The following is a 55,802-nucleotide window of genomic DNA, read 5'->3' as shown; positions in this document are numbered from 1 at the left end:
TACACGGTGAACCTGTCCAGCGAGGCGGCGAACGGCACCTGGCGCCTGCAGGTGCGTGACGTCTACGGCGGCGACACCGGCTACATCAACACCTGGACCCTGAGCCTCTGACACCGGTACGACAACGGGCCCCCGGCCGCTTGGCCGGGGGCCCGTTCGTCGTCAACTCTCCGGCGGGCGGTCAGACCGCGAAACCGGCCGGGCGCTCGGTGGCCGGCGCGGGCGGGCGGGCCTTCCACAGGCCGACCTTCTGTGCGAACAGCCGGCTCAGGTACGCCGGATTGAGGATCACGTACCGCCGCCACAGCCGCTTCGGCTCCAGCCCGAGCCGCCAGAACCACTCCAGCCCGGCCCGCTGCATCCACGGCGGCGGCTGGCGCAGCAGCCCGGCGTGGTAGTCGAACGCCGCGCCGACGGCCATCAGCGGCATGTCCAGCAGCGGGCGCATCGCGTACGTGAAGATCTCCTGGCGGGGGCAGCCCAGGCCGACCAGGACGAGCCGGGCGCCGCTGGCCTTGATCCGGTCGGCGATCTCCACGTCCTCGCCCGGCTGCACGGCACGGAACTTGGACGGCTCCACTCCGGCGATCTTGAGCGCCGGGAACATCCGCTCCAGTGCCGGGATCAGCCGGGCCAGGGTCTGCTCGGTCGAGCCGTACAGGTAGACCGGCAGGCCCTCGTCGGCGCAGCGGGAGAGCACGTGCAGGGTCAGCTGGGGCCCGTAGACCCGGTCGGTCAGCCCCGCGCCGTGCAGCAGATTCAGTGCCCACCGCACCGGCTGGCCGTCCGGAGTCACCAGGTCGAAGGAGTTCAGCCGGGCGTTGTGCGCCGGGTCCAGCACCCCGGTCATCACCCCGTGTACGGCCAGGGCGGTCAACGCCATCGGCCGACGCTCCTGCGCGGCGGCGATGACCTGCTCGGTCGCCGTGGCGTAGTCGGTGGCGTCGACCAGGACGCCGAGCACGTTGCGCTTGCTCACGGCCGGACCTCGCCGTCGCGCGCCGGGACCCACTTGTCCACGTTGGCCTCGTAGATCTCTCGCATGATCATGGGTACGTCGTACACCTGTTTCCAGTCCGGGTAGTCGGCCTGGAACGCCTCGTTGGAGCCGATCCACCACTTGTGGTCGCCGATCCGGTTGGCCTCGACGTACTCGGTGATCATCTCCTGGCCGGTGATCTGCTCGGCCAGCGCGAACGCCTCCCGGTTGGAGGTGTTGGAGTGCCGACCGCCACCGAGGTTGTAGACGGCGGCCGAGCGCGGGTTGCGGAAGAACGCCTCGAACGCGGAGACCACGTCCGAGCTGTGGATGGCGTCCCGGACCTGCTTGCCCTGGTAGCCGAAGATCTTGTAGGTGCGGCGCTCCATGTTGGCCCGCATCACGTAACCGAGGAAGCCGTGCAGCTCGGTGGCCGAGTGCGCCGGCCCGGTCAGGGTGCCGCCCCGGAAGCAGGCCGTCTTCATCCCGAAGTAGCGGCCGTACTCCTGCACCATCACGTCCGCGGCGACCTTGGAGGCGCCGAAGATCGAGTGCAGGCAGGCGTCGATCGACATGTCCTCGCGGATGCCCTGCTCGTACGGGTGCCCCGGCTCGATCTCCCAGCGGGTCTCCAGCTCGACCAGGGGCAGGCTGTTCGGGCGGTCGCCGTAGACCTTGTTCGTCGAGCAGTGGATGACCGGTGCCTCGATGCAGTGCTCGCGGACGTTCTGCAACACGTTCAGGGTGCCCGCGGCGTTCACGTCGAAGTCGGTGAAGGGATCGCGTACCGCCCAGTCGTGCGAGGGCTGCGCGGCGGTGTGGATCACCACGGCGACGTCCCGGCCGTACCGCTTGAACAGCGCGCCGAGCGCGCCTCGGTCGCGGATGTCGATGCTGTGGTGCGAGTACGCCTCACCCAACTCGTCGGTGAGCCGGCGAACGTTCCACGCGGTGGACGCCTCCTCGCCGAAGAACTCCTGCCGCATGTCGTTGTCGATGCCGACCACGTCGAGACCCAGGCCGGCGAAGTGCCGGACCGCCTCAGAGCCGATCAACCCGCCCGAACCGGTCACGAATGCGACACTCACGAGCCACTCCTGGTCCGTTGGAGGCAGAAACCAGCGAAGCATAGCCTGACGCCCGGTACGCCCGAATAAGAGCGAGGGCCTCGCGAATTCGCGAAGCCCTCGTCACTGGTGGGGAAGGGGGGAGTTGAACCCCCACGTCCTTTCGGACACACGGACCTGAACCGTGCGCGTCTGCCATTCCGCCACTTCCCCGTGGCTTGACCTCGGACAGCGTAGTCATTGCCGTCTCCGCTGTCGCCAGCGGGGTCTCGGCCATGTTACGTGGCTTCGGTCTTTGCCGCGAATGGCATTCGCTGCTCACAGCGGTTACCGTTCGTGGCGGACGAAAGAGTAGCACGACAATCCTGAGCCGTCCGAACGAGGCGTGGCCTGCCGGCCGAGCGGCGTGTGAGCTGCGTGCGCTCTGGACCGATACCATCATGTCCTCGGGACCCGAGGAGGAGCCGGTGAGCGTGCTGCAACGCTTCGAGAAGCGTCTGGAAGGCCTGGTCGAAGGGGCTTTTGCCAAGGTCTTCAAAGGGGTCGTGCACCCTGTGGAGATCCTCAACGCCATGCAGCGGGAGGCCGAGGCGCACAAAGCCATCCTGGCTGGCGGGCGCACGTTGGTGCCCAACCGCTACGTGATCGATCTCTCGCCGTACGACCACAGTCGGTTGGCGCCGTACGCCGCCGCGCTGGCCCAGGAGCTGGCCCAGTCGCAGGCGGAGTTCATCGGCGAGCAGGCGTGGACGGTCTACGGCGACGTGATCGTCGAGATCGAGCGCGGTGAAGGGCTGGACACCGGCATGTTCCGGGTCACCGCCGAGGTCTACACCGGTGGCGAGGTCGCCCCGGTCTCCGCGCCCGGCTACGACGCCGGCCCGTCCGGCTACCCCGCGTACGAGCAGGGTGGCGGCTACGGCCCGCCGCCGGGGCACGGTGGCGGTCGTAACGTGCGACTGGTCTCCGGCGACGGCCGCACCTACCCGCTGCAGATGGGCTCGACCGTGATCGGTCGCGGCGACCAGGCCAACCTGCGTCTGCCGGACGTCGGCATCTCCCGCCGACACGCCCGGCTGGACTTCGACGGTGGGCAGGTCGTGCTGACCGATCTCGGCTCCACCAACGGCACCATGGTCAACGGCCAGCGGGTCTCCGCCGTGGCGCTGAACCCCGGTGACATGATCCAGCTCGGCACCACCACGCTCACCTTCCGCGTGGACGGCTGATCCGCCTTGCCGGAACTCGTCATCACCGTCGCCCGGTTCGGATTCCTCGTCCTTTTGTGGATCTTCGTGTTCACGGTGGTCGGCGTCATCCGGCGGGACCTCTTCGCCGGGGCCCGGTCCGGTCGCCTGGTGGCCGCGCCCCGCACGGTGGGTGCGTCGACCGGTCAGGCGACGGCAAAGCCGGCGAAGGTGAAGCGGGGGCGGGCGGCCCACCAGTTGGTGGTAACCGCCGGTCAACTGGCCGGCACCAGGATCACGCTGGGTGAAGCTCAGATAACCATCGGTCGGGCCGAGGATTCCACTCTCGTCATCACCGACGATTACGCCTCGGCGCGACACGCCCGGCTGGTGCCCCGTGACGGGCAGTGGTTCGTCGAAGACCTCGGTTCGACTAACGGGACGTACCTCGATCGCGCTAAGGTCACCGGACCGACCCCCGTACCCCTCGGCGTGCCGATCCGGATCGGCCGCACCTCTCTCGAATTACGGCCATGACTCTGACCCTGCGCTATGCGGCCCACAGCGACCGCGGTCTGATCCGAGACGGCAACCAGGATTCCGTCTACGCCGGACCGCGGCTACTCGCCGTCGCCGACGGCATGGGCGGTATGGCCGCCGGTGACGTCGCCAGCAACATCGTCATCGGTGCCATGGCGCCGCTCGACGAGGACGTCCCGGGTGACGCCCTGGTCGACGCGTTGCGTTCCGCCGTGGGCACCGCCAACCAACAGCTCCGCGAGACCGTGGACGCCAACCCTCAGCTGGAGGGGATGGGCACCACACTCACCGCGACCCTCTTCTCCGGCAGCAAGCTGGGCATGGTCCACATCGGTGACTCGCGCGCCTATCTGCTGCGCGACGGTGACTTCAACCAGATCACCAAGGACGACACCTACGTCCAGATGCTCGTGGACGAAGGCCGGATCAGCCCGGAGGAGGCGAGCAGCCACCCGCAGCGGTCGCTGCTCACCCGAGCCCTCGACGGGCGGGACATCGACCCGGAGTACTCGGTCCGCCAGGTGCTGCCCGGAGACCGCTACCTGATCTGCTCGGACGGCCTTTCCGGGGTGGTCAGTGCGGAGACCATCGCCGAGACCATGCGGGAGTACGCCGACCCGCAGCAGTGCGTCGAGCGACTGGTCCAGCTCGCTCTGCGCGGCGGCGGCCCGGACAACATCACCGTGATCATCGCCGACGCCACCGACCGCGACATCGTCGAGGCGGCCCCGATCGTCGGCGGTGCGGCCGCGCGGGACCGGGGCATGGCGACCTCGGCCGACGTCTCCACCCCGGCCGCCCGGGCCTCGGCGCTCTCCGCTCCCCGGCCGCCCGTGCCCGAGGAGCCGGCCGGCAACGACGACGAGCCGGAGGCCCGTCGCCGTCCGCTGCGCGCCCTGGCGATGACCACCGCCCTCCTGGTGATCATCGGCGGCGGGGTCTTCGCCGGGTACGACTACACCCAGCGGCAGTACTACGTCGGGGCGACCGACGACGGCCAGGTGGCCGTCTTCCGGGGCATCCAGGGCGAGATCGCCGGCATGGATCTCTCCACGGTCCATTCCAAGAGCACCGCCCAACTGGACGATCTCACCCTCGCCGCCCAGGAACAGGTCAAGCAGGGCATTCCGGCCAGGAACGAGCCCGACGCGGCACGCCGGCTGGCGGAACTGACGATGGACAGCCCGACCAACGTCAACCTCAAGCCACTCTGCCCGCCCACCTCCAGCCCGAGCGTCGACCCCACGACGGAGTCGACCTCGCCGCCGCCGAGCACTCCGGCCGGCTCGGCGAGCCCGGTCAGCAGCGGCTCGCCGTCGCCCGACGGCTCGTTGGCCCCGCCGGTGAGCACACCCGACGCCCCACCCACCGACGCCTTCACGCCCACGGTCGACCCGGCGGCCTGCCGGTCGCCCGAGTAGGCGTCGGCTTCCGACCCGAGGACGATCGTGACCGCAGCGGCCACCCCGGCATCCTCGCCCGCGACCGCGGGCGAGCGGCCCGGCGTACGCCTGGCCCGGTCCCGACGCAACGCCGAACTGTCGCTGCTGCTGCTGGCCATGGCGCTGGTCGCCGCGTACGGGGCGATGGTCGAGGCGAACGTGCTCGACACGGTCACCCCGAACTTCTGGGTGCCGGCCGCGGTGCTCACCGCCGTGTTCCTCGGCATCCACGTGGCGATCCGGTTCCTGGCCCCGTTCGCCGACCCGGCCCTGCTGCCGGCGGTGGCGCTGCTCAACGGTCTCGGAGTCGGCTTCCTGCGCCGACTCGACCTGGGCAACGCGGCCCCGGAGGAGCGCGCCGACCTGGCCATCTTCGCCGGTACCGGTGGTCGGCAGCTGGCCTGGACCCTGCTCTCGGTGCTGCTCGCGGCCGGCCTGCTGGCCCTGGTGCGCGACCACCGTTCGATCTCGCGGTACGCGTACACCCTGGGGCTGGCCGGCATCGTGCTGGTCATGCTCCCGGCGGTGCTGCCGGCCAGCATCTCCGAGATCAACGGCGCGAAGCTCTGGATCCGCATCGGCAGCTTCTCCATCCAGCCCGGCGAGTTCGCCAAGCTGGCCCTGCTGGCCTTCTTCGCCTACTACCTGGTCCGCAAGCGCGAGGTGCTCTCGCTGGCCAGTCACCGGTTCCTCGGCATCGACTTCCCGCGCGGCCGTGACCTCGGTCCGGTGGTGGTGGTCTGGGTGATCAGCCTGCTGGTGTTGGTCTTCCAGAAGGACCTGGGCACCTCCCTGCTCTACTTCGGCATGTTCGTGGCGACGGTCTACATCGCCACCGAACGGGTCAGTTGGCTGCTCATCGGTCTCGTCCTGTTCTTCGGCGGCGCCTACCTGGCGTACGTGCTCGGTAAGTCGATCGGTGGGCCGTTCCTCAATTTCTCGGTCCGGGCCGACATCTGGCTGGACCCCTTCGCCAAGCCGTACGACGAGGGCTACCAGTTGGTGCAGGGGCTGCTGGCCCTGGGCACCGGTGGGTTGTTCGGGGCCGGGCCGGGTGGCGGCCAGCCGACGGAACTGCCCGAGGTGCAGAACGACTTCATCTTCGCCGGGATCGGTGAGGAGATCGGCCTGTTCGGGCTCTCCGCCCTGTTGGTGATCTACCTGCTGATCGTGGAGCGGGGGCTGCGGGCCGGCCTGGCGGTGCGGGACTCGTTCGGCAAGCTGCTCGCCGGTGGCCTGGCCTTCACCCTGGCGTTGCAGGTCTTCGTGATCGTCGGCGGGATCAGCAAGCTCATCCCGCTGACCGGTCAGACCACCCCGTTCCTGTCCGCCGGTGGCTCCTCGCTGATGGCGAACTGGCTGCTCATCGCGGTGCTGCTGCGGGTCTCCGACGCCGGTCGTCGGCCGGTCACCGGCGGCGGCAAGGTGAACCGTCCGTCCGGGGGCCCACCCGAGCAACTGCACGGTGCCCCCACGGAGGTGATCAAGCCGTGAACGCACCCCTGCGCCGGGTCGGTGTCGTCGTCATCGTCCTGTTCGGTCTGCTCTTCGCCAACCTCAACTGGATCCAGGCGTACAAGGCCGACGAATACCGCACCAGCGACTACAACAGTCGGGTCCAGGTCGCCGAGTACGAGCGTCGCCGGGGCAACATCGAGGCCGGCGGCACCGCCCTGGCGGTCAGCAAGGAGACCGACGGCAAGCTGACCTTCCTCCGTACCTACCCCGGCGGGGCGAAGTACGCCCACGTGCTCGGCTACAAGCCGGTCAACCTCGCCGACACCGGCATCGAGAAGTCCGAGAACGACTTCCTCGCCGGCACCAGCGACAAGCTCTTCGCCAACCGGATCAAGGACATGTTCACCGGCGACCGCACCGCCGGAGGCAACGTGCTGCTCACCCTCTCCCCGCGCGCCCAGGACGTCGCGTACGACCAGTTGCGCAACAACAACCGGGGGGCGAGCAAGGGGGCGGCGATCGCCATCGATCCGCGTACCGGGGCCGTGCAGGCCATGGTCTCCATACCCAGCTTCGACCCGAACCCGCTGGCCAGCCACAACACCAACGAGGCGGTCGCGGCGTACAACAAGCTGGATCAGGATCGGTCCCGCCCGCTGCGCAACCGGGCCCTCGGCGAGGTGCTGCCGCCCGGCTCCACCTTCAAGATCGTGGTGGCCGCCGCCGCGCTGGAGAACGGCATCGGCAAGGACACCAACATCTCGGCGGGCCCGAGCTACACCCCGCCCACCTCCGGTCAGTCGATCACCAACGCCGCGCCGTCGATCTGCCCGCAGGCGGAGGTGACCCTGATGAAGGCGGTCACCGACTCCTGCAACACCGGCTTCGCCAAGCTCGGCGTGCAACTCGGCCCCGATGCGATCAAGAAGAAGGCCCAGGACTTCGGCTTCGAGCAGGAGGACCTGACCGTGGGTCGGCTCGGCGAAGGCGGTCACGGCGTGGCGGCCAGCCGTACCGGCACCATGGAGAACCCGGACGGCGGCCCCGACCCGGCCGCGCTGGCCCAGTCCTCCATCGGGCAGCGTGACGTGCGGATGACCCCGCTGGAGGGGGCCATGATCGCTGCGGCGGTCGCCAACGGCGGCAGTCAGATGCGGCCGTACCTGGTGCGTCAGCTGCTCGCGCCGGACCGCACCACCGTCTACGACACCGCGAACCCGCGCGAGCTGCGCCGCCCGGTCAGCGGTCAGGTTGCCGCCGACCTGCGGGAGATGATGGTCAGCGTGGTGCGCAACGGCACCGGCCGCAACGCGCAGATCAACGGCTACACCGTGGGCGGCAAGACCGGTACCGCGCAGTCCGCGCCGGACCGCCCCGACCACGGTTGGTTCATCGGCTTCGCACTGGACTCCGACGGCAACCCCGTTTCGGCCGTCTGCGTCGTGCTCGAAGAGGCCGGCAGCGGCGGCAGCGCCGAGGCCGCCCGGATCGCCGGCCAGATCATGCGCGCCGCCATCGCCGACCCCGGGGGGCGCTGACATGCTCAGTCCGGGAGTACAGCTCGGTAACCGGTACCGCCTCGACGAGCGGATCGCCAGCGGCGGCATGGGCGACGTGTGGCGCGGCACCGACCAGGTGCTGGGGCGTACGGTCGCGGTCAAGAGCCTGCTCCCGGCGTTGCTGGACGAGCCGGGTTTCGCCGAACGGTTCCGGGGCGAGGCCCGGACCATGGCGACGATCAACCACCCGGGCGTGGTCGACGTCTACGACTTCGGCAGCGACCAGCAGATCGCCTTCCTGGTGATGGAGTACATCGAGGGCGATCCGCTGTCGGCCACCCTCAGCCGGGTCGGCCGGCTCACCCCGGCCCGGACGATGGCGCTTGTCGCGCAGGCCGCCGACGCGCTGCACGCCGCCCACGTCAAGGGCATCGTGCACCGGGATGTGAAGCCCGGCAACCTGCTGGTCCGACCCAACGGCACGCTGGTGCTCACCGACTTCGGCATCGCCCGCTCCGAGCTGGTGGGTCAGCTCACCGCGGCCGGTTCGGTGCTCGGTACCGCGTCGTACATCTCGCCGGAGCAGGCCACCGGCCAGGTCGCCACCCCCGCCTCCGACGTGTACGCCCTCGGCGTGGTCGCCTACCAGTGCCTCGCCGGGCGTCGGCCGTTCGAGGGTGACAACCCGCTCGACATCGCCATGCGGCACGTCCGGGAGACGCCGCGTCCGCTGCCGTCGGACATTCCGCCGCAGGTCTGCGCGCTGGTCGAGCGGGCGATGGCCAAGGACCCGAAGGACCGCTGGGCGAGCGCCGCCGTACTGGCCGGGGTCGCCCGGCAACTGAAGGCGGCGCTGTCCCGGCAGGCACGTCCCGGTGGCTCGGCGCCCATCTCGGCGGCTCCGGCCTCACCGGCCCCCGCCGGGCGCAACCCGGCGACACCGCCGCCCGGCCGGGCCCAGGTGCCGCAGCCGCCCCGCCCACCCGCGGCACCGCATTCGCCGGCCGCACCTCGGCCGCCGGCCGCGCCACACGCTCCGGCGGCGGGTCACCGGCCGGTAGCCGCACGGCAGCCGGTGGCGCAGCCGCGTCCGACGACTGTCGCACCTGCGGCGACCGGTTACCCGCGCGGCGCAGCCCCGATTCCCCAGGCGTACGCCCCGCAGGCCGGTCAGTCACGGCCTGCGCCCAGGCGGTCACGTTCCGGCATGTGGTTCCTGGCGATCCTGCTGGGCACGCTGGTCGTGGTCTGTTCGGGCGTGGTTTCCTACAGGCTGAAGGACAGCATCAACAACAGCATGCCGGTCGAGGTGTCCGTGCACACGGTGACGTCCGGCGTGCTGGGGCCCGACGGGCGAGACGATCCGGCCCTGACGGCGTACCGTCGACTGGATCAGCCCCGACCGGGCGACGAGACGACGACGAGCGAAGGACGACGGACGCGATGACAGCGCAGGCCCGCCTGCTCGGGGGCAGGTACCAGGTCGGCGAGCTGCTCGGGTATGGCGGCATGGCCGAGGTGCACCGTGGCCGTGACCTTCGGCTCGGCCGGGACGTCGCGATCAAGATGCTCCGCACGGACCTCGCTCGGGACGCCACCTTCCAGATGCGTTTCCGCCGGGAGGCGCAGAACGCCGCCTCGCTGAACCATCCGGCGATCGTCGCGGTCTACGACACCGGCGAGGAGCAGGCACCCACCGGCGAAACCCTTCCGTTCATCGTGATGGAGTTCGTCAACGGGCGCACCCTCAAGGAGGTGCTCGGCGCCGAGGGCCGACTGCAACCCCGGCGGGCGCTGGAGATCTGCGCCGACATCTGCGCCGCCCTGGACTTCAGCCACCGGCACGGCATCATCCACCGCGACATCAAGCCCGGCAACGTGATGCTCACCCAGACCGGTCAGGTCAAGGTGATGGACTTCGGCATCGCCCGGGCCCTGGCCAGCGGCGCCACCACGATGACGCAGACCAGCGCGGTCATCGGCACCGCCCAGTATCTTTCGCCCGAGCAGGCCCGCGGCGAGGCCGTCGACGCCCGCTCCGACGTGTACGCCGCCGGTTGTGTGCTCTTCGAGCTGCTCTGCGGGCATCCGCCGTTCGTCGGCGACAGCCCGGTCAGCGTGGCCTACCAGCACGTCCGGGAGGCCCCGCCGACGCCGAGCGACCTCAACCCGGAGGTCAACCCGGCGGTCGACGCGATCGTGCTCAAGGCGCTGTCGAAGAACCCGCTCAACCGCTACCAGAGCGCCGGCGAGATGCGCGCGGACCTGCTCCGGGCGGCGGCCGGTCGGCCGGTGATGGCCACCCCGGTGCTGCGCGAGGACGAGACCGTGCCGATGTCCGCGGCCAGCGGCTCGGGCTACCCGTCGGGCGGGGCGACACAGACCCGCCAGATCCCGGCCCGGGTGGGTGACCCGCGTCAGCGGCGCGCCTCGTCCTGGCTGATCGCCATGTTCGCCGCGCTCGGCGTGCTCGCGGTGATCGCGCTGGTGGCCGCGCTGCTGCTCAACGACAAGACGCCCGAGGACGTGCCGGTGCCCACGTTGAGCGGGATGACCCAGCAGGAGGCGTTCGCCCGACTGGAGGCGGACGGCTTCCAGCCGGAGCGGGGTGACGACGTCTTCACCTCGGACTGCCGTAAGGGTCGGGTGACGAACCAGACCCCGCCCGCCGGGGAGAGGATCGCCCCGAACAGCACGGTCACCGTGCAGCTCTGCGGCGGCAAGCCGGAGGCGACCGTCCCGGAGGGGCTCGTCGGCAGCAAGGTCGAAAGCGCCACGTTGCGCATCGAGGAGCGCAAGCTCCGGGTCAAGACCGTGCCGAAGGACAGTGCCGAAGCGGCCGGGCTGGTGCTTGAGGTCGACCCGAAGGAAGGCGAGAAGGTCGCCGAGAACACCGTGATCACCCTCACCGTCTCCAAGGGCAACGTGGTCCGGGTACCGAACGTGGAGAACCTCACCGAGGCCGACGCGAAGCGGGAACTGGAGAACGCCGGCTTCGAGTGGAACGTGGAGATCGGCCCTGAGGTGCCCGCTGACCGGGCCGGTCGGGTGACCGACCAGAACCCCAACGCCGGTAGCCAGCGGACCAAGGGCACCAAGGTGACGATCTTCGTCTCGGTGCCGGAGCCGGAGGACGACGACCCGCCGACGTCGGCCCCGCCGACCGGGGATCCGACCACCCCACCGCCGGACGACGATGGCGGCGGCGGCAGTGGCGGTGGCGACGGCGAGCTGTTGCCGATCTTCCCGCCGTTCCGCCTGCCTGGAGAGTGACCGCGCCGGGCGAGTCGGGTCAGGGAGCCGGCGATCCCGCGGCGCGGGTGCCGGACGATCAGCCGGTGACCGGGCCGGTGCGTCGGCCGGGTCGCTGGCGACCGGTACGCCGGATCGCTGTCCTGGGGCTGTTGCTGCTCCTGCTCACCAGCCTGCCGTGGGTCTGGACGGCAGTCGCCGCGTACGGCCACGTCCATGCCGTCGATGAGGCACCGGTCGCGGACGTGGTGATCGTCCTGGGCACGGCGGTGACCGAGGACGGACGCCAACCGGGCATCCGGTTGGCGGGCCGATTGGAGACCGCCGCCGAACTGGTGCGCCAGCAGCGGGCCCGAGTGGTCCTCGTCTCCGGCGACGGGCACGGTGCATCCGGTGACGAGACGGCGGCGATGACGGCCCACCTCACCGAGCAGCTCGGCGTCGATCCGCAGCGCATCGTCGCCGACCCGTACGGCCTGGACACGTACGACAGTTGTCGCCGCGCGCGGGAGGTGTACGGGGTCGAGCGGGCCCTGATCGTCACCCAGTCCTACCACCTGTCCCGGGCGGTGACACTCTGTCGGCAGCTGGGCGTGGACGCCGACGGGGTGCCCGCCCGCTGTACCGGCTGCGGCACCGGCCTGCTGTTGGAGAAGGCGGTACGGGACTACTTCGCCAGCGGCAAGGCCGCCTGGGACGCGATCCGCAACCGGCCCGCCGCAGTCGACTCGCCGGCACACTCGGGAGTCACCGACGCGCTGTCCGACTGAGCCCGCCCTGCTCCGGGGTGCCCACCTTCACCGGCCGCCGCTACCGGGCCGGTCGCGGTAGCGGTCGCTACCGGGCCGGTGTGGTCGGGTTGCTGGTGTCGGCCGTCGGCTCAGGTGGTGGCGAAGGCGGCCAGACGGCGGGCGTCCACCTCGGCGGCCAGGGCCGGGGCGCGGTCCAGAGCTTCCGGGTGACCGCAGGTGGCGAGCCAGTTCGCCAACATCAGGTGGCCGCCCTCGGTGAGCACCGACTCGGGGTGGAACTGGACTCCCTCGATCGGCAGGGTGCGGTGCCGCATCGCCATCACGATGCCTGACTCGGTCCAGCCGGTGACTTCCAGCTCGTCCGGCAGCGTCTCGCGCAGCACCGCCAGGGAGTGGTAGCGGGTTGCCGTGAACGGATCGGGCAGCCCGGCGAGAACCCCGCTGTTGTCGTGGTGGACCTGCGAGGTCTTGCCGTGCAGCAACTCCGGTGCCCGGGTGACCGTGGCACCGAACGCCTCGCCGATCGCCTGGTGCCCCAGGCAGACACCGAAGATCGGCAGCTTGCCGGCGTACTCGCGGATGACGTCCAGGCAGATGCCGGCGCGATCCGGGCTGCCGGGCCCCGGCGAGAGCAGCACACCGGCCTCACCGAGCCGGCCCACCTCGGCGAGGTCGATCTCGTCGTTGCGCCGTACGTCGCACTCGACGCCGAGCTGGCCGAGGTACTGGACCAGGTTGAAGACGAACGAGTCGTAGTTGTCGATCACCAGGACGCGCATCGGCCTCACTCGTCCTCGTCGGGGGGTGGGGTGTTGTTCCGGTCGGTGTCGTACGGCAGATCGTGCTCGTCGCCCGCTGGTTCGTCGTCGGCCGGATCGGTGCCCGGCTCCACGTCACCGGGGGCGCCCGGAACCTCGGAGTCCTGCTGGGTGACCTGGACGTCCTCGCCGGTGAAGGGCAGCAGCGGCCCGGCCCAGGGGAAGACCACGTACCAGAGCAGCGCGACCACCGTGGTGGCGAGCAGCAGGCTGCCGATCAGCTTGCCGGGCAGCCCGAATGGCAGCTTGCGCCAGATCCACCCGTACATCAGGTCCCCAGCTCAGCCGGGCGTCCCTGGTCCTTCGACTGGGTACGCGTCAACTCCGCATGAATGATCAAGCGCTCGTAGTTGTCGAACTTCGGGTTGCAGGTGGTCAGGGTGAGCATCCGCTTCGTCGGCTTGGCTCCCGGACGTCCGGGAACCGGGGCCACCACCTCGACCTGGTGCGGCTTGACGATCACATTCTCGGTGACCTGGTAGACGTACCACTGGTCGCGGTCCTGGACGATGATCGGATCGCCCTTGCGAAGCTCGTCGAGACGCCAGAAGGTGGCCCGGTTGCGGTGTCCGGCGACGGAGAAGTTGCCCACCTGACCCGGCATGGCGCTCTCCGGGTAGTGGCCCGGGGCGTACCGGATGTCCTTCTGGGTCACGCCCTCGACCACGATCCATTCCTTGTCGAACTTCGGAATGAAGAGACCGGCGATCGGCTTGCCCTGCACCGGCGGCTTGGGTGAGGCGGAGGCGGAGGGAGTGGCCGAGGGGGCCACGGTCGGATCGCCCTCGGGCCCCCAGGCCTGCGCCAACTGCTGGCTCAGCTCGTCCTGGTGGGCGTCGACGATCGCCGACTTACCCCAGATCTCGTAGCCCGCGAAGAGCAGCACCACCAGGCCGAAGGTGATCAGCAGTTCACCGCCGAAGCGCAGACCGGTGCGTACGCGGGACCAGAAGGACGGGCGGGTCAGTTCCGAGTAGACGCTCTTGTAGCCCTCGCCCGTCTGCTCCGCCCGCAACTGCACCACCCGGTCGCCCCGGCGTGGCTTGGGTGGCTCGGTCGGCTGGTCGGCGCCGGTGGGCTCCTCGACCTGCGGCGGTCGGGGTACCGCACCCATCAGGGCGGTCGAGTCCATCGCGGGCGGCGTGCCAGGGCGGACGCCGGCAACCGCCGGAATCAGGGCGGTGGCCGCCTCGTCAGCCCGCCCGTCGGAACCGCCCGGTCCGGCCTGCTGGTGTGGCCCGCTGCGGGCCGGCTGCGGGCCGGACGCTGCGAAACCAGGCTGAGGGCCGGACGTTGCGAAACCAGCCGGCGGGCCGTCCTGTGGAGCAGGGGCGGTCGAGTCCTGGCCAGGACGGCCCGGCTCCGTCGGCTGGCCCCCGCTCGCAGCCGGGGGCGGTGTCGCTGCGGCGTCCCCGATCCTGGGCATAAGCGCAGTCGGACCATCGCCCGACCAACCACTCAAAGCTGGTCCGCTCGGCATCCCCTGCCCCGGCTCAGCGCCGTGTCCTGGCGGCATGCCGTTCGGGTACGGCGCGCCACCTGCGTGCTGCGTGGCGGGAGGAGGCGGTGCTGCGTGCCCGCCGGGCTCAGCAGGCAGGTGCGGCACGGTGGGCCGCTGCGCCGAGGTGGCACCCGCAGGCGGTGCACCGGGTCCTTGCGACGCCATGGGTGCGTGTGACCGAACAGGTCCGGGCGGTGCAGTGGGCCACTGCGGTGCTGCCGGTCCCTGCGGCGCGGTGGGCGCTTGTCGCCCGTCGGACCGGTACGGCGTGGTGGGCCACTGCTGCGCGCTTGACGGCTGCGGTGCGGCCTGAGGGGCCTGCGGGGCGGGTACGCCGTTCTGGGGTCGCTGCGGCGTGAACGCGGCGCTCGCGGGCGGCTGGGGGGTGTCGGTCGGCCGACTCGGCTCGAACGCTCCTCGCCAGGGCGTCGGCCCGACAGGGATGTCCGGCTGGCCCGACGGCAGCGGTACCCCGGTGTTCTGGAGTGGGCCGTCGTTACGCGCCGGCGTGGACGGACGCGGCGGCACCGGCTCGGGCCAGGCGTTGGCCGGACGGGTGGGGGTCGGTTCGGCTCGGTCGACGCGGGGCAGGAAGGCGGTCGCCTCGTCGGCCTGGTCGCGGTGGCGACCGTCGGGACGCTCACTCATGACGGTGCTTCGGCCCCGGCACCGTGCTGATGACTAGATCACGCATGACGGCCTCACTCTGGCACCGTTGCCGAGCGCAGGGTGGTGGAATCCTCGAATGCGGGCACGGTGACCGTGGAAGCATGCTCGGAGTACCCGAGTTGGTAGTTTTCCACCGCGTTCCTGAACCACCGGACTCCCTCGGAAGCGGCGAGGGCCGCTCGAAGCGCGCCGGGATCGCCAATTGCCACGATCTTGAAGGGTGGGGAGTACACCCGGCCGTGCAGCAGCAGGGTGTTACCCACGCAGCGTACCGCGCTGGTCGCCAGAACGCGGACATTCATGATTGACATGGCCTCGGCACCGCCGGCCCAGAGCGCGTTCACCACGGCCTGCACGTCGCCCTGGTGCACGACGAGATCGTCGTTGCTGGCCCCTTCGGGGAGCTTGCCGAGTTGCGGCGCGTCGTTGAGCTCGACCGTCAGCCCGGGACCGGTCAGGGCGGTGAAGCCGGCGACCGCGAGGTTCTCCGTGGCCCGCTCCTGCTGTTCCTTGATCGGCGTGTCCGAGTCCGCGAGGTCGGTCGTACGGCTCTCGACCTCCCGGCGCAGCGTCGCCGCTCGCTCCTCGTTCAGGGCCACCCGCTCCCGGCGGTCCTCGATCAGCTCGGTGAGCTGAGGGCGGCGGTCCTCACGCAGCGCGGTGCCGCCGGCGGTGGTGGCCGTGGTCGTGAAGAGCAGGCCAGCGGCGGCGGCGATCAGCGGTACGCCGATCGACCAGCCAGGGCGTCGCCGCCGCCCGCGCCGCAGCAGGCCGGCGACAAGACGCCGCACCACCTTCTGCCACGAGGCTGCGCCGGACGTGTACTCCACGACCCGTTTCCCCCTGTCTCCGGCCCCGGCGACCGCATCCGTACGGTCGTGGTGGCCCTCGTCCGTCGTCCGTTCCCGGGTTGCCGGGCAACGGTCTGGCCCCCATTCGTGGATTGAGCGGGGCTTCCGGACTACGCTAGCTCTCGAACATTATTGGCCATGGACCGTCGCCCTCGCGCCCGGTTGCAGGCCGGACGAGGTCGTAACCCCTCTGGAGAGCGTCGTGCCCAAGTCTCAGGTCCGCAAGAAGAAGGTGTACACCCCGCCCACGGACGTCCGCCCGGCGGCGACAGCGGCGACGCGCAAGCCCAGCCCGATCTGGCTGCCGGTCACCGCCGTGTCGTTGATCGTGTTCGGCATCGGCTGGCTGGTGGTCTACTACCTCTCCGAGCAGGAGTACCCGGTCATGGAGCTGGGGTACTGGAACCTGGCGGTGGGTTTCGGCGCGATGGTCGGCTCGCTGATCCTGCTGTCTCGCTGGCGCTGATCCACAGCTCATCCGGCAGCGCCGGGTGAGTCGTCGAGGGCCCCGTCGCGCGGATGCTGCGGCTGCCTCCTAGGGTGGGCGCAGGGCGGCGTGGCCCAGGTGCGAGAAGACTCACGTTACTGCTGGGTAACCTTGCGCGTAGGCTGCACTGCATGACCGAGCGGGACGGTCATCGACCGGTCCGGTTCGAGGTGCGCGGCGGCTGAGGTCGCGTACGCACCTCCGACCCGGTCGCCGAGCCGCTCGCCAGGCAGCAGACCGGGAGGCCAACTCGATGGGCAGCGTCCAGATCGTCACCACGATCCTCGCGGCCGCCATCACCGCCGTTGCGGTGTGGCTTGCGGTGCGCGCGGTCATGCAGATGACGGCCGTGATCCGGCTGGGTCAGCCCGACCCGTCCCGGTTCGACGACAAGGCCAGCCGCACCAGGACCATGCTCGCGGAGACCGCCGGGCACACCCGGATGCTGCGCTGGAGCGTGGTCGGCGCGGCGCACTGGTTCGTGATGGTCGGCTTCATCGTGCTGTCGCTGTTGGTGCTCGAAGCGTACTTCGAGGTGGTGTCCCCGACCGGCGGGCTGCCGCTGATCGGCGGCTGGGCGCTCTACGGCCTGGTCACCGAGTGGATCGGCATCCTGGGCATCGTCGGCATCGTGGTGCTGATCGCGATCCGGCTCGCCAACCGGCCCACGAAGGCCGGTCGCCGCTCGCGGTTCACCGGGTCGACGATGTGGCAGGGCTACTTCGTCGAGGCGGTCGTCCTCGCCGTACTGATCATGGGTTTCCTGATCCGGGGCTTCAAGGTCGCCACCGACCACTTCGAGTACCCGACCTGGGCCACCCCGCTCAGCCACGCGGTCGGCTCGGCGCTGCCGGACTGGGAGTCCGGGGTCAGCGTCGCCGCCCTGATCAAGATCGCCATCTCGATGACCTGGCTCATCGTGATCTCGCTGAACGTGACAATGGGTGTGGCCTGGCACCGCTTCCTGGCCTTCCCCAACATCTTCTTCAAGCGCAAGCCGGGTGCGGCCGGCTCCGGCCTCGGCCCGCTGCGGCCGATGATGAGCGACGGCAAGCCACTGGACTTCGAGGAGGCCGACCCCGAGAAGGACCAGTTCGGGGTGGCTCAGGTCGAGCAGTTCACCTGGAAGGGCCTGCTGGACTTCAGCACGTGCACGGAGTGCGGCCGGTGCCAGTCGCAGTGCCCGGCGTGGAACACCGGCAAGCCGCTGTCGCCGAAGCTGCTGGTGCTGAGCCTGCGGGATCACGCGTACGCCAAGGCGCCCTACCTGCTGGCCGGCGGCGGCAAGGACCTCACCGGCGAGGAGAAGGCCACCGCCGCGCAGCTCGCCCACGTCGACGTGCTGGCGCTCGCCGAGGCGGAGAAGCCGCTGATCGGCGACGCCGAGGCCGGCGGTGTGATCGACCCGGACGTGCTCTGGTCCTGCACCACCTGCGGTGCCTGCGTCGAGCAGTGCCCGGTGGACATCGAGCACGTCGACCACATCGTCGACATGCGGCGTTACCAGGTGCTGATCGAGTCGAGCTTCCCCTCCGAGGCCGGCGTGATGCTGCGCAACCTGGAGAACAAGGGCAACCCGTGGGGTGCGCCGCAGAACACCCGGGAGGACTGGACCAAGGGCCTCGACTTCGAGGTGCCGCGCGTCGGCGAGGTCGACGACTTCGAGTACCTGTTCTGGGTGGGTTGCGCCGGTGCGTTCGAGGACCGGGCCAAGAAGACCACCCGCGCGGTGGCCACGCTGCTGAACGAGGCGGGCGTCTCCTTCGCCATCCTCGGTGAGGGCGAGACCTGCTCGGGTGACCCGGCCCGCCGCATCGGCAACGAGTTCGTCTTCCAGATGCTCGCTCAGCAGAACGTGGAGACCCTCAACGAGGCGTTCTCCGGCCGCGAGAAGGCCAAGCGGAAGATCGTCGCCACCTGTCCGCACTGCTTCAACACCCTGGGCAACGAGTACGGCCAGCTCGGCGGCGAGTTCGAGGTGGTGCACCACACCCAGTTGCTGGCGCATCTGGTCGCCACCGGCAAGCTCACCCCGGTGCAGCCGGTCGACGGCGGCGTCACGTACCACGACCCGTGCTACCTCGGGCGGCACAACCGGGTCTTCACCCCGCCGCGTGAGGTGCTGGGCAGTGCGCTGGGCGCCGGCGAGATCACCGAGATGCCGCGCAACAGCGAGCGCTCCTTCTGCTGCGGCGCCGGTGGCGCGCGGATGTGGATGGAGGAGCGGATCGGTAAGCGGATCAATGTGGACCGGGTCGAGGAGGCCATGTCCACCGGGGCGAAGACCATCGCCGTCGGCTGTCCGTTCTGCTCGACGATGCTCACCGACGGAGTGAACGGCAAGGGCGCCGGCGAGCAGGTCGAGGTGGTCGATGTGGCGAGCGTCCTACTGCGGTCGGTCCGCCCCGAGCAGGCCCGGGGCGCTGAGGAGGGCGAGCCGGTCGGCAGCTGAGCAAGGCCTGAACAGCTACGGGGTACGGCGGGCTCACGTGGTCCGTCGTACCCCGTATTCATATTTACCCACGTGACTATAACGAAATGATCGACACCCTTTGTGCGCAACCGGTCGCGCAAACGTGAATCGTTCGTTGGTCGCCTTGATTCCGCCCGGTGCCTTCCCTAATGTTGGGCACCGACCGCCGTAGGTCGTCTGTTCCGCCCCTCTACCGCCCGCGGGACACCCGGCGGTCGGTTGCAAAGGAGTCGCTGCCGGTGGCAACCATGCCCCTCCATCGTCACGTGCCCGGACGGTCGAGCCGTCCAGGTGGCCTGCGGAGAGCCGCTCACCGTCTGCTCGTCCTGGTGGCTGCCGCCGCAGTCGGCGCTGGCCTGCTCTCCGCCCCCGCGCACGCCGAGCCCTCGGTGGAGGAGATCGAGCGTCAGATCGACAAGCAGTGGCAGCAGCTTGAGCCCACCATCGAGCAGTACAACAAGGTGCGGTCGCAGCTGAAGGTCAACCGGAAGAAGTCGGCCGACCTGCAGAAGAAGATCCAGCCGCTGGCCCTGGAAGCCGAACTGGCCATGAATCGGGTGGCGGACCTCGCCTCGCGGTACTACGTGAACGGACCGTCCCAGGAAATCGGCGCGGTGCTGCTGAACGCCAAGCCGGACCTGCTCGGCGAGCAGATGGCCATGCTGGAGCGGCTGGCGGCGTACGAGCGCCAGCAGCTCGAGAGCGTGATGAAGGTCCGCAAGAAGTACGACACGCAGAAGGCCAAGCTCGACGCGCTGATCGCCGACCAGGAGGCGAAGGAAAAGCAGCTCGCGGCGAAGAAGAAGCAGATCGACGCCAAGATCAAGCAACTTGAGCGGTCGCTGCCGGTGACCACGGTCAAGACCACCAACTGCCCGACCATCAACGGGGTGGTCAGCGCGGCGGCCCGCACCGCCATCAAGGTGGCCTGCGCCCAGGTCGGCAAGCCGTACGTCTGGGGTGCCACCGGCCCGAACTCGTTCGACTGCTCCGGGCTGACCCAGTACGCGTACAAGGCCGCCGGCATCTACCTGACGCACTTCACCGGTGCGCAGTGGAACGAGGGCAAGGCCATTTCCAGGTCTGAGGCCCGCCCCGGCGATCTGGTCTTCTTCCGCAGTGACCTGAGTCACGTCGGCCTCTATCTGGGCAACAATCTGATGGTGCACGCACCCAGAGCGGGCAAACCGGTGAACGTCTCCCCGATCACCACGATGCCGATCGCCGGCTTCCGCCGACCCGGCTGAGCGAGCAGACAGGAACATCACCAGGGCCCTCGGTCAAGCGACCGGGGGCCCTGTTCGTTGTCGGATTTGTGCACCGTGAGTGATGGTGTGGATGTGTTGCGTATCGACGGGGATCGTCCCTACGCTGGGCAATCGTCGGGTCCGATGGCAGTTCCGTCCACCAGGGGCGGTAACGGTCCGACACCGCCGAGTCGCTTGCGCGAGCCGGGGATCCAGGTTCCCGGGGTGAATCCGCGATCACCGCGGTAGGGCGCTCCCTTCCCGCCCGAACCCGTCAGCTAACCCGGTAGGCGGTACGGGAAGAAGGAGTACGGAGCCCGGTGGCACACCATGCCCCGCGGCCACCGTCAGCACGGCCGGCGACGCCCGGCCCGACGACGGCTGCGCCGCGATCCCGCTGGTACCGCTGCACCACCGCACTCGCCGCCCTGTCCGCGACCGCCGTCATGCTGACCGGCGGCGCGACGGCGGCCCACGCCGAGCCGACGGTCGACGCCATCGAGCGCCAGATCGACGCGGACTGGAACCGGCTCGAACCACTCATCGAACGCCACAACGCCACCCGGCAGGATCTCGCCGGCAAGCGCCGGGAGGCCGACGCCCTGGCCGCTCGGATCGCACCGCTTGAGCAGCAGGTCGACGCGGCGATGACCCGGGTCGGCGCGCTGGCGGCACGGGCGTACAAGGGCGGCACGGTCGGTGCCGTCAACGCCCTGCTGGACAGCAGGTCGCCCGGCGAGGTCGTGGAGCAGATCGGCCTGCTCGACCGCTACGCCCACTTCCAGCAACAGGACGTACGCGAGGCGAGCGAACTGCGCGACGAACTCACCACCGCCAAGGCCGGGCTGGAGCGCACCATCGACCAGTTGGCCCGTACCGAGGCCGAGCTCGCGCAGAAGCGCCGCCAGATCGACGCCGAGATCGACCGGTTGCAGCGGCTCCGGCTGCGGGCGTACGGCAATGGAGGCGGCGGCCCGCTGCGCCCGGCGCCCTGCCCGGCCGGCTATCCGGGCGGGCCGGCGGGGGTGGCGGTGAAGTTCGCGTGCGCCCAGATCGGCAAGCCGTACGTGTGGGGGGCCGAGGGACCCCACGCGTACGACTGCTCGGGTCTGATGCTGGCCGCCTGGGCGCGGGCCGGGGTGGCGCTACCGCACAACGCGGCCCGGCAGCGTCAGGTCACCGCGTCGGTCAGCCGCAGCGCCCTACGCCCGGGTGACCTGGTCTTCTACTACCGCGATCTGCACCACGTCGGCATGTACGTGGGTGACGGCTGGGTGGTGCACGCCTCCCGCGCCGGTCAGCCGGTGAAGATGAAACGGATGGACACCAGCCCCATCCACAGCTTCGGCCGACCCGGCTGAGTGTGGTCCTGACTGAGCTTGGGCCTAGCGTTGGCGTGGTCCTGCCGGAGGCGTGGGCCTGGCGTTGGCGTGGTCAGCGGGTCGGCCAGGTGCGCCAGTTCTGCCAGGCCCGGCTCGGCGTCGGCCCGCGCTGCCCCTGGTAGCGGGAGCCGTAGACGGCCGATCCGTACGGGTGCTCGGCCGGCGAGGAGAGCCGGAAGATGCAGAGCTGACCGATCTTCATGCCGGGCCAGAGGGTGATCGGCAGGTTCGCCACGTTGGACAGTTCCAGCGTGACGTGCCCGGAGAAGCCGGGGTCGATGAAGCCGGCGGTGGAGTGGGTGAGCAGGCCCAGGCGCCCCAGGCTGGACTTGCCTTCCAGTCGACCGGCCAACTGGTCGCCGAGGGAGATGACCTCCAGGGTGGAGGCGAGCACGAACTCGCCCGGGTGCAGCACGAAGGGCTCGCCGTCGGGCACCTCGACCGGTGAGGTCAGGTCGTCCTGCCGGGTCGCCGGGTCGATGTGGGTGTAGAGGTGGTTGTTGAAGACCCGGAACAGCTTGTCCAGGCGTACGTCGATGCTGGACGGCTGCACCAGCGTGGGCTCGAAGGGCTCCAGCGCGAGCGTGCCCGCCTTGATCTCGGAGACCAGGTCGCGGTCGGAGAGCAGCATCGCCACACCATACCGATATGGCTGACCTGCGTGTCGCGCTACCTGTCTAGAACGTATGTTCGATAAGATGTCGACATGGCTTCCTGGTCCGAATTCGCCGCTGACGAGCCTCGACTCGCCGACGAGATCCGCCTTCTCATGCAGCAATACGGCCCGGGCTTCGGCTACCTGGCCACGGTCCGCGCCGACGGCGGGCCCCGGGTGCACCCGGTCTCCCCGGTGATCACCGACGACGGTCTCTACTGCTTTGTGATCGACTCGCCGAAGCGGCGCGACCTGGAACGCGACGGCCGCTATGCCCTGCACTCCTTCCCGCCGGAGGAGAGCGACGACGAGGCGTACGTCGCCGGTCGGGCCTGGCCGGTCACCGACGACGCCACCGTGGCCCGCCTGGCGCTTGCCGCCCGCGCCGCGCCGCAGGTCGACTGGCGGCTGTTCGAGTTCACGATCGAGGTCGCGATGCTCAGCCGCCGCGGCCACGCCAACTCCGACGTGCCGGGCGAGCACGGCGGGGCGCCGGCCGTCCAGGTCTGGCTCGATCCGACAGCCACCGCCCCGCAGGCGCAGCGGCCCGCGTCGTTGGCGGCCCACTCCGCCCGCCGCGCCCGCTGCGCGGCCTGACACCAGCCGGTGCCGGCCCCGTCGAACGGGACCGGCACCGGAGGCGGTACGTGCCGAAGGGCTCGCGTCAGGCGGCTCGGTAGGTGTTCCAGGCGCTGATCATGCGGCTGGCCTGGCCCGGAGTGAACTGGTACATGCAGGAGTCGTACGAGTAGTCCATGAAGTTGGTGATCGGGTCGAGGCCCGGGGCGGAGCAGGTGTCCCGACCGGTCGGGCAGCCGCTCGCCGGGGAAGCCTCCGCCGGGGTGTCCGAGACCTGGTCACCCGAGCCGGAGCAGCCGCCCTGGAAGGTGTGGTACAGGTTCAGCCAGTGCCCGACCTCGTGGGTGCCGGTGTCGCCCTGGTTGTAGTTGGTGGCCGTGCCGCCGGGCAGCGACTCACTCAGCACCACGACGCCGTCCATGCTGTTCAGCGTGGTCTGCGGGAAGGTCGCCCAGCCGAGCAGGTTGTTGCTCAGCGCCCCCAGGTAGATGTTCAGCGTGTTCTTGCCGCCGACCCGCAACTGGGTCTTCATCTGCCGCTCGGCGGTGGTGCCCTGCCGGATCGGGTACCACGACGTGTTGGTGACCCGGTTGATGCTCTGCAACTGGAAGGCGAAGGCGGTCGCCGCCCCACCGGTTGCCCCGCTGAACGCCTGGTTGAGCACGTTGATCTGCGATTGGATCATCGAGTCGGGGATGTTTCCGCCGGCGCGGGTGGTGTCCTTCCGGATCACGTGCACCACGACCGGGATGGTGACCGACGCGGCGGCGGCCTGGGTGCCGAGGTTACGCTGACCGACCCGCTTGGCCCGCTCCTGGAGCAGGTCGGCGAACTCGGCCTCCCGCTGGAGGACCTGGCTCTTGGTCAGCTCGTTCGGGTCGTGCGCGAGGACACCGCCACCGCGGACCCGGGCCGCGCTGCCGGTGGGTTCCGCGCACTCCTCGTCGGCGTGCGCGTGCCCGGCGGCCATCGCCGGACTGGCGGAGATGGTGGCGGCCGGCAGCGCGCCCACCGTTACCAGGCCGAGCGCCATGACCAGTGACGTCGATGCGATGCCGGCGAGGCGCCGGTTCAGCAGGACGGGACGGAGTCCCATAAGCCCACCTCTTTCTGTCGACGCGACCGGGGGGTTGTGTCGCGCCGTGCGGAAAACGTGGGGCAGACGTTACAACCCATCGATAGATTTGAGAATGGGCATATGTTGCTGGGGTGAAACTTCTTGCCGGTCGTTGATCGCCTCGGCGGTCCGGGTGGCGAGCGGGGTGCCTGGGTGCACGGGGGCAGTGACTCAGGTACAGTGGTCCCGCTTGCGGGTGTAGTTCAATGGCAGAACATCAGCTTCCCAAGCTGACAGTGCGGGTTCGATTCCCGTCACCCGCTCCACGCGAGAGGCCCTGATCAGGACGTGAGTTCCGGTCAGGGCCTTCGATTTTCAAGGTAAACGATCATGATAATCCTGGGTATCACAGCTCCCGAACACTCAAGGCGACGCGGTGGTGGCGAGGTGCCTCGATCTCGTCGAGCAGTGCGATCGCGAAGTCCGCGTAGCTGATCCGACTGGCCGCATCGCCGTGATCGGCGAGCCGGTAATGGCCGGTGCGCGTGCCCTCGTGATCGAAGTCGCCTGCGGGAGCCATGTACGCCCAGTCGAGGTCGCAGGTCTGAAGCTCTTCAAGGCCTGCTGCGTGGCCAAGGTAGAAGGAGCGGTACTCGTTCGGGTAGCCGGGCCCGTCCATCAGGGCCGCGCCGGACGCCCCGGGCATGATCGATGCGAGGCCGACCACCACCAGACGGCGCACGCCCGCCTTCGCCAGCCCGGTGGCCAGGGCGCGTGACGAGGCAGTGAAGAAGTCGTGCGGTGACACGGACAGGTCCACGGCCGCGCTGATGGCGGCGTCATGCCCGGCGGCTGCGGCCGCGATGCTCACCGCGTCCGTAACGTCGCCAGCCACGATTCGCACGTCGGCCAGGTTGTTGTGGCGTGCGGGGTCGCGCACCACGGCAGTGACCTGGTGGCCGCGCCGACGTGCCTCGGCGACGACCTGCCGTCCGGCCCGGCCGCCCGCGCCGAAGACCACGATGTTCATGAGCAATGCCTCTCACCAGGGCCAGAGCCCGTGCGTCCGGCCAGTCAGCCGACGCTATCGAGGGCCATGGTTACCACCGGGATACCAGCTATCGTGGGGCCATGAGGCAGCCCCTGCCCGCTGACATGTTCGACGAGCTGTGCCCGTCCTCGCTCACTCCGATCCGATTCGGCGACAAGTGGGCGGCGCTGATCATTCGTTGCCTTGAGCATGGGCCTCGCCGGTTCTCCGAACTGCGCGTGCCGCTGCGCCGCGTCACCCCGAAGGTCCTCACCCAGTCGCTGCGCTCCCTCGAACGCGATGGCCTGGTCAAGCGCACGGTCTACGCCGAACTCGCCCCGCATGTCGAGTACGAGCTGACGCCGGTGGGCCGCAGCATGCTCGAACCGATGGCGGTCGCGTGCGCGTGGGCTGAGCAGCATTGGAACGAACTGCTCGACGCCCGAGAGTCGTACGACAACGCCACCCGCCTCGACCGCGCCGGATGACACTGTGCCGCACTAATCCGCTGACGTGTTGTACCGGTCCAGCGTTGCCTTCGAGGTGGAGGCGTCGCGGAAGATGAGCTCCCATGGGCCGGTGTTGACGTCCATGTCCTTGCCGAACCCGACCCATTTTCCGGCCATCCGTCGACCTGTGGGCTCGGCGAGTAGTTGGATCGCGCCGTGATAGCGGGCGCCCCGGTAGTAGCCGGCCGGGTCGGTCTGCTCGACCCACGTTCCGGTGACCACGGCACCGTCCACGGTGAGGTCGAGCGACAGAGACGATGAGGCCGAGCCGGGCAGGCTGCGCGCGGTCAGTCGGTCTCCGTGCTGGAGCATGACCAGGAAGTGCTGCCCGGCGAAGGAATCTCCCCGGCCGCTGGAGTAGTACTGGTAGCGACTGAGCCAGACGCCTTCGTAGGACCTGTGGACCGTCGCTGTCCTGGCGCTTGGCGTCGGTGTGGCCAGGTCGGACATCGGAGATGTCAAGTCGTGGCCGCCGTGTTGATCGTCGGCGACATTGCCGTTGGGCACGGCGGCGAAGCCGAGTAGCGAGATGGGTAGGCCGGTGACGACCTCCAGCGCGCGGGCGTAGACCGGTCGTGGCGCGGTGATCGCGCCGGACTCCCATCGCTGGACGAGTCTCTTGTTGGCGTCGTTGGGCTCGCCGACACGGTGGCCGGCGGCCTGGAGCGCGCGGGCGAAGTCGTCCTGGCTCATGCGCATGCCGGTGCGGACAGCGCGCAGGGCGGTGTTCGGGACGGTCATGAGCGCCAACCATAGCGGTATGTCGCCTAAATGTCGCCGGGTATGTGGTCAGTTTGTCGGGTCTTGTGCCGTCGCAGTCGGTGACATCTCGACGTCATTGTGGAACGGACTCGGCGATCGAGCTTGCCGCTGTTCTTCTGCTGACGGAGGTGGGGATGCCAGGTGATGGCGACAACCCGGCAATGAGTCGGGGCGAGCAGATCCAGGCAGCAGAGCGGGAGGCGGCGAGGCGGCGGCTGCTCGCCGGGGCTGAAGCGGATCGGATACCGGCGGAGGAGATCACCCGGGCGGTGCCGGAGCAGCGGTGGCGTTATGGACGGCGTTGAGCGGTCGCCGGTCGGACGGCGGAGCGGCGAGGGAGGTTACGTGCGGCGCGTCTCGTACGACGAGTATCTCTCCGCTACCGCGTTGACGTTCGCGCGGCGGCATCGGCCGGTGTGGTCCTGGCAGCGCTGGCGGCGTGTCTGCCGATGCGGTGCCGACCTGCCCTGTCGTGCCCGGCACCGGATCCCGATCAACCGTGGTCACTGGCCGCCGGAGAGCGAGCAGTGACGGGCGGGCCGGAGCGCATGATTCTCGCCGTACACGTTCGAGGACTCGACGGTATGTGTGCGGGTTGCCGGGTGTGGTGGGCGCGGCTGGTGCCGTACCCGTGTTGGCAGGTGGAGTGGGCGACGAGCCGGCAGGCCCGCGCGAGCGTGGCCCGGTTCCTGGGGGGCGTGCGGTGAGCACGCACGGTCCGGTGTTGCCGATCTGGAGCTGCGGTGGCTGTGACCTGCCGTGGCCGTGCCCGACGCGGCGGCGGGAGCTGCGGGCGGAGTATGCCGGTGCGCCGGTCTCGTTGGCCCTCTACCTCGGCGTCTGTCTTGTGCAGGCCGCCGAGGACATGCCGTGGGCGGGCCGGGGCGCTGCACCGACGCTTCATCGGCTGGGCCAGGCAACCCTCAGAAGGACAGTAACCGGGCCAGAACGCATCAGGACGAGACGAGCGCTGGCTCCGTCGACCACGGGACCTCGTAGGTGGCCGACTGTCGATACGCTGCTGGCCGTGGGAGCGATCAAGCCGTGGCAACTGTTCATTCTCAGCCTGTGCTGTCTGGTGCCGCTCGCCGCGGCGGCTGTCGCTGGCCTCTGGATGGCGCGACGGAACCGCAAGTAGCGACCGAGGTCTCCGACGCGATGGTGCCGCGCCCGATGACCGGGCTCGCCGTACCCTGGTGATCATGCGGATTGGCATCGTGATTCTGCCCGACCAGCGCTGGTCGGTGGCCCGGCACCGCTGGCAGCAGGTCGACGAGTGGGGGTTTGACCACGCCTGGACGTACGACCACCTGGGCTGGCGCGATCTGGTGGACGGGCCCTGGTTCGACTCGATGGCCACGCTGACCGCCGCCGCGACGGTGACCTCCCGGATCCGGCTCGGGACGCTTGTCGCCTCGCCCAACTTCCGGCATCCGGCGGCGTTCGCCCGGCAGGTGACGGCACTCGACGACGTCTCCGACGGTCGGGTGCTGCTCGGGCTCGGCGCGGGTGGCATCGGCTTCGACTCGGCGGTGCTCGGTGGCGAGACCCTGCCGCCACGGCAGCGGGTGGACCGGTTCGGCGAGTTCACCGAGCTGCTCGACGCGATCCTGCGCGAGGACGGTACGACGTGGCGCGGCGACTGGTTCGCGGCGGTCGACGCGCGCAACAACCCCGGGTGTGTGCAGCAGCCACGGGTGCCGTTCGTGGTCGCTGCGAACGGGCCGCGTTCGATGCGGCTCGCCGCCCGGTACGGCCAGGGTTGGGTGACCATCGGCAACGGTGGCGACGACCTCGACACCTGGTGGGCGGGGGTGGCCGAGACGGTGGCCCGGTTCGACTCGGTGCTGGCGGCGCAGGGGCGTGACCCGGACGCGCTGGACCGCTATCTCTCGTTGGACGCGGCTCCGATCTTCTCGTTGAACAGCGCCCAGTTCTTCGCCGACCAGGTCGGGCGGGCAGCCGAGTTGGGCTTCACCGACGTGATTACGCACTGGCCCCGGGAGAGCAGCTGGTACGCCGGTGACGAGGCGGTCCTGGCCGACGTCGCCACCCGCCTCCTGCCGCAGCTACGAGGCTGAGGACGTCGGGGTCAGGTGCTCAGGTCGCCGGTGGCGATGCCGCCTTCGCCGGCGCTGACCAGGCGGAAACGGAGGCAGACGATCTGGGTGTCGTCGGTGACCGGGGTGCCGATGCGGGCCCAGTAGGCGGCGTGGCCGGCCCGCCATTCCTCGATCGAGCGGTCGCCCTCGCCCTCGGCGCGGGCGAAGTCCCAGGGCACCTCGGCGAAGCGGCAGGTCTGCACGTCGGTCACCTCGACGACGCCCAGCAGCGCGTCGTGGTCGTCGACGAGGGCCAGCCGCTCACCGACGTGTTCGAGTTCCTCGCCGTCCGAGGCGTACTCGTCGAGCAGGCCGGCGGTCGCGGTCTTCACCCCGTTGAGCACCAGCGTGTTGAGGTGGGTTCGCAGCTCGCCGGGGGTACCGAGAGCGAGGGCGCGCAGGTCGCCGATCCGTGGCCACATCCTGCCGAGGGTACCGGCCGACCAGCTGGTGGGTGCCCGGTGACGCTTCGGCCATGCCGCCGCGGCTTTTCTGGCGGTACGGTCGATGCCCGACAAGAAGGAGATGTCCATGGCGGACCGACGTGCGGTGCTCATTCCGGGGCGTGGCTACGACACCCGGTACCCACTGTTCCTCTATCTGGGTGAGGCGCTGCGGCGGGCCGGTTTCGGGCTGCACGGGATCTCCTGGCAGGTGCCGGAGGACTTCGACGTGGACACCATCGGCAGGTGGGTGTGCGACCAGGTCGCTCCGTCCCTGAATGAACGCACGGACCTGCTGGTCGGCAAGTCGCTCGGCACGCTGGCCGCGCCGCTGGCGGCCGCGCGCGGGTTGCCCGCCGTCTGGCTCACCCCGCTGCTGCACCGGGCGGAGCTGGTCGACGCGCTGCGCCGGGCCACCGCCCCGTTCATCCTGGTCGGCGGTACGGCCGACTCGTCCTGGGACAGCGCGACCGCCCGGCGGCTGACCCCGCACGTGCTGGAGATCCCGGCCGCCGATCACGCGTTGATGGTGCCGGGGCCGCTGGCCCACTCGGCCGAGGCGCTCGGCCGGGTCTGCACGGTGGTCGAGGGCTTCGTCCGCTGAGCTCAGCTGCGGGCGCGGCGCGGCTGTGGGCGCGGCGCGGGCGCGGGCGCGGGGCGGGTGCGGGCGCGGCGCGGGTGTGGGCGCGGTGCGGGTGTTAAGAACTCCTAACTTTGGGTGCGTTGGAGTTGTCGCCAGCAGATGAGGGCGCAGGCGAGGCTGAGGAAGGCTTCGTGGATGTCGTCGCGGATTTCCCAGCGGATGCGCAGGCGGCGGAACCAGTGCAGCCAGGCGATGGTGCGTTCCACGACCCATCGCGTGGTGCCGAGGCCGGAGCCGTGGGGTGTGCCGCGTCGGGCGATGACCGGGGTGACGCCTCGGTCGCGGACCTGTTGGCGGTGGCTGTCGTAGTCGTAGCCCCGGTCGGCATACAACCGGTCGGGGCGCCGCCGGGGTGGTCCCGGACGTCCGCCGATCGCAGGGATGGCGTCGAGCAACACGGTGGTCTGGGTGGAGTCGTGCCTGTTACCGCCGGTCAGCGTGACGGCGAGAGGGATTCCGCCGGCGTCGGTGATGACGTGGTGTTTCGAGCCCGGACGGCGGCGGTCGACCGGGCTCGGACCGGTTTTGGGCCGCCTTTGAGCGCCCGGATGTGGGACCCGTCGATCACCGCCCTCGACATGTCCAACTGTCCGGCGCCCCGCAGACGGGCCAGCAGTATCTCGTGCAGCCGTTGCCACACCCCAGCGTTGTTCCAGTCCCGCAGCCTGCGCCAGCAGGTCATCCCGGACCCGAAGCCCAACTCCTGGGGCAGGTACTCCCACGGGATCGCGGTGTAGAGCACGAACAGGATCCCGCACAACACCTTGCGGTCATCCAGGGGCTTACGACCGGGATATCGGCGCCGACGGGGCGAGCGGGGTGGCAACAACGGCGCGATCTCGGCCCACAACTCGTCCGACACGATCCACGGCGGCTGCTCACCCCTCCTCACATCCAGACAGAACGATCCTCACGTCCCGAGGACGCGCCCAACATCATTTAGTTAGGAGTTCTAATAAGGGGCCCTTGCTCTACCTGAGGCGTTAATAAGGTGCCCTTCCTTTCACCCGGGCAGGGTGGTGAGGGCGTGGATGCGGAGGGTGGTCGCTACGGACGGGGGGCAGTCGACGACCACTGCGGAGGTGCCCACCGGTTCCGCGCCCAGGCTGGCGCAGATGTCGTAGAGGGCCTGGACCTGGGCGGCGGTGGCGACCCAGTCGTCCACCACCAGCACCCGGTCGCCCGCGCTCAGGTGCCGGCTCTGCACCGCCAGGTCGACGCGCCGACCACGGAAGTCGGACGGACTCTGCGCCCAGGTCAGTGGCCCGGCGGGCAGTCGTCCGTCACCCGGCTTGTGGGCCGGCACGAAGCCGACGCCGAGCGCGGTGGCGGCCAGCGGGCCGAGTAGGAAACCGGTGACCGCCGGTGCGACGACCACTGTGGGGCGGGCCGCCCGGAACGGTGCGACGAGTGCCGGGCCCAACTCGGCCAGGACGGTCGGGTCCCGCCACCAGCCGGAGACGTCGCTGACCAGGTGGCTCGCGTCCGGGCCCGGGTCGACCCAACGGAACAACTCGACGAGACGCTTGCTGAGCTCGGCGGACATCCTCCTATGGTGCGCCGGGACGTCAGCGGGCACCGGGCCGCCCGGCCGATCGCGGGTCGGATGATCGGCTTCAGGTATCGCCGCAATTCCGGCCATACCACCATGATCACGTTGACTTCGGAAGTGCTTCTCTCGTTATGGTCCGACCCGATTTGATCTGTTGAGGAAAGGACCGGGCCGGTGACTGGTAGGCACACCCGTACCCGCAGGATCAGTTCGCCGGCCGGTATCGCGGCCAGCGCGGTGGTGGCCGTCGCGCTCGCCGTCGGTGGCACCGTCGGCGCCGTACGGCTGACCGCCGGGTCGGAGCCGGTGCGGCCGGCGGCGATCGAGCTGTTGCCCAGCTCCGCCACGCCTGACCTGGCCAGCGGCTCGCCGAGCGCCAGCGCCTCACCGAGCGCGACCGTGAGCCCGACGCCGACCCGTACCGCGCAGGCGCCGTCGCGCAGCAAGCCGCGTACGCCCAGCGCCAAGCCGACGCCGAGCACGAAGCCGACGCCCACCGCGAAGAAGACGACGGCACGACCGGTGGTGGAGACCGGTTCGTGCGGGGCGTCGTTCTACTGGCAGGGTCAGATGACCGCCAACGGCGAGACGTTCAACCCGGAGGACATGACGGCCGCGCACAAGACGCTGCCCTTCAACTCCAAGGTCCGGGTGACCAATCCGGCCAACGGCAAGTCGATCACCGTCCGGATCAACGACCGGGGTCCGTTCATCGCCGGCCGTTGCCTGGACCTGTCCCGGGCCGCGTTCGCCGAGATCGCGTCGCTCGACCTGGGCCACATCGAGGTCCGGTACGAGGTGCTCGGCTGAGCCGGTGCCGGCCGGCGATCGGCTCTGGCCCACGATCCTGGTGGCCAGAGTCCGCTCGTACGACGGGTCAGGTTCGTGCTTTCGTTCACATCTATCAGGCATGCTGTCGGACGTACGCACGCGACTCCTCCAGCCGGGCCGTAGCCCGCTGAGCCCCGGATCCCGCGCCGGCCTCGGCGCGGCCCTCGTTCTGCTCGCAACCGTCTCGGCGGTGGAGTTGGCGGACGGCCGTGCGGCGAACTACATCGCGTTGATGGTGGCCGCCCCCTTCCTGGCCGCCGCGTTGGCGTCCTGGCGGGTGGTGCTCGGCGCCGGCACGGTGGCATCTCTGCTCGGGGCCGGTTTCGCGCTGGCCGAGCGGACGCTGTCGTTGTCCACCGCGGTCGCCGTGGCGGGCATCGTGCTGGGCACCGGCATCGCCGCGGCGGTGGCCTCGGTACGAGAGCGGCAGGCCAAGCAGATCGCCGAGTTGTCCAAGCTCGCGGCGGTCGCCCAGCAGGCGGTGCTGCGCCCGCTCGGCCCTCGGGTGGGTGCCCTGTCGGTGGCCGGGCGGTACATCTCCTCCACCGCGCGGGCGGAGATCGGTGGCGACCTGTACGAGGCGATCGAAACCCCGTACGGCGTACGCATGATCATTGGAGACGTACGCGGCAAGGGGCTGGAGGCGGTCCGGCTGGCCAGCATCGTGCTCGGCTCGTACCGGCATGTGGCCTACGAGCGGGCCGATCTGCGGGCCGTGGTGGCGGACCTGGACCGCGCGGTGGCCCGCAACGTCGGCGACGAGGACTTCGTCACCGCGGCGCTGGTCGAGGAGCGTGGCGGCACGCTGACCATCGTGAACTGCGGGCATCCGGCTCCGCTGCTGCTGCGCGGTGGTGCGGTGATCCCGCTGGAGCCGCCCGCTCCCGCGCCGCCGCTGGGCTTCATGCCGGTGGTGCGTCCCCGGGTGGAGCGGTTGGAGCCGGGCGATCGCCTGCTGTTGTTCACCGACGGTCTCGGCGAGGCGCGTCGGGACGGCGAGTTCTTCCCGACTGCGGACCGGGCCTGGCGGCTGCTCGGGCACGGGACGGTCGCCGACGGCCTGGCGTCGCTGGAGACCGCGCTCAAGGAGTGGGTGCACGGCCGGCTCGACGACGACATAGCGCTGGTGTTGATGGAGTACACGGGCACCGCCAGCGGTGTGACCGCGGTGGTGCCGAGCTGGGAGGTCGGCGCGACCGAGAGCTGACCGGAACCCCCGTGTTCGATCGTGTGTAATTGCTGTCACTTCGGCGAGCGACTTGTCGCTGTCTACCCGCGAGTAATACAGTCGGGGTTACTGATCGGTAACACCTGTCCGGAAGCGGGGCCAGCGGCATGACCCACTACAAGAGCAACCTTCGGGACCTCGAGTTCAACCTGTTCGAGGTGTTCGGGGCGGACCGGGCGTTCGGCCAGGAGCCGTACACCGACCTCGACGTCGACACGGCGCGCACCTTCCTCGCCGAGATGGACCGCCTGGCCCGCGAGGACCTGGCCGCCAGCTACACCGACAGCGACCGCAACCCACCGGTCTTCGACCCGGCCACGCACACCGCGCCACTGCCGGAGTCGTTCAAGAAGTCGTACCAGGCGTTCATGGACTCCGAGTTCTGGCGGCTGGACCTCCCCGCGGAGCTGGACGGCAGCAACGCCCCCCGGATGCTGTGGTGGGCCCTCGCCGAGCTGGTGCTCGGCTCGAACGCCCCGATCTGGATGTACGCCTCCGGCCCGTCCTTCGCCCACGTGCTGCGGGTCGAGGGCACCGAGCGGCAGAAGAAGTGGGCCAAGCTCTTCGTCGACAAGCAGTGGGGCTCGACGATGGTGCTCACCGAGCCGGACGCCGGCTCGGACGTGGGCGCCGGCCGGGCCCGCGCCATCCCGCAGCCGGACGGCTCGTGGCACATCGAAGGCGTGAAGCGCTTCATCACCTCCGGTGAGCACGACCTCAGCGACAACATCGTCCACTACGTGCTGGCCCGCCCGGTCGGCGTGGAGGGCGTGGGCGGCCCGGGCACCAAGGGTCTGTCGCTGTTCGTCGTGCCGAAGTACCACTTCGACGAGGAAACCGGCGAGCTGGGCGAGCGCAACGGCGTGTACGCCACGAACGTCGAGCACAAGATGGGCCTGAAGGTCTCCAACACCTGCGAGCTGACCTTCGGCGAGCACGGCGTACCCGCCAAGGGTTGGCTGATGGGCGACAAGCACGACGGCATCCGGCAGATGTTCATGATCATCGAGTACGCCCGGATGCTGGTCGGCACCAAGGCGATCGCCACCCTCTCCACCGGCTACCTGAACGCCCTGGAGTACGCCAAGAACCGGGTGCAGGGTGCCGACCTGCTCCAGTCGACCGACAAGACCGCCCCCCGGGTGACCATCACCCACCACCCCGACGTACGCCGCTCGCTGCTGCTGCAGAAGTCGTACGCCGAGGGTCTGCGGGCGCTGGTCTGCTACACCGCCTCCTGGCAGGACAAGGTCGCCATCGCCGAGGCGGCCGGTGACGAGAAGGCCACCAAGCTGGCCAAGCGGGTCAACGACCTGCTGCTGCCGCTGGTCAAGGGCGTCGGCTCGGAGCGGGCGTACGAGCTGCTCGGGCACGAGTCCCTGCAGACCTTCGGTGGCTCCGGCTTTCTCCAGGACTACCCGCTGGAGCAGTACGTCCGGGACGCCAAGATCGACACCCTGTACGAGGGCACCACGGCGATCCAGAGCCTCGACCTGATCTTCCGGAAGATCGTCCGGGACAACGGCAAGGCCCTGATGGCGGTGGCCGCCGAGATCCAGGAGTTCATCACCAGCGAGGGCGGCAACGGCCAGCTCAAGCAGGAGCGCCAGGCGCTCGGCAAGGCGCTGACCGAGATCCAGACCATCCTCGGCGTGCTGACCGGCTGGCTGGGCGAGGCCCAGGGCGGCGACACCCGGGCGCTCTACAAGGTCGGGCTCGCCAGCCGGCGGTTCCTGCTGGCGATCGGTGACCTGGTGGTCGGCTGGCTGCTCCAGAAGCAGGCGGACGTGGCGCTGAAGGCGCTGGCCGGGGAGGTCTCGGCGGCGGACAAGGCGTTCTACACCGGCAAGGTGGCCGCCGCCCGGTTCTTCTCCCGCGAGGTGCTGCCGCGCATCGGCGCCGACCGGCGCATCATCGAGGGCACCGACCTGGAGATCATGGACCTCCCGGAGGAGGTCTTCTGACCTGTGGACAGCGGCTCCAGGCGGCCGGTGGGCGTACTGCCCGCCGGCCGTCGGCCGTGTTCGCCCCGGCGCGGCGCGGGTAACCCCGGCTCGGACGGGTAACCGTCGCGAGCCAGTCAACGTACGCCCAGAGCAACCGCACGGGGGAGTGCCGCGCACATGGGCATTGGTAGTGGGATCTTCCTGATCGCCATCGGTGCGATCCTGACCTTCGCCATTCGGGCAAACGTCTGGTGGGTCGACCTACGCGCGGTCGGTTGGGTGTTCATCCTGGCCGGCCTGGGCGTCCTGCTCACCACGCTCTGGTTCTGGCAGGACCGCCGAAAGCGGGCGAGGACGCTGATCGTGGAGGAGAACCGGCTGTCTCATCCGACCGCGATGATGCCGCCACCTCCCGATCCGCCGCCGCCCACCGCACCACCGAGCTGAGACGACACACGCGCTGAGTCAGCGGGACGGACAGGCTCCCGCTGACTCGGCGCGTCCGTGTTCAGCCGCGGGTGTGGTTCAGCCTCGGGCGGTGTGCCGGGCGCTGATCGCCGCCGTACCGCGAGCCAGATCCGCCCACGGCAGCGTGCTCCGGTGCACCACCAGGTCGCTGGTGTGCAGCCCGGCCGGGTCGGCCCGCTGTGGGTCGAGCAGCTCCGACAGCAGCGAGATGCCCGGGTTGTGGGCGATCAGCAGGACGGTGCCGACCGTCGGATCGACCCGTCGTACCAGGGTCAGCAGATCCTCCGGATGTGCCTCGTACGCATCCGGCTCGTAACGGACCTCCGGCACCGGACCGGCCGGGCCACCCTCCGGGGGTGACCCGGTCATGCCCATCTCGACGCCGTGCCAGGTCTGTCGGGTCCGCAGCGCCGCCGAGCAGAGCACCACCTCGGGCAGCAGCCCGTACCGGGCCAGCCAGGCACCGGCCGCGGCGGCGTCGGCTCGTCCCCGCGCCGACAGCGGGCGCTCGACGTCGAGACCATCCGCCGTGGGCGGTTCCGCCTTGGCATGCCGCAGCAGCACGAGCGTCCGTTCCTGCACCGCGCCGTCCCTCATGTCACCAGCTTGCCCGATTGGCGATCTCCGTGCCGGGGTAAGTCCAGGCATGCCGCAACCTCATCGATGGCCGCGGCGAAGTGGAATGCAGCTTCGATAGCCGAGGAGACGAGAGATGGGCATCGGTGGCAGTATCTTCCTGATCGCGCTCGGCGCGATCTTCGCGTTCGCCGTGGAGGCGGATCTCGGCTGGCTCAACCTGAGCGTCGTCGGCTGGGTGCTGATGCTCACGGGGGTTGCCGGCCTGCTCGTGACGCTCTACTTCTGGAACTCGCGTCGACGGACCGTGGTCACCCCGGTCCGTCAGGAGCGGGTCGTCGCCGACCGGGCCGTACCGGTGCAGGACGACCGGGTGGTGCAGGAGTACCGCGAGGTGCGCCGACCCGGCCCCACGGTCTGATCCGCGTACGCAAACCACGGGGTCGGTGGGTTCGCCCACCGACCCCGTGGCGTGCGGTCAGGCGAAGAGGGCGAAGTAGATGGCGATGTGGTGACAAATCGCCGCGACCAGGGTGCAGGCGTGGAAGAACTCGTGATGCCCGAACACGGTGGGCCACGGGTTCGGCCGGCGTAGCGCGTAGAAGACCGCGCCGACGGTGTAGATCGCGCCACCGACGCTGAGCAGCACCAACGCGGTGACACCGCCCTGGCGCAGGATGTCCGGCAGGATCGCCACCGCCACCCAGCCGAGCGCCAGGTAGAGCGGTGCGGAGACCCACCGCGAGACGTGGGGCCAGACCATCTTGAGGGCCACGCCGGCCAGCGCGCCGCCCCAGACCACCGCCAGCATGGTCACGGTGGCGCGGTTGTCGAGCAGCAGCAGACAGAACGGCGTGTACGTGCCGGCGATGAACAGGAAGATCATCGAGTGGTCCATCCGCCGCATCACCTGGAAGCCGCGGGTGGACCAGACGCGACGGTGGTAGAGCGCGCTGGTGCCGAAGAGGCCGCAGACGGTGAAGCTGTAGACGGCGCAACTGATCAGGGGTGTCCAGCCGGGTCGGGCGGCGGCGATCGAACAGAGCACAATGCCACAGACCACGGCGACGAAGAACGCGTACGTGTGCAGCCAGCCGCGCATCCGGGGTTTCCCGATGTCGACCGGCTTGAGCCGGGACGGTGCTGAGGTCGTCACATCACCAGGTTACGGCAGCGTAGGTTACTTTCGGGTAGTGCAACGGGTCACGCTTGCGGACGAGCGGATGACGCGTCCGGGTGCCCCGGTCCGAAAGGATAGTGGCATGCGGATCAGACGCGTCGGTGGGCACGCCCTGCTCCTCGACTTCGCCGCACCCGCCGACCGTGAGCCCGACTCCCCCAACCCTGCCGAGCCGGTGGACCCCGCAGTGGTGGAGGGGTGGCGGGCCGAGCTGTGGCGTCGTCGGGAGCGGGGCGACCTGGTGGCCACCGAGATCGTCCCGGCGGCGGCCACCGTGCTGCTCGACGGCGTACCGGACCCGGCGACCACCGCGGCCGCCATCAGGACGTGGACCCCGACGCCGCCGCTGACCACGTCGGCCGCCGCCGAACCGGTCGAGGTGCCGGTGACGTACGACGGGGAGGATCTGCCCCGGGTGGCGGCACTCTGGCACACGGATGTGCCGTCCGTGGTGCGCCGCATCGCGCATACCGAGTTCCGGGTGGCCTTCTGCGGCTTCGCCCCCGGCTTCGGCTACCTGACCGGGCTCCCCGCCGAACTGGCGGTGCCCCGGCTGCCCTCGCCGCGACCCCGGGTGCCGGCCGGTTCGGTGGCACTGGCCGGCCCGTACGCCGGGATCTATCCCACCGCCTCACCGGGCGGTTGGCTGCTGGTGGGGCGTACCACGCTGGCCCTGTTCGACGTGCACGCCGACCCGCCGGCCCGGCTCACCCCCGGCACCCCGGTGCGCCTGCTGCCGACATGAGCGAGATCGAGGTACTGACCGCCGGGGCGCTGACCACCGTGCAGGATCTGGGCCGCCCCGGCTGGGCGCACCTCGGGGTCCCCCGCTCCGGCGCGCTCGACCCGGAGGCGTTACGGCTGGCCAACCGGCTGGTCGGCAACCCGGAACCGGCGGCCGGCCTGGAGATCACCATGACCGGCTGCGCACTGCGCTTCACCCGGGCCACCACCGTTGCCGTCGTCGGTGCCGAGGTCGACGTCCGGGTGGGCGAGCGGCCCGGCGACCCCGGTCGTCCGCTGGCCGTACCGGCGGGGGCGGTGTTGCGGATCGGCCCCGCCCGACGGGGTCTGCGCTGCTGGCTGGCGGTGGCGGGCGGCATCGCCGTGGACCCGGTGCTGGGCAGCCGGGCCACCGACACCCTCGCCGGACTCGGCCCGGCACCACTGCGCGACGGCGACCGGCTGCCGGTGGGCGTCCCGATCGGCCCACCCGCCCCGGTCGACGTCACCGTGCCGAGGGCGCACCCGCAGGAGCTGCACCTGACCGCCCGCCTCGGGCCGCGACACGACTGGTTCGACACCGTGGCGCTCGACCGGCTGTACGGCACGGCGTACACGGTGAGTCCGTTGAGCAACCGGGTCGGCGCGCGACTGACCGGCGCACCGCTGCCCCGCGCGGTGCCCGGGGAACTGCCCAGCGAGGGGGTCGTCCTCGGCGCGGTCCAGGTGCCGGCGGACGGCCAGCCGTTGATCTTCCTCGCCGACCATCCCACCACCGGCGGATATCCCGTCATCGCCGTGGTGGACGACGTGACCCCGCTCGCCCAGGCCAGACCAGGCACTACCGTCAGGTTCCATGGACCTCAACGCTGATCTCGGTGAAGGCTTCGGTGTCTGGCAACTCGGCGACGACGAGGCACTGCTGGAGCTGGTCACCTCGGCCAACGTGGCCTGCGGCTTCCACGCCGGTGACCCGGTGACGATGCGCCGGGTCTGCGCCGCCGCAGCCGAACGCCGGGTCGCCGTCGGTGCCCAGGTCGGCTACCGCGACCTGGCCGGCTTCGGCCGTCGACACATCGCATACGAGTTCGCGGAACTGCGTGACGAGGTCCTGTACCAGCTCGGTGCGCTCGACGCCTTCTGTCGCGCGTACCGCACCCGGGTCCGCTACCTGAAGCCGCACGGCGCGCTCTACCACGCGGCGGCCCGCGACGAGACACAGGCGGCGGCGGTGGTGGCCGCCGTGAACGACTACGACCCGGAACTGCCCCTGCTCTGCCTGCCCGGTTCGGTGCTGGCCCAACTCGCTCAGGGCGCAGGGCTGCGGGTGGTGGCCGAGGGCTTCGCCGACCGCAACTACCTGCCCAACGGTCAACTGGTGCCGCGTACCTCGCCTGACGCCCTGGTCACCGACCCGATGGAGGTGGCCCGCCGGGCCGTACGGATGGCCACCGAGCAGACGGTGGTGGCCACCGACGGCAGCGTGTTCCCGTGCGTGGTCGACTCGATCTGCCTGCACGGCGACAGCCCCGGCGCGGTGGCCGCCGCGGAACTCGTCCGTGCCGCCCTCATCGACGCGGGCGCCACCCCCACCCCCTTCACCTGAGGTGAGGTGAAAGGAAGGGCACCTTGTTAACGCCTGCGGTAGAGGAGGGGCCCCCTGTTAACACAATCCGCCCGATGCGGCGTCAGCCGGCGTCGAGGCCGCGCAGCACCAGAGGGAGACGGGTCGCGCTGCCGGTGGCGACACGTACCGGGATGCCCCAGTCCTGTCGGGTCAGGTGGCACGCCGCATGCTCGACGTCTGCGTCGCAGGTGGCCGCCTGGGCGGTCACCTGCAGCACGCCCTCGGTCACCGAGTCGGAGAGCACCAGCCGGCGGGACAGGTCCGTGCTGGTGCCGGCCCCCTCGACCAGCAACTCCGGCGGGGACGCGGACACCATCACCCGGGTGGACGGGCCGTACGTCTCGTCGAGCTTCTGCCCGGGCGCCGGGGTGAAGATCACGTCCAGCGTCACCTCACCGGCCGCCAGGTCGGTCGGCTTGCGTTCGGTCCGGTGGCGCTGGCCGTCGACGGTGCTCGCGCCGACGGCGGAGAGCGCACCCGGGGCCAACCGGGTGATCCGGTGCCCGGCGGACTCCACCACCAGCACCGCACCGTCCGGGGTGAGCGCCAGGTCGCTCGGCTCGGCCAGGTCGGTGGCCACTGTCGACACCTCGTCCGTCGCCGGGTCGTAGCGCCGTACCGCCCCGTTGTAGGTGTCCGCGATCAGCACCGAACCGTCGGGCAGTGCGCAGACGCCGAGCGGGTGCTGGAGCAGCGCCTGCGCCGCCGGCCCGTCCACGTGACCGAAGTCGAACAGGCCCTGACCGACCGCCGTACCCATGACGTCGTCCTCGACGTACCGGATGGCACTGCTCTCGCTGTCGGCGACCCAGAGTCGGCGGCCGTCGGCGGAGACGGCGAGCCCGGACGGCTGCGCCAGCCAGGTCTCCGCCAGCGGCCCGTCGCGCAGCGCCTCCACAGTCGTGCCGGCGTACATGCCGGCGGTCCGCTTGATCGGATCGAACCACCACAGTTGGTGGATGCCGGCCATGGCGATGACGACCTTGTCGTCGTACCAGGCGAGGTCCCAGGGCGAGGAGAGGTCGACCGAGAGCGCGTCGTGGGCGTGGTCGTCAACCGTGGAGCGCCACTGCCGCCCGGTGCCGGCCACGGTGACCACCTCACCGCTGCCCAGGCGTACGCCGCGCAGCAGGTGGTTGACCGTGTCGGCGACCACCAGGTCGTAGCCGGCCACCTCGGCCACGTGCGGCGGGAGCAGGCACAGCCCCTGGGGCTCGGAGAAGGTCGCGGTGTCGGCCGTACCGTCGACCCGGCCCCGGCTGCCGGTGCCGATGGCGCGCAGCAGCGTCTCCCCGTCGGCGGCCAACTCGACCACCCGGTGCCGGGCGGAGTCCGACACCAGCAGGGTGCCGTCCGGCCCGACCACCAGCTTTCCGGGGAAACGCAGGGTGGTCTGCGGCTCCGCCGGCGGGACGTACGGGCCGTCGCCCCGGTGCAGCGTGCCCTTGGCCTCGTGGGTGGCGACCAGGTCGTCGATCAACCGGGCCAGCCCTTCGGCGTGACCCTCGCCGGCCATCGTGGCCACCACGTAGCCCTCGGGGTCGATCACCGCGAGGGTCGGCCAGGCGCGGGCCGCGTACTGCTGCCACATGTCCAGCTCAGGATCATCGAGTACGGGGTGGTGCACGCCGTACCGCTCGACGGCGTCGGCAAGCGCGACCGGATCCTTCTCGTGCTCGAACTTCGGCGAGTGCACCCCGATCACGACGAGGACGTCCGCGTACTTCTCCTCGAGCGGGCGCAGTTCGTCAAGCACGTGCAGGCAGTTGATGCAGCAGAACGTCCAGAAATCGGCGATCACGATCTTGCCGCGGAGGTCGGCGAGCGTCAGCTCGCGCCCCCCGGTGTTCAGCCAACCCCGACCCCGCAGCTCCGGCGCCCGTACGCGTGCACTCATACCCCCATCGTGCCGTACCGCAGGCCGCGCCGACCCGCTGGGCGGATCACCTGGCGGCATCCAGCACGAGCGGGCCGCCTCCGGGCCACCGGAGTGTGCGAAAGCGCCCGCCCCTTGGCGAGGGCGGGCGCTTCGCGTTTGTCGTAACCGCGCGGGTGGCAGCGAGTGATCAGCCGGCGGAGTTCTTCAGGCAGAGCACCGGGTTGGCCACGTCGCCGCGCAACTCGACGTACGGCAGGGCGGGGTCGGGGCACTTGTCCTTCGACTCGACCTTCGACACCACGCTGAACGACTCCGGCTCCCCGCACACCGCCTCGACGGCGGAGTCGCCCGAGCGCTTGACGCAGGAGCCGACCGCCGGGTCGAAGGCGTTGTCGTCCGAGCCGCCGAACTTGCCGAGCAGCAGCAGTAGGCCGAGCGGGATGGCGAGGATGAGCACCGCGGCGACAAGCACCGCGGCGAGCACCCGGCCGTTGCGTACCTTCGGTGGCGGCGCGTCGGCGGCCGGCTCGGCGACCGGCTTGAACGCGTCGAAGCGGCCCTGCTCCGGCTCGGCTGCCGGCGTGCCCGGACTCCACGGCGCGTTCGCCTGGGGCCCCGGCGGGAAGGCCGACGTGTGGTCTGGGCCCGACTCCGGACGGGCGGGGGAACCGTAGGTGACGCCGGGGCGGTCGGTCGGGCCGCCGAAGGGGTCGCGAGCCGCGCCGCCGTACGGGTCACCGGCCGGGCTGCCGAAGGGATCCCCGGCGGGGCCGCCGAAGCGGTCGGCCGGTCGCTCCGGCTCGGGGTGCGGCTTGACGCCGTTGACCGGCCGATCGGTGGCCGGCGCGTCGGCGAAGGCGGGCAGGCCCGGCGGGAAGGCCGGGGACGCGGGAGCGGCTGCGCCGGTGAAGGCGGACGGTCCAGCCTGCTCGTGATCGGCGAAGCGTGGCTCCGGGCCCTGGCCGAACCGGGGCGGCTGGGGCTGCTCCTCGCGCTCCTGGACCGGCTCCTCCGGCTCCGGACGGGCCGGCCGGCCGTACACCCGAGGTGCCGGCGTGCTGGTCGGGATGGCCGTGTGATCGGCCGGCGGGGTGACCCGGCTGGTCGTCGGCACCGACGCGCTGGCCGAGACGCCGCCGGCCGCCGCCGTCGGCGGGGTGGCCCGGCCGACCGACTCGGGCGAGGTACGGGGGGCGGGGATCGACGCCTCAGCCGGCGGCTTCGGCTCGTCCGGCCGCGACTCGGGCTGCCCCCAGCTGCCGGCCGGCTGGTCGGCACCGGGGCGCTGACCCGGCGTGGACTGGTCGCCGGGGTACTGGCCCGGGGCGGAATAGTCGGCCGGGGGTGCCGCAGCCAGGCTGGCACCGGGGATCCGCTGCTCCTGCGGCGGCAGCGGAACCATGTTGGCCGGCGAGATGCCGGGCGCCGGCGCGGGCTGGTACACCGGGCTCTCCTCGGCACGCCCGGTGTCGGATCGGGACGGCCCTGCCTCGGGTGCCCCGCCACCACCCCAGGCCTCGCCGGGTGCCCACGGCTCGATCTCGGTCAGCGGCGCGCGGTCGGCGGCGTTGCGGGACGGCAGCGGCGATGCCGATCCGCTGGCGGCCTCGGTGGGCGTCCAGGCCGGGGCCTGATCCTGAGCCCAGCCAGCCGGCTCCGGCTGGCGTCCCTGGCCGACGGGCCAACCGGGTTGTTCCTGCTGCTCGCCCGGCCAGGCACCGGCGCGGGCCGGGTCGCCGGGAGCGGAATGCTGCTGCGGTGCCGGGTCGGCCGGTGGCACCTGGGCGGTGGCCCGGGCGGCCGGCTCGCCGCGCGTCGCGGCCTGATCGGTCTGAGCCCAGTCCGGCTGCGCGGACGGGCCGCCCTGCGCCCACTCCGGTTGGGCTGCCGGGCTGGTCTGCGCCCAGTCCGGCTGCGCCGGCGGGTTGGCCTGCGCCCAGTCGGGCTGGGCGGGCTTGGCCTGGGCCCAGTCCGGCTGCGCGGGGGAGTTGCCCTGCGCCCAGTCCGGTTGCGCGGGCGCACTGCCCTGCGCCCAGTCCGGTTGAGCAGGCGGGCTGCTCTGCGTCCAGTTGGGCTGCGCGGGCGAGTTGCTCTGCGCCCGCTCGGACTGTGAAGGCGGGTTGGCCTGCGCCCAGTCGGGCTGGGCGGGCTTCGCCTGCGCCCAGTCCGGCTGCGCCGACTCGGGTGCGCCGGCGGCCCAGCCGGGAGGTTGCTCCCCCGGGCGGGGGGCGGTGTTCCACTCCGGCTGCTGGTTGCCCTGCCAACTGGCGGGTGGGGAGCCTGACTGGCTGCTCGCGGACTGGTCCGACGAGGTCTGGTGGGGTGTCCACTCAGCTGGCTGGGTGCTCTCTGATGTGGGGGCACCACCCCAGGCCGGGTTGCTCTGCCCAGCGTTGGCCCAGGCCGGCTGGTCCGACGTGGACGCTGCCGGCCAGTTGGCGGCGGGCTGCTCGCCCGGTGGGTTCCAGGACTGCTGGCCGCCGGCCGGCGTCCAGGTGCCGGCGTTCGGAGCCTGCGCCTGCCGGTTGGCCTGCTGGTTGCCCCAGCCGGCACCCGGCTGACTCGCCCAGGCGGGAGCGGCCTGGTCGGGTCGGGCCGGCGGTGGGGGTGCCCAGCCGAGATCCGAGGCAGGTGCGCCGTATCCGTTCTCCTGCTGAACCGGGCGGTCGCCGTACGGCGCCGATCCGCCGCCGCCCGGCGGCACCTCGTCCGGCTCGTGGCCGGGGTGGTGCGGGCCCTCGGACGTCATGCGTGCGCCTCCTCCATCACATGTCGGCCGCCGTCGCCGATCGTCTCGGCCGGGCAGCCGGCGGTGCCGGCGTGCCGGCCGTGCCGGCTCCCCCCGCACCGTATCCGGTGGTCACCGGGGCGCATCCGGGGAGCGCCAATCATCACTGTCCGTTGCCGGGTGGTGTCGATTCGCATCTATCGCATCGACCTTCCCGGGCCGGGGATGACGACCGTGCCCCACCGTACCGGGCGCTGGGGCGAGGCGGTATCCCGGTGTCAGGGCATGGGCGCAATGACAACGACCCGCCCGGTGATCCGGGCGGGTCGTCGTCGGGGAGGAGGTGAATAAACGTCGTGGGCGTCAGTGCATGTGACGCTGGGCGATGACGAGGATCTCGTCGCGTACGGCCGGCGAGCTGGCGGAGCGCAGGGCCCGCTCGATGGCCCGGGCGCGGCGGTTGGCGTCGCGGCGGCTACGGATTCGCTCGATCATGCTCATGGTTCTCTCCTGCTGGCTATTCGGTTGTCGGCCCGGTGATGTCTCTATTGAACAGCAAAACGCCGCCAACATCCATCGATTATTAGGTGAGCTGCGCCACGAGCCTACGAATCTTAGGCGTGGGGTGCGATGTGGACCGGCATTCTTCACCCAACGGCAACGGCCGGCGTGCCGGGCGTTCACCCGTGGCACACCGGCCGTCGTCGCAGCGCGTCAGGTCCAGGCGAGCAGTGCCGCCTCGGGGTCGGTGAGGAAGTCACCGATGTCGCGCAGGAACTTCGAACCCAGCTCACCGTCGATGATCCGGTGGTCGAAGGAGAGCGCGAGCGTGGTCACCATGCGTGGTTTCACCTTGCCCTTGTGCACCCAGGGCTGCTCGCGCACCGCCCCGAAGGCCAGGATCGCCGATTCCCCCGGCGGCAGGATCGGGGTCCCGGTGTCCACCCCGAACACACCGACGTTGGTGATGGTCAGCGTGCCGCCCGACATGGCAGCCGGCGAGGTCCTGCCGGCCTTGGCGGTCTGCACCAGGTCCGTCATCGCGTCCGCCAACTCCCGCAGGGTCAGCCGGCCGGCATCCTTGATGTTCGGCACGATCAGGCCGCGCTCGGTGGCCGCCGCGATGCCCAGGTTGACGTACTCCTTGACGACGATCTCGTCGCCGGCCCAGGTCGAGTTGACCATCGGGTGTCGCTTGACCGCCAGCAGCACCGCCTTCGCCACCAGCAGCAGCGGCGAGACCCGTACGTCGCGCCACTCCCGCCGGCCACGCAGCCGGTCCAGCGCCTTCATCGCCCGGGTCATGTCGATGGTGAGGAACTCGGTGACGTGCGGGGCGGTGAACGCCGAGCGGGACATGTTCTCGGCGGTGAGCTTGCGTACCCCCTTCACCGGGATGCGCTGCTCGCGGTCGGCACCGAAGCTCGCGGCGGAGGTGGCCGCCGCGCCGACCGTCAGCGGCTCGGCCGCAGCCGACGACGCCGCCACCGCCTGCTGGACGTCCTCCCGGGTGATCGAGCCGAGCGGGCCCGAGCCGGTCAGCGTACGCAGGTCGACGCCGAGATCCTTGGCGAGCTTGCGTACCGGCGGCTTGGCCAGCACCGGACCGCCGGGGTGACCGTTGCCGTTCACCGTCGGCGCCGGCGCGGCCTGCACCGGCACCGGAGCCGCGACGACCGGGGCCGGCGCGGCCGGGGTGACCGGGGCGGTGGTGGCCTGGGCCGGGGCCGCGCCCTTGCGGGGACGGCGCTTCGCGGCGGTGGTGCGCGGGCCGTAGCCGACCAGGACGGCGGTACGACCGCCCGGTGCGGGACCGCCGATCAGGCCCGGCTCGACCGCGCCCTCTGCCGGAGCGATGTCGACGGCGGCCAGCGACGCCGCCGAGGGCGCGGGCAGTTCCTCGGTCGAGGACTCGACCGGCCCGGCGCCCGGGTCGGTGTCGATCGCGATGATCGGCGTACCGACCTCGACCGTGGTGCCCTCCGGGTGGAAGATCGCCTGCACCTGACCGGCCCACTTCGCGGGGATCTCCACCGCCGCCTTGGCGGTCTCCACCTCGACGATCGGTTGGTTCAGCTCGATGGTGTCGCCCACCTTGACCAGCCAGGCGAGGATCTCGCCCTCGGTCAGGCCCTCCCCCAGGTCGGGAAGGTTGAACTCCTTGATCCGGGACATGCCGCTCACCAGCCGAAGGTGCGGTCGACGGCGTCGAGCACCCGGTCGAGGTCGGGCAGGTACTCCTCCTCCACCCGGGCGGCCGGGTAGGGGGTGTCGAAGCCGGTCACCCGCAGCACCGGGGACTCCAGCGAGTAGAAGCACTCCTCGGTGATCCGGGCGGCGATCTCCGCGCCCAGGCCCACGTTGGACGGTGCCTCGTGCACCACCACCGCGCGGCCGGTGCGCCGCACCGACTCGTACACCGCAGCCAGGTCCAGCGGGGAGAGCGTGCGCAGGTCGATGACCTCCAGGTTGCGGCCGTCCTCGGCCGCGGCGGTCGCCGCGTCCAGGCAGGTGCGCACCATCGGGCCGTACGCCAGCAGGGTGGCGTCCGTGCCGGGCCGCACCACCCGGGCCGAGTGCAGGGGGTACGCCTCGGTCAGTGGCGCGTCCAGGTCGACCTGGCCCTTCTCCCAGTAGCGCCGCTTCGGCTCCAGGAAGACGATCGGGTCGTCCGAGGCGATCGCCTGCTGGATCATCACGTACGCGTCCTGCGGGTTGGCGCAGGAGACGACCTTGAGTCCGGCGGTGTGGGCGAAGTAAGCCTCGGGCGACTCCGAGTGGTGCTCCACCGCACCGATGCCGCCGCCGAAGGGAATTCGGATGACCATCGGGATGCGCAGGTTGCCGCCCGAGCGGTAGTGCATCTTCGCCACCTGCGACACGATCTGGTCGTACGCCGGGTAGACGAAGCCGTCGAACTGGATCTCGCAGACCGGCCGGTAGCCCCGGATGGCCAGGCCGACCGCGGTGCCGATGATGCCCGACTCGGCGAGCGGCGTGTCGATCACCCGCTGGTCGCCGAAGTCCTTCTGCAACCCGTCGGTGATCCGGAAGACACCGCCGAGCTTGCCGACGTCCTCGCCCATGATGACGACCTTGGGGTCGTTCTCCAGGGCCTTGCGCAGGCCGACGTTGAGGGCCTTGCCGAGGGTGAGCGTCTCCGTGGCCATCAGTGCGCGCTCCCCTCGAACGAGTCGAAGTACTTGTTGAACTGTGCGCGCTGCTCGTCGAGCAGCGGCGACCCGTTGGGGTAGACGTGGTCGAACATGGTGACCGGCTCCGGGTTCGGCATGGCCAGCACCCGCTCGCGCAGGTCGATCGCCTCCCGGCGGGCCTGCTCGTCGACCTCGGCGAAGAAGTCGCTGTCGGCGATCTTCTCCCGCTCCAGGAAGGCCTTCATCCGGGCGATCGGGTCCTTGGCCTGCCAGGCCTCGACCTCGCTGGCGATGCGGTAGCGGGTCGGGTCGTCGGAGGTGGTGTGCGCCCCCATCCGATAGGTGTACGCCTCGATCAGGCTCGGGCCCTGCCCGTTGCGGGCGTTGTCCAGCGCGTGCCGGGCCACCGCGTACGTGGCCAGCACGTCGTTGCCGTCCACCCGCACACCGGGGAAGCCGAAGCCGGCGGCCCGTCGGTACAGCGGAACCCGGGTCTGCCGCTCCAACGGCTCGGAGATGGCGTACTGGTTGTTCTGGCAGAAGAACACCAGCGGGGCGTTGAAGACGCTGGCCCAGACGAACGCCTCGTTCACGTCGCCCTGGCTGGTGGCGCCGTCGCCGAAGTAGGCGATGACCGCCTCGCCGTCCTCGCCGCCGGTCTTGCCGTCCATGGCGACACCCATGGCGTACCCGGTCGCGTGCAGGGTCTGCGCCCCGATCACGATCGTGTACATGTTGAACTTGAACTCGTTCGGATCCCAGCCGCCCTGATCGACGCCGCGGAACAGGCCCAGGGGCATGATCGGATCGATGCCACGGCAGTAGAGGACGCCGTGCTCCCGGTAGGTCGGGAAGGCCATGTCCTGGGCGCGTAGCGCCCGTCCGGAACCGACCTGCGCGGCCTCCTGGCCCAGCAGGCTGGCCCACAGGCCCAGTTCGCCCTGCCGTTGCAGGGCGGTGGCCTCGGCGTCCAACTTCCGCACGAGTACCAGGTCACGGTAGAGGCCGCGGTACTCCTCGTCGGTGAAGTCGACGCGGTATTCGACGCCGTCCGGGCCGGTGACGCTGTCGATGCGCTCACCCGACGGGGTGAGCAGTTGCACCAGTTCCGGGTCGCCGGTCGCGGCTTTCCTGGATCGGGGTGCGGCTCGCCGGCCGCGGGTGCTGGCCCCGGGGTCGCCCTTTGCCATCCGTCTCTCCCTGTCGTGTCTGCGTCGGCACCGGGGGGTCACCCGGCCGCGCGACTCGTGAGCCCGCCCCGGCTGGTGCCGGGATCGGTTCCTGGCGACCGCGCCTAGCCCCGGTGGGGGTTGCCGCGCGGCCTGAGCCGGATTCATGGCCGAACCCGGTTCGGGAGCGCCGGCGCCCAGTCGCGCCTTCCGCGTGGGTGCGCGGAGGTCACGGCTGCGCTGCCGTCGTGGCTCCATATTCGCATCACAGGTGAGCCGCCCCACACCCTGCCTGCCCCGCATCCCAGGGCCGGTCCGGTTCGTTACCTGAAATGCCGGGGTGTCGGCTCCAATGACGCCCGGACGTTCCGGTGATGATTTGTCGCTATTCGGCCATATGAGCGTTTCGACACGCGGTGGGGGGTTGGCTGACCCGGAGTCGCTGACCGACGCTGTTTCCGGCTGGACCCCGATCTCACTCGGCGGTCCGCCGGGGCAGCTCATCACGGTCCAGGCCCCGGGCGACGACGAGGAGTGCGTGGTGTCGGAACCAGACGAGGGTGCCGGGAGTTCCGGCCGGCACCGGGCACCCGGCAGCTACCGCCGGGTGGTGGGTACCCACCGCGCCGTACGCACCGCCGGTCCGTCCCGCGGTTACCTGCTGACCGTGGCGCTGCTCGCCGGCACGGCCTCGATGCCGGTTCTCGCCGCGATCAGCACCGGCTCGGCGACGGTGGGCAGCACCGCCCTGCCGGACAGCGGTACGCCGTTCATCCCGACGCCGTCCATCGGGCCGGTGGTCATCCCGCCGCCGCCCACCGGTGCCCCCGCAGCCACCTCGACGGCGGTGCCGTCGACCGCTCCGGCCGCCCCGCCGATCGACCCGGTGGACCGACCTGACCCGGGGCCGACGCCGGTGGACCTGACACCCGAGCGTCGCCCGGAGCTACCGGACAGTGACCCCCGACCTCGGCCGCCCAGCCCGGTGCCCGCGCCGCTCCCGCGCCCGACCCCGACTCCCCACCCCACGCCGACCCGGCCGGTGCCGGGAGTCACTCCCGCGCCGCCGGCCACACCTACCTCGCCACCGCCGGTCCCGAGTGACCCGCCCGTGCCGAGTGATTCCGCGAGCCCGTCCGCCTCGCCGGACCCGGGCGGTGCCGGGCCGAGCGCATCGGCGGAACCGCCGGACCCGACCGACCCGTCGGCGAGCACCGACCCGCCCGCCACCGACCCGCCCGCCACCGACCCGCCCGCAACCGACCCACCTGCCACCGACTCGCCTGCCACGACGGAGCCGTCCACGTCGGCGAACCCCCACCTGCCCCGGGACCCCGCCACGCCCGACGGGCCCAGCGCCTCGGCGGGTCCGAGCAGGTCGGGCGAGCCGGCCTGCCCCACTCCGGATCACCCGGGAAGCACCGGGTCACCGACGGTACGGTGAGAAGGCCGTCGACGGACCGGAGCGGAGCGGGGGGTCTGATCTTGGTCGACCGTGACCTGGTCGCTGACGACGTCGCTGCGGCCCGGCCCGGCCCAGGGCTGCGACTGGCCCGGATCGTCACCGAGTTGACCGCGCCCGCCGTCCTCGTCTCCCTGCTCACCGTCGTGATCGGCTGGCACAGCGCCCAGGGCAGGTTGAGCGGCGTGGGCTGGGGGTTGGTCGCGGTCGTCTTCGCCAGCCTGCTCCCGATGGCGTACATCGTCGGCGGGGTGCGTCGCGGCCGACTCACCGATCATCACGTCCGGGTACGCGAACAGCGGCGGATTCCGCTGCTGTTCGGGCTCGGTTCGGTGGCGGCCGGGCTGGCCCTGCTCGCGGTGCTCGGCGCGCCGCGACCCGTGCTGGCCCTGGTCGCCGCCGGACTTGTGGGTCTGGTGGTCGCAGTGACGGTCAGCCAATGGTGGAAGATGTCGATCCACTCGGCGGTCGCGGTCGGCACGCTGGCGGTGCTGCTTGTCACCTTCGGCGTCTGGGTGCTCGTGGCCACCCCGCTGCTCGGGCTGGTCGGCTGGTCACGGGTGCGCCTGGGCGATCACACCCCCGCCCAGGTGCTCGCCGGTGGCGTCCTCGGTGGCCTGGTCGCGGCCGTGGTCTTCACCGTGCTGCGCTGACCCTGGTCGATCCGAGTGCGGTCGCCGTGACAACTTCGCCACGGCCCGCGGTCAGCTGTCGTCGGAGAGGCGGTGCCGGTTGGCGTCGATCCAGGCGTCGAGCGCGGCCGGATCGTCCGGGTCGACCCCGTCGGCCATCAACTGCGCCACCGCCGCGGTCGCCGGGCTGCGCCGCTCGCCGGTGGCGTAGAGCCGGACGAACTCGGGCACCATCTCGGCGATGGCGGTGTCCGTACCGGCGGCAGCCGTTTCCGGCAACCCACGTCTGCGGGCGGCGTACGCGGCCCAGGCCCGCAGGACCCGGGGCAGCATCGCCGCGTCGTCCATGTCGAGTACGGCCCGACGGTGCACCCAGTCGAGCAGGAAGAACCCGGCCACGGTCGGGCTCCAGCGCAGCGGGTCGGCGTCGGCGAAGGTGGCCGCGTGGTCGAGCAGCAGGCCCAGGCAGAAGTGCAGCGAGGCCAACTCGGCACCGTCGACGTCGTCGAAGCCCGCTCGCTTCGCCTCCGGCGAGGCGAGGAAACGTCGGATCTCGTCGGCCCGTACGGCTGCCGGCAGTGGATCGTCGGACGGCACCGGCACCGCGCCCTGCCAGGCCGGCAGGATCGTCAGCCGGGCCCCGACCAGCGCCCGATCCGTGGCCAGTGACGTCGTACCCGGCAACTGCCCCAGGTGGTCGGTGACCGCCAGATGCCGGCTCACCTCGCCACGCATCCGACTCGGATCCTCCTCCCGGAACCAGGTCAGCTCGTCCTCGGCGCACAACTGTCGGACCTGGGCCAGGATCCGGCTCGCGGGCCCGCCGACGAAGACGTCCTTGGCGATGCCGATGTTGTGGTCCACCAACGCGATAAGCGCATGTTCCGGCCCGCCGACCGTGTCGTCGTAGGCGAAGGTCGCCAGGTAGGAGGTCTGGTCGCCGTAGACGTCGCCGTACGCCCAGGTGCCGGTGAGGTGCACCCGGCCGAGGTGACCCGACCAGGCTGGTGCGGCAGCGCCGGGACGGACCCGGTCCGCGCCCTTCGCGTCCGGCACGAGGGCGGCGAACACGGCGCGTACGGTGGTGGCGGCGAGAGCCCGCCGTCGCGAGGTGGCCGCGAGAAAACCGGCCACGAACTCGCGTACTGCCGTCTCCCGGTCCGTCTCCGCAACCTCGTACACGCTGCCCAGCAGGGCCGCGCCGAGCATCTCCGCGTCGAGGGCGGTGTCGAGCTTGGTCACGTCGCGGGCGGCGTGCAGCACCGCTTCGTACGGGGTCTGTGGCGTGGCCATGACCCGACACTACGCCGCTCGGGGCCCGATGACCGGTGAGCAGACGTGCGGCGTCGCTCAGCGATGCCGGGCGACCTCGAGGACGGTCCGCGCGTCGGCGTGCGCGGCGATCACCGTCCGAACCGGTGCGAGCACGTACTCCTCGCCGACCTTCGTCACCGCCCCGGTCAACCGGGCCTCGGCGCGCTGCCGGGCCCGCCGGGCGGCCCACCGTGCCACCGGCCGGGTCAGGGCCGCCATCAGCAGCCCGGCGAAGAGCCCACCGAGCAGCAGCAGGGTCGGCACGGGCACCTCACCGACCATCGGATGACGCAGCTCCGGCAACCCCAGGGCCCGCAGCGCATAGCCGAGGGCGAGCCAGCCGAGCCCGGCCACGGCGGCCAGGGTCACCAGCCACTGCAACCCGCCGACCAGCCGCCACCAGAGGCGGGGCCGGTTCATCCGCAGGTCGGTGTCGGCGATCGCGCGGTCCAGGGCGTCCGGCAGGTCGCCGAGCCGGGACCGGGCCGCCGCGGTGACCGCGTTCGGCCAGGCGCTCGGCAGGCCGGTGCCGGCCCGCTCGGCCACCGTGCGGACCGCGAGCCCGAGCGCGGACCGGTCGGCGACGCTGGGCTCGGGCACGGAGGTCGCGGCGACCAGGCTCTCCGCCGGGTCGCGCGGATCGCCCGACCGGTCGGGGAGGTGCAACCGGCGCAGCGGATCGGGACGCAGCCGCCGCCAGAGGCGTACCAGCGGCCAACCGGTCGTGGTGGCGGCCCGGTGTCGGTACGCCTGCTCGACCGCCTCCGCCACCGTCGGTACGCCCGCTGCGGCGACCAGCGCCCGATCCAGCGCGGCCAGCGCCGGGTCGTCCGTGGTCAACGCCGGGCGTGGCGCGCCGACCATCTCGTCCAGCGCGGCGACCACCGCGTCCACGTCACCGGAGAGTCGACGCAGCGCGGCCTGCCGTTCGGCGACGCTGCGCTCCAGCGCTCCGCGCAGCCCCTCGGTCCCGGCCGGGTCGGTGATCGTGGTGGTCAGCAGCGGCACCCCGTCGAGCCCGTCGGCGTCGAGCAGTCGGCGCAGGTCGGCCACCACCCGGTCGACGTCGGTCGGGGGCAGCCGGTCGACCTGGTTGAGCACGACCACTGTGACGTCGCGGTGCCTGTGGAACTCGCGCAGGTAGCTGCCGTGCACCACCCGGTCGGCGTACTTCTGCGGGTCGACCACCCAGACCACCAGGTCCACCAGGCCGAGCAGCCGGTCCACCTCCAGCCGGTGCGAGTGCTGCACCGAGTCGAAGTCCGGCAGGTCGAGCAGGATCAGCCCGTGCAGTGTGGACTCGTCGTCGCCGTCCAGCAGGCTCTCCCGGACGAACCGGTGCCGGGGCAGTACGCCGAGCCAGTCCAGCAGTCGGGTGCCGCCGTCGAGCGGCCCCCACACGCAGGCGTGCGTCACGCCGGTGGTGGGTCGGCGCACCCCGACCGGAGAGAGATCCATCCGGGCCATCGCGTTGAACAGGCTCGACTTGCCGCTGCCGGTCGCACCGGCGAGCGCCACGACGGTGTGGTCGCGGGAGAGCGACAGCCGGGTGCCGGCCCGCTCGACAAGCGTGCGTGCCGGCACCAGCGGGGTGTCCGGCAGTTGGCCGTCGACGATGCCGAGGAACCGGCGGATCGCCTCCAGCCGGGCGACCAACTGGTCGGCGTCGACCCGGCCGTCGGCCCGTAACGCCTCACGCAGGCGTCCGCCCATTCCCATCACAGCCGCTCCCGGCGGGTCCGTGCGCTGGCCTTGCCCAGCGCGTCCAGGCTGACCTCGGTGCCGGCCGCCGTGGGCTCCTCTCGCGGCAGTGCGCTCACGCCGGGCGTCCCTGGTCGGCCGGCCCGCTCAGGGCGCTTGTCGCGTCGGCGAAGCCGCTGGCCAGCCGGGCCGCCTCCACCCGCTCGGCGGCCTGGCGCAACGCGGTGGCGGTCTGCTCCGCCGGCCGGGCCTGCTCGGTCCGGCTGAGGAAGCGGGCGGCCTCGACGTCCAGCAGGGCGCGCACCCGTTCCAGCAGGTCCGCCCGGGCCTTGTCGGCGAGCGTCCGCACGGCCTGGTCACCGAAGATCGCCTGCAGCACCGCCTGCCCGGCGAGGGTGGTGCCCGCGCCGGTGGCGACCTCCAGCCCGGTCGGGATGAACGCGGTCGAGGCGAACACGGCGATCATGACGGCCAACCCGGTGGCGTTCACCGCGTAGGCGGCCGTACGGGCCACGAACCGTCGGTCGCCGCCCTCGGTGCGGACCAGCTCCAGCACGCCCCGCTGCCAGTCCCGGACCAGTCGCTCGGCGCGCTCGGGCAGGTCGTCGCCGTGGTGGGCGAGGTCCGGCACGAGCAGCGCGGCCCCGGCCGGATGAGCCTTCCAGCCGGTGTACGCCTGCTCGGCCGCCTCGGCGGCCACCGCCCGCAGCAGGGTGACCAGCTGAGACTCGATCGCCTCGCGCAGCTCGGCGGCGGGTGCCGGGCGTCTGCTGAACGCGGCCACGAGCCGGTCCCGTAGCCGGCCGATCCGCGCCTCCAGGCTGCGGAGGAAGTCGCTGGTGCCGACGAACTCCTGCCAGCGGGCCAGCACCTCGCCCCGGAGCAGCCGACCGTCGCGCAGCCCCTGCTCGACCGTCCGGTTCGCGGACCGGTACGCGGCGCGTACCCGATCGTCAAGCGTGTCGGCGGCGGCCACCTGCTCGTCCGCGGCGGCGGCCAGGCTCTCCACGGCCGGTTGCAGCGCGATCAGCGCGCCACCCAGGGTCTGCCGGACCACCGCCGAGCGGGCGTCGGCGTCGGCGGCGAGCCGGGCGAACCAGTCGGCCAGCGGCGCGGTGACCCGGGCGGGCAGCAGCCCTTGCCCGTCGACCCAGGTCTCCGGCAGCACGAACAGCGGCGCCGAGCCCAGATCCTGCTCGGCGAGCATCTCGGCGAGGTGCCCGGCGACCTCGTCGGTGGCCTCGGCCGGCACCCGGTCGAGCACCATGGCGATCACCGCGCCCCGGGCCCGCGCACCGCGCAGCAGTTCCCAGGGGACGGCGTCGGCGTACCGGGCGGCGGTGGTCACGAAGAGCCAGAGGTCGGCAGCGGCGAGCAGTTGACTGGCCAACGCCCGGTTGGCGTCGACCACCGAGTCGATGTCGGGGGCGTCCAGGAACGCCAGGCCGGGGGCGAGCGCGGGGGCGGTGACCAGGTGCAGGGTGCGCGGGTCGTCGCTGGGTTGGTTGGTACGGGTCAGGCCGGGCAGCAGCTCGCCCCGGCGGAACCAGGACGAGTCGGCCGGGTTGCAGACCAGTACGGGTGAGCGGGTGGTGGGGCGCAGCACCCCGGCGGCGCTGACCCGGGCCTGCACCAGGCTGTTGACCAGGGTCGACTTGCCGGCGCCGGTGGATCCGCCGACCACGACGAGCAGCGGCGCGTCGAGGCGGGTGAGCCGGGGCAGCAGGTAGTCGTCGAGCTGGTCGGCCAGCGCGGCGCCGATCCGCTCGGCGGGCTCGGCCGAGGGCAGCACCAGCGGGAACGTGGCGGCCCCGATCGCGGCACGCAGGCCGGACAGGGCGTCGGGCAGGCGGTCGTCGGCGGCGGGCCGGTCCTCCCCGGCGTCGGTACGGCCGGTGCGGGCTGCGACGGCGGGCGCGCCGGAGAGTGAGGCGGGATCGCCGTTCGTCGTCACCGCTAAAGCGTGCCCGACCGACACAAGGTAAGACAACCGGTCAGTAGCGGGCGGTGAGTTGCGCCGACTCGACTCAACCTCGACTTGACGATCGCGGTGGGCGTGGCACTATTGAGTCAAGTTCACTCAACTTGAGGTGGGGTCGCTGCGGGCGGCGCCCGCCGGGCGGTGCGACGGGGGTGCTCGTCACCTGCCCAACGTTACGAAGCGAGGAAGCGAAGATGGCACGTGCGGTCGGTATCGACCTCGGCACGACGAACTCCTGCGTCAGCGTCCTGGAGGGCGGTGAGCCC

53 protein-coding genes, 2 tRNA genes, 2 pseudogenes and 1 riboswitch (2 of these 58 cut by a window edge) are annotated in these 55,802 nt (G+C 71.1%); of the genes and pseudogenes, 32 read left to right on the top strand and 25 right to left on the bottom strand.

Annotated features, from left to right (window positions below; all coding sequences use genetic code 11):
• Positions 1-111, top strand: partial view of a S8 family peptidase gene (locus EG812_RS19590; protein ID WP_043719178.1) — the 3' end only. It extends 1,764 nt beyond the left edge of the window; only the last 111 of its 1,875 coding nucleotides appear in the window; its start codon lies off the left edge, out of view; it ends in the stop codon at positions 109-111.
• 70 nt (positions 112-181) lie between these two features.
• Here EG812_RS19590 and EG812_RS19585 read toward each other — a convergent pair whose 3' ends face one another.
• The 3 genes from EG812_RS19585 to EG812_RS19575 all read right to left on the bottom strand — a co-directional run bounded on the left by EG812_RS19585 (position 182) and on the right by EG812_RS19575 (position 2,259).
• On the bottom strand, positions 182-979 hold the full coding sequence (locus tag EG812_RS19585) for a WecB/TagA/CpsF family glycosyltransferase (protein WP_126712414.1): 798 nt from the start codon (positions 977-979) through the stop codon (positions 182-184).
• Positions 976-2,109, bottom strand: a complete 1,134-nt coding sequence (locus EG812_RS19580) for an NAD-dependent epimerase/dehydratase family protein (RefSeq protein ID WP_199743911.1) — start codon at positions 2,107-2,109, stop codon at positions 976-978. The genes EG812_RS19585 and EG812_RS19580 overlap by 4 nt, the downstream gene beginning before the upstream one ends.
• Positions 2,110-2,173: 64 nt before the next feature.
• Positions 2,174-2,259 (bottom strand) — tRNA-Leu (locus EG812_RS19575).
• 227 nt (positions 2,260-2,486) lie between these two features.
• Between EG812_RS19575 and EG812_RS19570 the strand changes: the two genes are divergently transcribed.
• The 8 genes from EG812_RS19570 to EG812_RS19535 all read left to right on the top strand — a co-directional run bounded on the left by EG812_RS19570 (position 2,487) and on the right by EG812_RS19535 (position 12,194).
• The gene (locus EG812_RS19570; RefSeq protein ID WP_043719182.1) at positions 2,487-3,275 is read left to right on the top strand and encodes an FHA domain-containing protein; all 789 of its coding nucleotides are present in this window, start codon (positions 2,487-2,489) and stop codon (positions 3,273-3,275) included.
• A 6-nt stretch (positions 3,276-3,281) separates the two neighbouring features.
• A complete protein-coding gene (locus tag EG812_RS19565) occupies positions 3,282-3,770 on the top strand; it encodes an FHA domain-containing protein FhaB/FipA (RefSeq protein WP_013730762.1) in 489 nt (162 codons plus the stop codon).
• Positions 3,767-5,194 (top strand): PP2C family protein-serine/threonine phosphatase, encoded by a 1,428-nt coding sequence (locus EG812_RS19560; RefSeq protein ID WP_013730763.1) that lies wholly within the window; start codon positions 3,767-3,769, stop codon positions 5,192-5,194. The genes EG812_RS19565 and EG812_RS19560 overlap by 4 nt, the downstream gene beginning before the upstream one ends.
• A 27-nt stretch (positions 5,195-5,221) precedes the next feature.
• Positions 5,222-6,709: an FtsW/RodA/SpoVE family cell cycle protein gene (locus tag EG812_RS19555; protein ID WP_013730764.1), complete on the top strand. Its 1,488-nt coding sequence runs from the start codon at positions 5,222-5,224 to the stop codon at positions 6,707-6,709.
• Entirely contained in the window at positions 6,706-8,211 is a 1,506-nt protein-coding gene (locus EG812_RS19550) for a peptidoglycan D,D-transpeptidase FtsI family protein (RefSeq protein ID WP_013730765.1), read from the top strand. The genes EG812_RS19555 and EG812_RS19550 overlap by 4 nt, the downstream gene beginning before the upstream one ends.
• A 1-nt stretch (position 8,212) precedes the next feature.
• The gene (locus tag EG812_RS19545) at positions 8,213-9,619 is read left to right on the top strand and encodes a serine/threonine-protein kinase (RefSeq protein WP_126712412.1); all 1,407 of its coding nucleotides are present in this window, start codon (positions 8,213-8,215) and stop codon (positions 9,617-9,619) included.
• A complete protein-coding gene (pknB, locus tag EG812_RS19540; protein ID WP_013730767.1) occupies positions 9,616-11,445 on the top strand; it encodes a Stk1 family PASTA domain-containing Ser/Thr kinase in 1,830 nt (609 codons plus the stop codon). Before EG812_RS19545 ends, pknB begins: the two co-directional genes overlap by 4 nt.
• Before the next feature lie 65 nt (positions 11,446-11,510).
• The gene (locus EG812_RS19535; protein ID WP_233579552.1) at positions 11,511-12,194 is read left to right on the top strand and encodes a SanA/YdcF family protein; all 684 of its coding nucleotides are present in this window, start codon (positions 11,511-11,513) and stop codon (positions 12,192-12,194) included.
• Between the two features lie 110 nt (positions 12,195-12,304).
• On the opposite strand, the gene EG812_RS19530 is transcribed toward EG812_RS19535, so the two are convergent.
• The 4 genes from EG812_RS19530 to EG812_RS19515 are packed head-to-tail and all read right to left on the bottom strand — an operon-like array spanning position 12,305 to position 15,994.
• On the bottom strand, positions 12,305-12,955 hold the full coding sequence (locus EG812_RS19530) for an aminodeoxychorismate/anthranilate synthase component II (RefSeq protein WP_013730769.1): 651 nt from the start codon (positions 12,953-12,955) through the stop codon (positions 12,305-12,307).
• 5 nt (positions 12,956-12,960) lie between these two features.
• Positions 12,961-13,263 (bottom strand): hypothetical protein, encoded by a 303-nt coding sequence (locus tag EG812_RS19525; protein WP_013730770.1) that lies wholly within the window; start codon positions 13,261-13,263, stop codon positions 12,961-12,963.
• Positions 13,263-15,143 carry a class E sortase gene (locus tag EG812_RS30315; protein ID WP_502697203.1) on the bottom strand — a complete coding sequence of 627 codons (1,881 nt, stop codon included), beginning with the start codon at positions 15,141-15,143 and terminating at the stop codon, positions 13,263-13,265. Before EG812_RS30315 ends, EG812_RS19525 begins: the two co-directional genes overlap by 1 nt.
• Before the next feature lie 53 nt (positions 15,144-15,196).
• Positions 15,197-15,994, bottom strand: coding sequence for a DUF881 domain-containing protein (locus EG812_RS19515; RefSeq protein ID WP_013730772.1), 798 nt, complete (start codon positions 15,992-15,994; stop codon positions 15,197-15,199).
• Positions 15,995-16,217: 223 nt separating this feature from the next.
• On the opposite strand from EG812_RS19515, the gene EG812_RS19510 reads away from it, so the two are divergent.
• The 4 genes from EG812_RS19510 (at position 16,218) to EG812_RS19490 (ending at position 21,583) form a co-directional block, all read left to right on the top strand.
• A complete protein-coding gene (locus EG812_RS19510; protein WP_013730773.1) occupies positions 16,218-16,481 on the top strand; it encodes a cell division protein CrgA in 264 nt (87 codons plus the stop codon).
• A gap of 274 nt (positions 16,482-16,755) precedes the next feature.
• Positions 16,756-18,954 (top strand): (Fe-S)-binding protein, encoded by a 2,199-nt coding sequence (locus EG812_RS19500; RefSeq protein ID WP_102657700.1) that lies wholly within the window; start codon positions 16,756-16,758, stop codon positions 18,952-18,954.
• Between the two features lie 254 nt (positions 18,955-19,208).
• Positions 19,209-20,222, top strand: coding sequence for a C40 family peptidase (locus EG812_RS19495; protein WP_232510724.1), 1,014 nt, complete (start codon positions 19,209-19,211; stop codon positions 20,220-20,222).
• Between the two features lie 174 nt (positions 20,223-20,396).
• Positions 20,397-20,530, top strand: a riboswitch (cyclic di-AMP (ydaO/yuaA leader).
• A gap of 12 nt (positions 20,531-20,542) precedes the next feature.
• Positions 20,543-21,583, top strand: coding sequence for a C40 family peptidase (locus tag EG812_RS19490; RefSeq protein ID WP_126712409.1), 1,041 nt, complete (start codon positions 20,543-20,545; stop codon positions 21,581-21,583).
• A gap of 73 nt (positions 21,584-21,656) precedes the next feature.
• On the opposite strand, the gene dcd is transcribed toward EG812_RS19490, so the two are convergent.
• Positions 21,657-22,235, bottom strand: coding sequence for a dCTP deaminase (dcd, locus tag EG812_RS19485; RefSeq protein WP_013730777.1), 579 nt, complete (start codon positions 22,233-22,235; stop codon positions 21,657-21,659).
• A 75-nt stretch (positions 22,236-22,310) separates the two neighbouring features.
• Between dcd and EG812_RS19480 the strand changes: the two genes are divergently transcribed.
• Positions 22,311-22,856 carry a pyridoxamine 5'-phosphate oxidase family protein gene (locus tag EG812_RS19480; protein WP_013730778.1) on the top strand — a complete coding sequence of 182 codons (546 nt, stop codon included), beginning with the start codon at positions 22,311-22,313 and terminating at the stop codon, positions 22,854-22,856.
• A gap of 67 nt (positions 22,857-22,923) precedes the next feature.
• Here EG812_RS19480 and EG812_RS19475 read toward each other — a convergent pair whose 3' ends face one another.
• Positions 22,924-23,934, bottom strand: a complete 1,011-nt coding sequence (locus tag EG812_RS19475) for a zinc metalloprotease (RefSeq protein ID WP_126712408.1) — start codon at positions 23,932-23,934, stop codon at positions 22,924-22,926.
• A gap of 213 nt (positions 23,935-24,147) precedes the next feature.
• Here EG812_RS19475 and EG812_RS19470 point away from each other — a divergent pair.
• Positions 24,148-24,221, top strand: a tRNA-Gly gene (locus EG812_RS19470).
• A gap of 80 nt (positions 24,222-24,301) precedes the next feature.
• Here the strand turns inward: EG812_RS19470 and EG812_RS19465 are convergent.
• The gene (locus tag EG812_RS19465; RefSeq protein ID WP_126712407.1) at positions 24,302-24,925 is read right to left on the bottom strand and encodes an NAD(P)-dependent oxidoreductase; all 624 of its coding nucleotides are present in this window, start codon (positions 24,923-24,925) and stop codon (positions 24,302-24,304) included.
• A gap of 101 nt (positions 24,926-25,026) precedes the next feature.
• Between EG812_RS19465 and EG812_RS19460 the strand changes: the two genes are divergently transcribed.
• The gene (locus EG812_RS19460) at positions 25,027-25,413 is read left to right on the top strand and encodes a winged helix-turn-helix transcriptional regulator (protein ID WP_043719189.1); all 387 of its coding nucleotides are present in this window, start codon (positions 25,027-25,029) and stop codon (positions 25,411-25,413) included.
• Positions 25,414-25,425: 12 nt separating this feature from the next.
• Here the strand turns inward: EG812_RS19460 and EG812_RS19455 are convergent, their stop codons facing one another.
• Positions 25,426-26,184, bottom strand: coding sequence for a helix-turn-helix domain-containing protein (locus EG812_RS19455; protein WP_126712406.1), 759 nt, complete (start codon positions 26,182-26,184; stop codon positions 25,426-25,428).
• Between the two features lie 146 nt (positions 26,185-26,330).
• Between EG812_RS19455 and EG812_RS29330 the strand changes: the two genes are divergently transcribed.
• The 4 genes and pseudogenes from EG812_RS29330 to EG812_RS19440 all read left to right on the top strand — a co-directional run bounded on the left by EG812_RS29330 (position 26,331) and on the right by EG812_RS19440 (position 28,277).
• A complete protein-coding gene (locus EG812_RS29330; protein ID WP_169804604.1) occupies positions 26,331-26,501 on the top strand; it encodes a hypothetical protein in 171 nt (56 codons plus the stop codon).
• A 36-nt stretch (positions 26,502-26,537) separates the two neighbouring features.
• Positions 26,538-26,903: pseudogene (locus tag EG812_RS30125) on the top strand (hypothetical protein); the annotation flags it as partial.
• A pseudogene (locus EG812_RS30120) lies at positions 26,900-27,134 on the top strand (hypothetical protein). The pseudogenes EG812_RS30125 and EG812_RS30120, both read left to right, overlap by 4 nt.
• A 264-nt stretch (positions 27,135-27,398) precedes the next feature.
• Positions 27,399-28,277, top strand: a complete 879-nt coding sequence (locus tag EG812_RS19440) for an LLM class flavin-dependent oxidoreductase (RefSeq protein ID WP_126712404.1) — start codon at positions 27,399-27,401, stop codon at positions 28,275-28,277.
• A gap of 11 nt (positions 28,278-28,288) precedes the next feature.
• Here EG812_RS19440 and EG812_RS19435 read toward each other — a convergent pair whose 3' ends face one another.
• Entirely contained in the window at positions 28,289-28,720 is a 432-nt protein-coding gene (locus EG812_RS19435) for an ASCH domain-containing protein (protein WP_126712403.1), read from the bottom strand.
• Positions 28,721-28,829: 109 nt separating this feature from the next.
• Here EG812_RS19435 and EG812_RS19430 point away from each other — a divergent pair, with 109 nt between their 5' ends.
• Complete coding sequence (locus tag EG812_RS19430; RefSeq protein WP_013730789.1) at positions 28,830-29,345, top strand: alpha/beta fold hydrolase; 516 nt, start codon at positions 28,830-28,832, stop codon at positions 29,343-29,345.
• Positions 29,346-29,449: 104 nt separating this feature from the next.
• Here the strand turns inward: EG812_RS19430 and EG812_RS19420 are convergent.
• Positions 29,450-30,249 (bottom strand): IS5 family transposase gene (locus tag EG812_RS19420; protein ID WP_199743915.1). Its coding sequence is split into 2 segments (ribosomal slippage): positions 29,450-29,913 and positions 29,913-30,249, totalling 801 coding nucleotides; the frame shifts between segments, so codons are not numbered across the junction.
• Between the two features lie 138 nt (positions 30,250-30,387).
• The gene (locus tag EG812_RS19415) at positions 30,388-30,930 is read right to left on the bottom strand and encodes a phosphoribosyltransferase (RefSeq protein ID WP_013730790.1); all 543 of its coding nucleotides are present in this window, start codon (positions 30,928-30,930) and stop codon (positions 30,388-30,390) included.
• Between the two features lie 180 nt (positions 30,931-31,110).
• Here EG812_RS19415 and EG812_RS19410 point away from each other — a divergent pair, with 180 nt between their 5' ends.
• From EG812_RS19410 to EG812_RS19395, 4 genes are all read left to right on the top strand, one after another.
• On the top strand, positions 31,111-31,746 hold the full coding sequence (locus tag EG812_RS19410; protein WP_126712401.1) for a septal ring lytic transglycosylase RlpA family protein: 636 nt from the start codon (positions 31,111-31,113) through the stop codon (positions 31,744-31,746).
• A 100-nt stretch (positions 31,747-31,846) separates the two neighbouring features.
• A complete protein-coding gene (locus EG812_RS19405; protein WP_013730793.1) occupies positions 31,847-32,974 on the top strand; it encodes a PP2C family protein-serine/threonine phosphatase in 1,128 nt (375 codons plus the stop codon).
• A 128-nt stretch (positions 32,975-33,102) separates the two neighbouring features.
• Positions 33,103-34,959, top strand: coding sequence for an acyl-CoA dehydrogenase (locus EG812_RS19400; RefSeq protein WP_126712400.1), 1,857 nt, complete (start codon positions 33,103-33,105; stop codon positions 34,957-34,959).
• A gap of 159 nt (positions 34,960-35,118) precedes the next feature.
• A complete protein-coding gene (locus tag EG812_RS19395) occupies positions 35,119-35,388 on the top strand; it encodes a DUF6458 family protein (RefSeq protein WP_013730795.1) in 270 nt (89 codons plus the stop codon).
• A gap of 78 nt (positions 35,389-35,466) precedes the next feature.
• Here the strand turns inward: EG812_RS19395 and EG812_RS19390 are convergent, their stop codons facing one another.
• Positions 35,467-36,006, bottom strand: coding sequence for a SixA phosphatase family protein (locus tag EG812_RS19390; protein ID WP_126712399.1), 540 nt, complete (start codon positions 36,004-36,006; stop codon positions 35,467-35,469).
• Between the two features lie 115 nt (positions 36,007-36,121).
• Between EG812_RS19390 and EG812_RS19385 the strand changes: the two genes are divergently transcribed.
• Complete coding sequence (locus EG812_RS19385; protein ID WP_013730797.1) at positions 36,122-36,406, top strand: DUF6458 family protein; 285 nt, start codon at positions 36,122-36,124, stop codon at positions 36,404-36,406.
• A gap of 57 nt (positions 36,407-36,463) precedes the next feature.
• On the opposite strand, the gene trhA is transcribed toward EG812_RS19385, so the two are convergent.
• Positions 36,464-37,141 (bottom strand): PAQR family membrane homeostasis protein TrhA, encoded by a 678-nt coding sequence (gene trhA, locus EG812_RS19380; RefSeq protein WP_013730798.1) that lies wholly within the window; start codon positions 37,139-37,141, stop codon positions 36,464-36,466.
• Between the two features lie 106 nt (positions 37,142-37,247).
• On the opposite strand from trhA, the gene EG812_RS19375 reads away from it, so the two are divergent.
• From EG812_RS19375 to EG812_RS19365, 3 genes are read left to right on the top strand one after another with little or no spacing between them, the layout of a single operon-like run.
• Positions 37,248-37,910, top strand: a complete 663-nt coding sequence (locus tag EG812_RS19375) for a 5-oxoprolinase subunit B family protein (protein WP_013730799.1) — start codon at positions 37,248-37,250, stop codon at positions 37,908-37,910.
• Positions 37,907-38,761 (top strand): 5-oxoprolinase subunit C family protein, encoded by an 855-nt coding sequence (locus EG812_RS19370; protein WP_126712398.1) that lies wholly within the window; start codon positions 37,907-37,909, stop codon positions 38,759-38,761. The genes EG812_RS19375 and EG812_RS19370 overlap by 4 nt, the downstream gene beginning before the upstream one ends.
• Complete coding sequence (locus tag EG812_RS19365) at positions 38,745-39,494, top strand: LamB/YcsF family protein (RefSeq protein WP_013730801.1); 750 nt, start codon at positions 38,745-38,747, stop codon at positions 39,492-39,494. Before EG812_RS19370 ends, EG812_RS19365 begins: the two co-directional genes overlap by 17 nt.
• An 82-nt stretch (positions 39,495-39,576) precedes the next feature.
• On the opposite strand, the gene EG812_RS19360 is transcribed toward EG812_RS19365, so the two are convergent.
• The 6 genes from EG812_RS19360 to pdhA all read right to left on the bottom strand — a co-directional run bounded on the left by EG812_RS19360 (position 39,577) and on the right by pdhA (position 48,467).
• The gene (locus EG812_RS19360; RefSeq protein WP_126712397.1) at positions 39,577-41,412 is read right to left on the bottom strand and encodes an NHL domain-containing thioredoxin family protein; all 1,836 of its coding nucleotides are present in this window, start codon (positions 41,410-41,412) and stop codon (positions 39,577-39,579) included.
• Between the two features lie 169 nt (positions 41,413-41,581).
• Positions 41,582-44,143, bottom strand: a complete 2,562-nt coding sequence (locus EG812_RS19355; RefSeq protein ID WP_126712396.1) for a hypothetical protein — start codon at positions 44,141-44,143, stop codon at positions 41,582-41,584.
• 342 nt (positions 44,144-44,485) lie between these two features.
• Complete coding sequence (locus EG812_RS29325; RefSeq protein WP_013730805.1) at positions 44,486-44,623, bottom strand: hypothetical protein; 138 nt, start codon at positions 44,621-44,623, stop codon at positions 44,486-44,488.
• 213 nt (positions 44,624-44,836) lie between these two features.
• Complete coding sequence (locus EG812_RS19350) at positions 44,837-46,297, bottom strand: dihydrolipoamide acetyltransferase family protein (protein ID WP_126712492.1); 1,461 nt, start codon at positions 46,295-46,297, stop codon at positions 44,837-44,839.
• 5 nt (positions 46,298-46,302) lie between these two features.
• The gene (locus tag EG812_RS19345) at positions 46,303-47,292 is read right to left on the bottom strand and encodes an alpha-ketoacid dehydrogenase subunit beta (RefSeq protein ID WP_126712395.1); all 990 of its coding nucleotides are present in this window, start codon (positions 47,290-47,292) and stop codon (positions 46,303-46,305) included.
• On the bottom strand, positions 47,292-48,467 hold the full coding sequence (gene pdhA / locus EG812_RS19340) for a pyruvate dehydrogenase (acetyl-transferring) E1 component subunit alpha (RefSeq protein WP_013730808.1): 1,176 nt from the start codon (positions 48,465-48,467) through the stop codon (positions 47,292-47,294). Before pdhA ends, EG812_RS19345 begins: the two co-directional genes overlap by 1 nt.
• A 403-nt stretch (positions 48,468-48,870) precedes the next feature.
• On the opposite strand from pdhA, the gene EG812_RS19335 reads away from it, so the two are divergent.
• Positions 48,871-49,890 carry a hypothetical protein gene (locus EG812_RS19335; protein WP_126712394.1) on the top strand — a complete coding sequence of 340 codons (1,020 nt, stop codon included), beginning with the start codon at positions 48,871-48,873 and terminating at the stop codon, positions 49,888-49,890.
• Positions 49,891-49,931: 41 nt separating this feature from the next.
• Positions 49,932-50,561, top strand: a complete 630-nt coding sequence (locus EG812_RS19330; RefSeq protein ID WP_126712393.1) for a phosphatase PAP2 family protein — start codon at positions 49,932-49,934, stop codon at positions 50,559-50,561.
• Between the two features lie 51 nt (positions 50,562-50,612).
• Here the strand turns inward: EG812_RS19330 and EG812_RS19325 are convergent, their stop codons facing one another.
• The 3 genes from EG812_RS19325 to EG812_RS19315 all read right to left on the bottom strand — a co-directional run bounded on the left by EG812_RS19325 (position 50,613) and on the right by EG812_RS19315 (position 55,509).
• Positions 50,613-51,833, bottom strand: coding sequence for a hypothetical protein (locus EG812_RS19325; protein ID WP_013730811.1), 1,221 nt, complete (start codon positions 51,831-51,833; stop codon positions 50,613-50,615).
• A gap of 57 nt (positions 51,834-51,890) precedes the next feature.
• A complete protein-coding gene (locus EG812_RS19320; RefSeq protein ID WP_126712491.1) occupies positions 51,891-53,567 on the bottom strand; it encodes a GTPase in 1,677 nt (558 codons plus the stop codon).
• A 103-nt stretch (positions 53,568-53,670) separates the two neighbouring features.
• Positions 53,671-55,509, bottom strand: a complete 1,839-nt coding sequence (locus EG812_RS19315; RefSeq protein ID WP_126712392.1) for a GTPase family protein — start codon at positions 55,507-55,509, stop codon at positions 53,671-53,673.
• A 221-nt stretch (positions 55,510-55,730) separates the two neighbouring features.
• On the opposite strand from EG812_RS19315, the gene dnaK reads away from it, so the two are divergent.
• Positions 55,731-55,802: the beginning of a molecular chaperone DnaK gene (gene dnaK / locus EG812_RS19310; RefSeq protein WP_013730815.1), read on the top strand. 1,812 nt of this gene lie beyond the right edge of the window; only the first 72 of its 1,884 coding nucleotides appear in the window; its start codon is at positions 55,731-55,733; its stop codon lies beyond the right edge, outside the window.

The organism is Verrucosispora sp. FIM060022, from assembly GCF_003977705.1.
In the GTDB taxonomy this organism is placed as follows: domain Bacteria; phylum Actinomycetota; class Actinomycetes; order Mycobacteriales; family Micromonosporaceae; genus Micromonospora; species Micromonospora gifhornensis.
The sequence above is the reverse complement of the archived record's forward strand: the minus strand, read 5'-3'. Positions and strand labels throughout refer to the sequence as shown.

Excerpts from the sequence above, each read along its gene's own strand:
- EG812_RS19580 (WP_199743911.1), bottom strand. The coding sequence starts at position 2,109 with ATGCTTCGCTGGTTTCTGCCTCCAACGGACCAGGAGTGGCTCGTGAGT.
- EG812_RS19570 (WP_043719182.1), top strand. The coding sequence starts at position 2,487 with ATGTCCTCGGGACCCGAGGAGGAGCCGGTGAGCGTGCTGCAACGCTTC.
- EG812_RS19560 (WP_013730763.1), top strand. The coding sequence starts at position 3,767 with ATGACTCTGACCCTGCGCTATGCGGCCCACAGCGACCGCGGTCTGATC.
- EG812_RS19545 (WP_126712412.1), top strand. The coding sequence starts at position 8,213 with ATGCTCAGTCCGGGAGTACAGCTCGGTAACCGGTACCGCCTCGACGAG.
- pknB (WP_013730767.1), top strand. The coding sequence starts at position 9,616 with ATGACAGCGCAGGCCCGCCTGCTCGGGGGCAGGTACCAGGTCGGCGAG.
- EG812_RS19530 (WP_013730769.1), bottom strand. The coding sequence starts at position 12,955 with ATGCGCGTCCTGGTGATCGACAACTACGACTCGTTCGTCTTCAACCTG.
- EG812_RS19525 (WP_013730770.1), bottom strand. The coding sequence starts at position 13,263 with ATGTACGGGTGGATCTGGCGCAAGCTGCCATTCGGGCTGCCCGGCAAG.
- EG812_RS30315 (WP_502697203.1), bottom strand. The coding sequence starts at position 15,143 with ATGAGTGAGCGTCCCGACGGTCGCCACCGCGACCAGGCCGACGAGGCG.
- EG812_RS19500 (WP_102657700.1), top strand. The coding sequence starts at position 16,756 with ATGGGCAGCGTCCAGATCGTCACCACGATCCTCGCGGCCGCCATCACC.
- dcd (WP_013730777.1), bottom strand. The coding sequence starts at position 22,235 with ATGCTGCTCTCCGACCGCGACCTGGTCTCCGAGATCAAGGCGGGCACG.
- EG812_RS19480 (WP_013730778.1), top strand. The coding sequence starts at position 22,311 with ATGGCTTCCTGGTCCGAATTCGCCGCTGACGAGCCTCGACTCGCCGAC.
- EG812_RS19475 (WP_126712408.1), bottom strand. The coding sequence starts at position 23,934 with ATGGGACTCCGTCCCGTCCTGCTGAACCGGCGCCTCGCCGGCATCGCA.
- EG812_RS19465 (WP_126712407.1), bottom strand. The coding sequence starts at position 24,925 with ATGAACATCGTGGTCTTCGGCGCGGGCGGCCGGGCCGGACGGCAGGTC.
- EG812_RS19460 (WP_043719189.1), top strand. The coding sequence starts at position 25,027 with ATGAGGCAGCCCCTGCCCGCTGACATGTTCGACGAGCTGTGCCCGTCC.
- EG812_RS29330 (WP_169804604.1), top strand. The coding sequence starts at position 26,331 with ATGCCAGGTGATGGCGACAACCCGGCAATGAGTCGGGGCGAGCAGATC.
- EG812_RS19440 (WP_126712404.1), top strand. The coding sequence starts at position 27,399 with ATGCGGATTGGCATCGTGATTCTGCCCGACCAGCGCTGGTCGGTGGCC.
- EG812_RS19435 (WP_126712403.1), bottom strand. The coding sequence starts at position 28,720 with ATGTGGCCACGGATCGGCGACCTGCGCGCCCTCGCTCTCGGTACCCCC.
- EG812_RS19430 (WP_013730789.1), top strand. The coding sequence starts at position 28,830 with ATGGCGGACCGACGTGCGGTGCTCATTCCGGGGCGTGGCTACGACACC.
- EG812_RS19415 (WP_013730790.1), bottom strand. The coding sequence starts at position 30,930 with ATGTCCGCCGAGCTCAGCAAGCGTCTCGTCGAGTTGTTCCGTTGGGTC.
- EG812_RS19405 (WP_013730793.1), top strand. The coding sequence starts at position 31,847 with ATGCTGTCGGACGTACGCACGCGACTCCTCCAGCCGGGCCGTAGCCCG.
- EG812_RS19400 (WP_126712400.1), top strand. The coding sequence starts at position 33,103 with ATGACCCACTACAAGAGCAACCTTCGGGACCTCGAGTTCAACCTGTTC.
- EG812_RS19395 (WP_013730795.1), top strand. The coding sequence starts at position 35,119 with ATGGGCATTGGTAGTGGGATCTTCCTGATCGCCATCGGTGCGATCCTG.
- EG812_RS19390 (WP_126712399.1), bottom strand. The coding sequence starts at position 36,006 with ATGAGGGACGGCGCGGTGCAGGAACGGACGCTCGTGCTGCTGCGGCAT.
- EG812_RS19385 (WP_013730797.1), top strand. The coding sequence starts at position 36,122 with ATGGGCATCGGTGGCAGTATCTTCCTGATCGCGCTCGGCGCGATCTTC.
- EG812_RS19375 (WP_013730799.1), top strand. The coding sequence starts at position 37,248 with ATGCGGATCAGACGCGTCGGTGGGCACGCCCTGCTCCTCGACTTCGCC.
- EG812_RS19370 (WP_126712398.1), top strand. The coding sequence starts at position 37,907 with ATGAGCGAGATCGAGGTACTGACCGCCGGGGCGCTGACCACCGTGCAG.
- EG812_RS19365 (WP_013730801.1), top strand. The coding sequence starts at position 38,745 with ATGGACCTCAACGCTGATCTCGGTGAAGGCTTCGGTGTCTGGCAACTC.
- EG812_RS19360 (WP_126712397.1), bottom strand. The coding sequence starts at position 41,412 with ATGAGTGCACGCGTACGGGCGCCGGAGCTGCGGGGTCGGGGTTGGCTG.
- EG812_RS19355 (WP_126712396.1), bottom strand. The coding sequence starts at position 44,143 with ATGACGTCCGAGGGCCCGCACCACCCCGGCCACGAGCCGGACGAGGTG.
- EG812_RS29325 (WP_013730805.1), bottom strand. The coding sequence starts at position 44,623 with ATGAGCATGATCGAGCGAATCCGTAGCCGCCGCGACGCCAACCGCCGC.
- EG812_RS19350 (WP_126712492.1), bottom strand. The coding sequence starts at position 46,297 with ATGTCCCGGATCAAGGAGTTCAACCTTCCCGACCTGGGGGAGGGCCTG.
- EG812_RS19345 (WP_126712395.1), bottom strand. The coding sequence starts at position 47,292 with ATGGCCACGGAGACGCTCACCCTCGGCAAGGCCCTCAACGTCGGCCTG.
- pdhA (WP_013730808.1), bottom strand. The coding sequence starts at position 48,467 with ATGGCAAAGGGCGACCCCGGGGCCAGCACCCGCGGCCGGCGAGCCGCA.
- EG812_RS19325 (WP_013730811.1), bottom strand. The coding sequence starts at position 51,833 with ATGGCCACGCCACAGACCCCGTACGAAGCGGTGCTGCACGCCGCCCGC.
- EG812_RS19320 (WP_126712491.1), bottom strand. The coding sequence starts at position 53,567 with ATGGGCGGACGCCTGCGTGAGGCGTTACGGGCCGACGGCCGGGTCGAC.